Here is a 54,797-nt window from a genome sequence, read left to right on the forward strand (position 1 = left end):
GGTACGGGGGCCGAGCGGGGGGCCGCCCCCGGCGCCGTGGGGGGGCCGGGGCCCGTAACCTGCGGTCCCCCGCCCACACAGCGCTGTCGTACGACATGACGTGAACAACACCCGCTCGAAACAGGAGCCATCGATGCAGTCCCCTTCGCCCGACGCGCTTGATCTGAAGCTGCTGCACGCGCTCCAGGTGGACGGGCGGGCGCCGTTCAGCCGTATCGCCGAGATCCTCGGAGTGTCCGACCAGACCGTCGCCCGCCGCTTCCGCAAACTGCGCACCACCGCCGGACGCAGGATCGTCGGCATGACCGACGACAGCCAGCTGGGCCGCCAGAGCTGGATCGTCCGGCTGCGCTGCACTCCCGACGTGGCCGAACAACTCGCCAACGCGCTGGCCCGGCGCCCCGACACCTCGCACGTCGATCTCATCTCCGGCGGCACCGAAGTGCTGTGTGCCATGAAACCCCGCAGCCGACAGGCCCGCGACGAACTGCTCTTCGACCGCCTGCAACGCACGCCTCAGGTCAATTCGGTCAGTGCCCACCGCCTGCTGCACACCTTCTACGGCGGTCCCCTCGGCTGGCTCGACAAGACTCAAGCGCTCGAATCCGATCAGGAGGCGGCACTGCGCCTCCCCTACAGCGAACCGGTAGCCGCCCCCATCGCTCTCGAAGGAGCAGACGAGGCACTGCTCGCCGTGCTGCGGCGCGACGGCCGGGCAACCTTCAGTGAGCTGCAGACCAGCACCGGCCAGGCTGACCGCCGACCGCCGAACGGCCACCAGGCGACTGAGATCACACATGGACCTTCGGGCGGCTCGCTGCGCCCGGTCTGGAGGCGCTGACCGGCTGTGGCGTCTTCCACGGCTCAGCCAGAGACCGCCGGTCCATGGATAAACCGTCCTCTCCCGCCCCTCCGCGGGCGCCCCTACGGTCGAGGCTGCGGGCGCTCCCCGGCCCGCCGTACCGAAGGAGCAAGACCCCCATGAAGATGACCGGCAACACGATCCTGATCACCGGCGGAACCTCGGGCATCGGGCTCGGCCTGGCCCTGCGTCTGCACGAGGCCGGCAACAAGGTGGTCGTCGCCGGCCGGCGCAAGGAACTCCTCGACGAGATCACGGCCGAGCACCCGGGTATCGACGCGCTCGTACTCGATGTCGCGGACCCCGACTCGATCGCCCGGGCCCGGGAGACCGTGGCGGCGAGCCACCCGGGGCTGAACGTCCTGGTCAACAACGCCGGCATCATGCTGCGGGAGAACCTCCTCGACCCGGCCGAACTCCCGATCGCCGAGGATCACGTCGCGACCAACCTGCTCGGCACGGTCCGGATGACGTACGCCTTCCTGCCGCTGCTGGTGGGCAGGGACGACGCGGTCGTCATGAACGTCACCTCCGCGCTGGCGTTCGTCCCGTTCGCGATCACCCCGACCTACAGCGCGACCAAGGCCGCGCTGCACTCCTTCTCCGAGAGCCTGCGCATCCAGCTCGCCGGTGCTGACGCCGGTGTCCAGGTGATCGAGGTGGTACCGCCGGGCGTGCGCACGACCCTGCTGGGCCAGCAGGACAGCGACCAGTCCATGCCGTTGGACGACTTCCTCACCGAGACCCTCGACCTGCTTCGCAAGAAGCCCGACGCGAAGGAGCTGGTCGTCGAGCGCGCCAGGTTCATCCGCGACGCGGAGGCCACCGGCTCCTACGACAACGTCCTCGCCATGATCAGCGGCAGCTGACCGACCTATGCCCGACGCGGAACAACAGCACGCGGGCAGGTCCTGTTGGGCCACATCACGGACGAACGCGAGCTCGACCTGTCTCGGGGAGGAGATCCTCGCCCAAGACGCGGAACGGTCAGGAAGCGCCTTCGGCTTCGCCCGGTCGTCGCACTGGAGACGACCGGCCCCGTCCTGAGCGCCGATGGCACGTCGAGCGCCCATCACACGACGAACATCGCCGTGCCGGCCAGGCCAAGCGGCGAGGCCCGGGGCCGGTCCGAAGCGTCGGGCGTCCTCGACGGGGGACCGTCGCCGCAGGCCGTCTCCCAGGCCGGCGGCCTGCGGCGCACCGCCGACAGCCGGAGAATTTCCACCGGGACGTCTCGCTGCGAGGGCTATCGGCGTCGGCCGTATGAGCGGCTTCGCGCGGGCAGAAGAGGAGGGCTCAGACATGGATCGGCGGTCTCTGGATAGCCGGGCGGGATGCGGCGAGGATGGGGGCATGGACAAGAAGGAACTGGCGGAATTCCTGCGTTACCGGCGTGAGATGTTGCGGCCCCGCGACGTCGGGCTGGTCGAGGGGCCGCGCAGGCGTACGCAGGGACTGCGCCGCGAGGAGGTCGCGCAGCTCGCCGGCATGTCCACCGACTACTACGCCCGGCTGGAACAGCAGCGCGCTCCGCAGCCCTCCGTCCAGATCACCGCGGCTCTCGCCCGGGCGCTGCGGCTGTCCCTGGACGAGCGCGACCATCTCTTCGTGCTCATCGGCCACAACGCCCCGGCCCGCTTCCACCGCTCCGAACATGTCAGCCCGACCCTGATGCGGGTCCTGGACCGTCTGGACGACTCGCCGGCCATGGTGCAGACCGACCTGTTCGACACCCTGGCGATGAACCCCGTGGCCGTCGCGCTGCTCGGCGACCAGACCCGCCACACCGGTCTGGCCCGCAGCGGATACTACCGCTGGTTCATGGACCCGGCCGAACGTGTGATGGTTCCCGAGGAGACCCACGAACGCCACGGCCGCGCCCAGGCAGCGCGCCTGCGGGCCGCGCTGACAGCCGGCAGCGACACCCCCCGAGCGGCCCGGATCCTCGCCGAACTCCAGGAACACAGCCCCGAGTTCGTCCGCATGTGGGAACTTCAGGAGGTCGCGCAACGCTACGACGACTGCAAGACCATCCTCCATCCCGAACTCGGCCGCATCGACGTCGACGCCCAGGTCCTGTTCACCGAGAACCGCGCCCAGACCCTGGTGGTGCTGACCACTCGCCCCGGCACGGAGAGCCACAGCAAACTCGAACTGCTCTCCGCCATCGGACACCAACAGCTCACCCCCTGACGTCCTGGACCGGGGACCGGGCCGGGCTCGGCGCGGGAGGGGCCGGACAAGGGCGCCTTGGAATGGTGCGGCCCGCACGGCTTTTGCCCTGCGCGCTGCGGTCTTATATGTCGGCCCCCTGCGATGTCCGGGCTCCGCGCTCAGGTCGCCCATTTGACCGGATGCAGCCTCCGTTTTAGTCTCGAATACGTACGGAGGCAGCATCCGTTTAGATGCGGCCGCGGGATCTCGGCAGGCAGGAGTGCGCATGAGCGGCGTCGAACAGCGGGGACGCAAGCCCCGCGCGGACGTCCAGCGCAACCGCGCGGCCCTCCTGGAGACCGCGCAGCGTCACTTCCTGCAGCACGGGGTCGGCACCTCCCTTGAGGCAGTGGCCAAGGAGGCGGGCGTCGGGCCCGGCACCCTGTACCGGCACTTCCCCACCCGGGAGGCACTGCTGGCGGCTGTGCTGCAGACACGCTCCGAGGAGCTGGTGGCCCGCCAGGCGGACATCGATCAACTCGGCGACCCCGCCGAGGCGCTGGAGCAATGGCTGCGGGCGATGGAGGAGTACTTCAGCGCCTTCAGCGGGCTGCCGGACCCGCTCATGGCCGCGGCCCGGGCGCAGGAGCCGGACAACCCGCTCACCATCCCCTGCGACATCCTCATCTCCGCCACCGATCAGTACGTGCGAGCCGCGCAGCTCGCGGGGCGCGTGCGCGCGTCGGTGCGGGGGCACGACCTGTTCCTCGCGGCCTGTTCCGTCGCCTGGATCAAGGGCACCGGCACCGAGGAGGAGCCGCTCGACCGGCTCCGCACACTCATCGCGAGCGGCTACCGCCAGCGGGACACCCAGGCGTAAACCGCCAGGCACCCCGCCCCGACCCCCGCAACGCCAGGCGGCACCACCACCCGGCCATCACTTCACGCTGCCCTCAGGGGCGGCACAACCTCCCAAGGGACAAATCATGAAAATTACTGTCATAGGCGCCGGCGCCATCGGCGGGAACCTTGCCGCCAAGCTCAGCACGGCCGGCCACGACATTCAGGTGGCCGACGCCCGCGGCCCGGAGGCCGTCCGGGCGGAGGTGCTGGAGTCCGGGGCCCGCGTGACGGAGCTCGCCGACGCCGTCCAGGGCCGGGACGTCATCGTCCTGGCCATCCCCTTCGGCGTGGCGGGGAAGCTGGCCGGCCTGTTCGCCTCGGTCCCCGCCGAGACGGTGGTCATCGACACCGCGAACTACTATCCGCACCTCAGCGGGCAGATAGAGGCCGTGGACAACGGCGAGATCGAGAGCGTGTGGAACGCCCGGCAGCTGGGACGCCCCGTGGTCAAGGCTTGGAACGCCGCCCTGGCAGAGACCCAGCGGACCAAGGGTGTTCCGGCCGGAACACCCGGCCGCCTTGCCATCCCCGTCGCCGGCGACACCGACGAAGCGCGGCGTGTGGCCATGCAGCTCGTGGACGACACCGGCTTCGACCCCTACGACGCCGGCACACTGGCCGACTCCTGGCGCCAGCAGCCGAACAGCCCCGCCTACTGCACCGAACTGACCCTCGACGAGCTGCCAGGGGCCCTGGCCGCGGCCGACCGCGCCAAGGACGCGGCCATCCGCGACAGCCTCCCGGAACGCTTCGCCGCCCTGCCGGCCAACCCCACCGTCGACGACGTCGTCGAGATGAACCGCGCCGCCCACCGCTGAGACACCCGACGCGGCCCTCGTGCATGTAACGCCATGAGAGCCGTCGGCACGCCACGAACACACACGACGAACACGAAGAGCGGCGCTCACTTCGGCAAGGTCGTCATCACTCAGTTACACCACCGGGTCCGCGGTCGGCCGCAGCCCCGGTTGCGCCGCAGGGATGTCTCCGTGGTCGGCGCTGTCCTGCCGCTTCACGATGACGATGTCGCCGTCACAGATCGCGGCGTCGACCATCGAGTCGCCGGAGACCGGAAACCGACGAGTTCGCCGAATCTTGGAGGGCTCAGGACGGGAACCGATGGCAGACTGCGCCCGATCGCGTGCGGTCTGACGTAGGTTCGCGTGCCCCAGGGGGTGTGCACTGGTCCAGCCGTGGCGACCTACTCTTTCGGCGAAACACCGTGTCAGCGGTCACGTAATTCATTTGGGTGCAGTTCGTTTCGAGGGACGATGTTGATCAAGCAGTGAGGGCGCACTTCTGAGGGTCGGAGCTGGGGTAGATGCGCTCGTGTTCTTGGTGGGTGTGGAAGCGCCAGTAGGGATCGAGGTCGCCATTGGCGATCAGAGTACGGAGCCGGAGGACGGCTTCTGCTCCGTGCAGGCCCCAGCGGGCGCCGGTGATGTCGAGTCGGTCGGCGATCAGGTGGCGGCAGGCCCCCTCGACCGCACCGGTTGCGATCGGCCACCCGTTGGCCAGGGCAGCGTCGTAGCGGAGCTGGTCCAGGTGCCCGGTCAGGTAGCGGTCGCAGGCGTCGACTGCCTCGCGCCGAGCGGCGGGGAGTTGTTCCCGGGCTGCCTGGGCGGTCATGTCGTGGGCAGCGCGGGCGGCGTGGCCTGCGGGTCGCGGGCTTCTGCCTGGTCGAAGGCGTCGGCGATGACCTGCTCGGGCAGACGGACCAGGGAGGCGGTGCACCACTTGTTCTCCGCTCTCGGCCCCGGGCGGGCAGGGCGCTCGTTGCTTCGGCCGCCGGGCGGGTGGATCACGTCGTGTGGGCGCCTGGGAGCCGGACGGGTGTCGAAGACTCAGGCCACGGTCGCCATCCGCTTCCGGTTCGGTTTTCTCGCCCGGCGCGAGCCGGCCGCGATGGCCACCAACTGCCCTGGCGGCGGCCCGGCGGGTGGCCTCCCGCAGAGCCTCCGGGCGCATGACCACGCCCTTGCCGTCCACCTGGACCACCAGTGGCATCTCGCGGCTGCACGCCCAGCCCCGCTCCCCCAGCGTGCCGTTCACCGGAACACCTGGCCCCGCAGGCCGGGGACTGGTCATCGTGGACGCCCTGACCAACCAGTGGGGTTACGCCAGGACTCACTCCGGCGGAAAGATCGTCTGGGCACGCATCGCCGCCCCTCATCCCTGACACCTCAACCAGCCAGGCCCTCGGTCCCGCACATGCCGACCGCGCACGGCAGTTGCTCCTTCACCGCGCTACGTCCCCTGGATCGCCAGCCCACCTCAACGGGAAAGAACCCGAGCCTGCGGGAGCCGCCCAGTCGCTCCCGCGCGCCGCCGAGGCGGCACGGCGCCCTCACGCCTTCACCCGACAAGGGATCTCTTCAATTCTCAGCGGCTGTTGGGACGCAGGTACCCGTTTGGCGGTTGCCGGGGGACCTGTTGGGTGAGGGCATCCGAGCGAGGGGAGACCGGGCTCATGGAAGCATGGCCCGCGCAGCGGGACCGGGGCCAACAGGGCGGTACCCCGTGACGGGAGACCCGAGGCTGGCCGTCTACCGCGCCCAGCACCCTCGTCTGGTCGGCTACGTGGGCCGCCGGGTCCGCGTCGAGACGGCCGTGGCGGACATCTGCCAGCAGGTGTGGGGCGCGTACTTCCGCCGTTCCTGGCAGGGATACGCAGACGAGGTCGCGCCCCTCTTCGTGATCGCCCGGCGCCGGATCGCCGACTGGTACGAAGAGGCCGGACGCGCCGCAGACCTGCCGGGGGACGCATTCTGATACGAGACCCTCGACCACGGCCGCAGTGCGGACCTGCCGGAGAGCGACCGCGCGGACGCCCGTGTCGATCTTCAGATGGCACTGGCCCGGCTGACGGAACGCCAGCGCCAGGCAGTGACCTTGCGCTACATCGACGGACTGGACCGGGGCAGCGCGGCCGCGCTGATGGGCATCGGCGTGGACGGGCTGAAGAAGCTGACCTCGGCGGCCGTACGCGAACTGAGGTCCATGCCCGAGCTCCAGGGCTACCTGCTGGCTCTCGACCGGGCGGCACCTGCCTCACCCAGCCCAGGAGCACCCGCCTCCATCGACCAAGGGGCATCCCGATGACGCACGACCCCACCGCATCCTCCGGCGACACCCGCCCCGCAGAGGCCCGGATCGAGGAACTCGTCACACAGTTGGGCGCCCCACGTCCGGTGTTCAGCGATGCCGAGCTCCTTGCCGGCTTCCGGGCAGTGACCGAGCAACTGGACACCCGTGACGACCCGGAGGGGGCGCGCGTCGAGGAGGACATCCGGCGGGCGGAGATCGGGGCTGACGCCTACGCGCTCGGGATGGAATATTCAGGCAGGCAGGACTGGGAACGTGCTGCGCGCTGGCTGTCGGTGGCTGCCCGCTCCGGGGTCGCCGATGCCTCCTACGAGTTGCAGGCCCTCCAGCGTCGGCGCGCCACCACCAACATTGTCGGCCCGGTGCAGGCCCCCGACGGCGACTGGGAGGAGCCGGCCGCCCGGCTGGCTCGTCTGCGCGGCGGCTGCGCCCGCCTCCACGAGGCCCAGAGCCTGGCGCATACTCTCAAGGCGATCTCCGACGGGGCGGTGCGCGACCTCGACTACGGGGTGGCCTGTTTCAACCTGGTGCGCCCCGACGGAGACTTGGCCGTCGTATCGGTGGCCGGCGACAAGACCGCCGAAGCGTTCATGACCGGCCGGGTCGGGCCGCGGGCGGCCTGGGATACGCGGCTGTCGATGGGCGAGCGCTGGGGAGATGTCGTATTCGTCTCGCACCAGATCGGCTGGACCGCCGACGGGGACGGGGTGCCGGCATGGCGGGCCGGATCGGGCGGGGATCCGGCACCCGGCGCCTGGCACTACGAAGACCGGCTCCTGGCCGAAGTGCGCACCGATACCGGCACCCTCATGGGCGTGCTGTCGGTGGATCTGCCGCGCAGCGGCCTGCTGCCAGGCCCCTGGGAGCGTGAGGCGCTGGCCCTGTATGCCCGAGAGGCTGGGCTGGCTCTGACGACCGCTCGACTGCGCGCCGCCACCGAGCGGGCGCAGGTTCGCCTGGAACAGCAGAGCGACACACTGCCGGTGAGCGAGGCCCAGGCGCGCCGGGCCATGGCACATGTGCCCTGGCCAATGGCCCTGGCACAACTGCCGCCCGGACAGCCCAGCCGCGTTCTCGACGTCAACAACTCCTTGTGCCGGCTGCTGGATCGCGCGCCGAGCGCCCTGCGCGAGTTCTCATTGGAGGACCTGGTCCACCCCGACGATCTCGCCACCTGGCTGCGGGCGTCCCTGAGCCGGAATGCCTGCCGGATCAGGCTCGCCCGCCGCGACGGCTCCTACGTGACGACGTCGGTGACCGCGGCCCCGATCTCACGCGACGGCGCAGCGCCTCACCGCGGGCTCGACACGCACTCCACGACCACCACCCGCCTACTGATCACCTTCGGTCTGCGCAGCGCCGACCGGCTCGACAGCCATCCCGGGCTGGCCCGTGACCCCCTCACCGGTGCCGTGGCCGGGCCGGCCCTCCGCTCCGAACTGCACCGCCTGTGCGCAACCGGTGCGGACGGCCACGCCGTGTCCTTGGCGCTGCTGTCGGTCGGCCTTGACGACTTCACCCAGCTCAACGCCATGCACGGGCCGGAGGCGGGCGACGCCGTGCTGGTGGAGGTGGTCCAGCGGCTGACCGGACTGATGACACGTCCCGGTGATCTGGTGGCCCGGGTGGGCGGAGACGAGTTCGTGCTTCTGACAGTGGGACGGACGTTCCAGCAGGTCGAGGAACTGGAACCACGCGTACGAGCCATGTTCGCCCACCCGGTGCAAGTCGGTGGACTCACCGTGCAACTGTCGGCGAGCGTGGGGCGCGGCTGGGCCCGTGCCGGGATGACGGCCGAACAGCTCCTCGACACGGCCGACCAGGACATGCACTTTGCCAAGACCCTCCGCAAGACAGTCCGGCTCTCCCACGCCGGCTGAACGCCGCAGGGAAACAGACCACGGGGAGAACACCGGAGGGGAGCCGATTCTCCTCGTGCGGAGGGGCTCCGCCGCTTCGGGGGAGCGGCGGCACCCTTCCTCCGCCCGCGCTCTGGAGGAGGAACAAACAGACCGACACCCGCGCAGCCCGTCCCTCCGAAGCCCAGCACCGGACCATCCGGCAGAGTCGTACGCCGAGGTAGCTCTCGGGCATCTCCCCCAGCGTCGCGACGGCCAGCGCTCCGGGGCGGGCCTCGCGGATGGTGATGCACGCGGCGGTGAAGTTCGGCGGGAACAACTCCGCAACACTCCAAATCCAGACAGCGTCCCCCGAGAACTCGCCAGTCTCCACCCAGCTCCGTCAATGCATGCATATACCCCTCAAAGAACGCATCCTGTCCGCAGGAACGTGAGACGCGGTGGACAGCCAAACCCCACCAGTCCAGGCGCAAAGCGAACTGCTAGAGGGCGTCTGAAAAGCCTGTCAGCGGGCTGATCCTGCGAGGCGGCGCACGAGGAGCATCGCCATGGTGAGGTAGATGGCGTTCTCCGAGCACACCCCCAGGTACTCGTAGTCCTTCGCCAGGCGGCGGCACCGTCCCAGCCAGGCGAATGTCCGCTCCACCACCCACCGCCGCGGGACCACCGCGAAGAGGGGCACTGCCGGAGGCGGTGTCCCTACCCTCGCCCAGGTCGAGCGGAATCCACCGTCGCGGCGCTGCACGACCTCCACGGCGATGCCGGTGGCTTCCCGGGCCCAGGTGTGGAAGTGGGCGCCGCGGTAGCCCTGGTCCGCCCACACGTGCTGCAGACGCGGAAAGGCGTCGGCGGCCCGGGAGAACAGCACCACGGCACCGTCGCGGTCGCCAACGCTGGCCGGGCTTACGCAGGTCACCAGGACGGTGCCACGGGTGTCGACGAGCAGGTGACATTTGATGCCGCTGACCTTCTTGCCGCCTTCGTACCCGTGCAGGCCACCGCGTTCACTGGCCCGGACGCTCTGACTGTCCACGACGGCAGCGCTGGGGGTGGGTTCGCGGCCGAGCTGCACCCGCTCGCGTTCGCGCAGCGCCGTCAACATCCGTTCCCACACGCCTTCTTGCTGCCATCGCCGCCAGTAGTGATAGACCGTCTGCCACGGCGGCAGGTCATGCGGCAGCAGCCTCCAGGCACAGCCGGCCCGCAGCCAGTACGCCAGCGCGTTGAGGATCTCCCGCCGGGTGTGTTTCGCCGGTCGTCCACCGGGCCTGACCGCCGGGACCAGCGGACAGAGGATCTCCCACTCCGGATCGGACAGATCCGTCGAGTAACCGGTACGCAGCCCGCACACCCCAGCCCCCGAAAGTGCGCCACCACCCCGCTACCTGGCAACTTGCCCGCTGACAGGCTTTTCAGACGCCCGCTTGCCAGCCAACTGGTGCGCCTGCGGTGCCCAGATCATGTAGCTGCTGACAGGGAATCTCGGTTCAGGCGGGAAGAACAAGCGGCAGGTCCGCGGTGACGGTGGCTCCCTGCGGCGTGACGTGAATGGTGAGGGTTCCGCCGATCTGCTCGACGCGTTCGTGCATGGACTGGATCCCGACCCCGGGCGTCCACGGCTCGGTGCAGCGGCCGCTGTCCGCGATGGTGACGCGCAGCAGGGCGTCGTCCGACAGCGTCAGGGTGAGCCTGGCCGTGGCGCCCGCGGAGTGCCGGGCGATGTTGGTCACTGCCTCTACCGCGACCCGGTAGGCGGCGACCTCCACGGCCGCGGGGAGCTGGGGCAACCGGTCCGGCGCGTCGAGGGTGATGTCCAGCGGTCGGCCGTCGGCGACCCGCAGCTGGGTGACGCGCTGACGGACGGCGTCGACGAGGCCGAACTCGTCGAGGGCCCGGGGCCTGAGGCCATAGACGATCCGGCGGATCTCGGTGATCGCGTCGCCGACGTCGGCGCGCAGCCCTCGCAGTGTCCGCACTGCGGCGTCCGGGTCGGTGCCGATGAGGTTCACGGCCGCGTCCACGTTGTAGGCGATGCCGGTCAGGGCCGGGCCGAGCCCGTCGTGCAGGTCCCGGCGCATGCGGCGGCGCTCCTCCTCTAGTGCGGTCACCACCCGGCCCCGCGAGACGCGTAGTTGCTCGCTCAACCGGGCCGCGTGCAGCGCCTGGGCGAGCGGCACCGCCACCAGCTCGACCACCGATGCCGAGGCCCGCGGCAGCCGCAGATGCCCGGGCGGGAGGCACACCACCAGGTCGCCCACGTGCTCTCCGCCCGCGTGCAGGGCGGTGACCGTGGTGTGGCCGTCATCCTCGGTTCCCGCCGTGGCGATGGTGACGCCGTCCTGGCGCAGCGCGATCCCGGGCACGCCGAGGGTCGAGCGCAGGGTGTGCAGCCAGTGAGGCGGTGGGGCACCGGCGGTGAGGTCCGTGCCGAGCCGGGTCAGGGTCTCGACCGGGTCGGCGGATCTGCCGAACAGCATCTCGTCCATGCTCGCCTCCACCCACTGCCGTACGGGCCCGTAACCGGAGGCGATCAAGGCCGCAAGCAACGCCGGCACCCCCTTGCCCGGCGGTGCCCCCACCACCATCTCCCACAACGCCGCGAAGCCCTCGTAGACGGCGGCGCTGAGCGCGAGCATGACGATGAGCACGGTCGCGCCGCGGATCACCACCCGCACATCGACCCGCCGTGGGGCGACGAGCGCGACGGTCATCGCCACCGGGAAGAACAGTGACAGGACTCCCTCGCCGACGACGCTGTCGACGGAGCTCATGGGCAGGGAGTTCTGCGCCGCGAAGAACACCATTCCGCCGAGGGTCGCCGCGGCCGCCCCCAGCACCAGCCACAGCACCCGGCGCCGGTCGTCCCCCGAGGTGACTTCGAAGAGCAGCCAGGTACCTGCGCACATCGCGATGCCCGAAGCAATGCCCGCCGCCACCAGCGGAGCCTGGGCACCTTGCGCCGCAGCTACGGCGCACCCGGCCCCGGTGACGAGGAGGCAGCCGTCCGCCCAGCGCAGCAGCCGGGTGGCCGGACGCGCCTCGACGACCCGGAGCGCGGCCAGTGGCACGGCGGCTGTGGAGGCGAGCACGGCCAGCGCCACGGCGATGTCACGGGCCCCGGCGGCGAGCAGCAGCGGAGCGCTCAGCAGCATGACCGCAGCCACGGCGAGCAGCCGGGACACTGGCGCGGCCGGACGACGCGGGGTGACCACGCCGCAGGACACCGCCAGGCCGCCGCCGGTCACCGCCGCCCAGATCACCCACTGGTCCGACGCCGGCGGCAGCGCGAACCACAGGCAGGCGACCGCCGTACCGGTCAGCAGGGCGAGTACGGCCCACAGCAGAGCCGGGCGGCCCCGGCCGGCGCCGAGCCGGATCCGCGCCATCACGGGCCCGAGCCCGGGGTGCCGCCGCCGAGCCCCTGCTCCCGGGCCAGGATCACCGCTTCGGTCCTGTCACTCACCCCCAGCTTGGTGAAGATGGCCGAGAGATGGTTGCGGACTGTCTTGGCGGCCAGCGACAGATCGGCCGCGACCCGGGTGTTGCTGTGCCCTTGGGCGATCCGTTCGAGTACCTCGAGCTCGCGCGTGGTGAGGTCGGGGAAAGGGACGGCGGGCAGGGGCGCCGGGTCCAGGTGCCCAAGCAGGCGGGCCGCGACTCCGGGACCCATGACGAACTGGCCGGCCGCGACCGAGCGGATGGTGGTGAGGATCTCCTCCTGCTGGGCCCCCTTGAGGAGATAGCCGCGGGCGCCGGCGCGCATCGCGGACACCACCGTTGCGTCATCCTCGAACATGGTGACCACCAGCACCGCGACGTCCGGCAACAGGGCGGTCAGCCGTCGCGTGGCCTCCACACCGTCCATCGCCGGCATCTGGATGTCCATCACCACGACATCGGGGCTGTTCAACTGCGCCTCACGCACCGCCTCCTGCCCAGTGGCCGCCTCGGCGACCACCTCGACACCGTCCAGCGACGCCAACAGTGCCGTCATCCCGCGCCGTACGACGGGATGGTCGTCGGCGACAAGTACGCGGATCGGGCGAGTGGTTGGGCTCATGCCCCGATGATGGCCGACACCCGTCGCCGACGGGGAGCTATGTGTCCCGGTGAGTACGGGAAATCCTCCCGGGCGCCCGGGACACACAGCCCTCGCCTCCCGGGCACCCGCTACCCCATGCTCGGTGCACGGGCCGCCGCGCCGGCAGCCTCCAACTCCCGGACAGGCGGACGGACATGAGCACGCTGACAGCCGCACCTTCCCTCAACCGCAAGAACAAGGTGGGCCTGGCCCTCGCCGCGCTCCTCGGCCTGTTGGACCTGGGCAATGTCTTCGACATCCCGGCGGACGACGGCGGCACTGCGGGTCCCCCGACCGGTGTCCTGATCGGCGACATCGTCCTCGGAGCAATCACCTTGGCCGCGGTCGTCATCGCGTGGCGCAGGGGCAGCCGGACAGGATCCCGCGTTGTGGCGGGTGCGCGGATCATCGACGTGGTCACGGCCCTTCCGGCGTTGTTCGTCAGCGGCGTCGCGTCCTGGGTGGTGCTCGCGGTCGCGGTCTTCGTGATCGTCAGCGTCGTCGTCATCGCCCTCGTCCTGTCCCGCCCGGCAGTGGAACCCGCGGCGCCATAGGCGGCGGACGCCGTGGTTGTTTCCGCAGGTCACAGCCTCACGCCGTGAGGCGCAGAAATCTACGACGCCCGCGATCACTCAGTTGACGGAACACCACAAGGAGGAGAGACGATGTACCCGGGATGGCAGAGCAGCAAGCCGCGCAGCAGCCACAACAGGCCTCACAGCGCGTGCAGCAGGCCGCGCAGAAGGCGCAACAAGCACAGCAGCCCTCACGGTTCGGGATCGAGGCTGGTCGTCGGGCTATGCAACGACCCGCGCAGACAGGCGGGATGAGGCGATCGGGTCACCAAGGGCATTCATCCGGTGATGGACTGTTCGGCTTGCTGTCTGGCCTGGTGAAGCTGGCCATATTCGTGGCGGTGTTCGCTTTCGTCATCGGCGTGGGCGCGCAGGTGGTCGGCAGGTAGTGAACATCCGCGGATCGGATAGCGGGACATGGTGCCGGGTCTTCGCGGAGCTGCTTATCAGCGGAGACCCGGCGAATCGACGGACCGGGTGAGCTCACTGCTTCAACCCCGACGACCCCGGGCTGGCACACAGCCGCCGTGCCGGTCGCGGCCCGGCCCGCCCACGGCTGCGGGGCTGCCCAAGCCGCAGCCTCGCAGGCGGACACCTCCGCGCTGCTGATCCTCAGACAGTCTGCAATCTCAAAGCTGATCTGGCGTGTCGTGCTCGTGATGTTCCTCGGGTGGGCTCCGTCTCCTACCGGTTGAGGACCGTGGAACAGGTCAACAATCTCGACGGCTCCGCCCGCAGCGCCTTTGATGCCGTCATCGCTCTCGCCCTCGGCGCCTTCATCCAGACCAACAGCAACCTCGTCGCGTTCGAGTAGCCGCTTCTGCGGCGGCGCACTGCAGAGCAGGAAACCGGTCTCAGCCAGCTGCTCTCGGTAGAGCCGACTCCGACTAGTTCTTCGACGGTGGCTCCTGAAGCCCGGGCCGCCGCCGTACTGCCCCTGCTGCTGACCTGACCGCAAAGGCAGGACAGCACGGGTTTGACGCTCAGGGGCAGCTGAACCGCCGCACTTGATCACCGAAACAGAACCTGGCCAACATCCATGCGGTCCACAGCGCGGGCGCGTACCGGACGCCCATCACACGCGCGACGTGCCCGCAGCCCCGGGGTGCGGTGCCCTCCCCGCGGGCCACTGCCTCACGTGAAGCACTCCGCCAGCACTCAACACACGACAGAAGGAAAGGGCAAACATGATGAAAAACACCGCACGGCGAATGGCTCGCGCCGCCGCCGCGCTGCTCGCGTTGGGCGCGCTGCTGGGAGTGGCGCCGGGGGGCGCTGTCGCGGCGACCACGGCGCCGGACACCGCCTACATGGCGTGGCGAGGGACCGGCAGCGACCCGAACATCTACTGGTCGCACCTGGTGAACGGCCAGTGGACGCGGCAGCAGGGGTTCCCGGCGACCACCGCCAGGGAGCCTGACCTGGCGTACCTCAACGGCCGGGCGTACATGGCGTGGCGCGGCTACGGGGCGGACAACCACATCTGGTGGTCAAGCTTCGATGGTCGCCGCTGGGCCACACCGCGGCAGCTGGCCGACCGGCGCAGCACCTATGCGCCGGCGCTCGGTGTGGTGGGCAACAAGCTGGTGATGGCCTGGCGAGGTGTCCAGCCGGACGACCACATCTGGTGGTCCACCTTCAACGGCAGCTCCTGGACCGGCCAGCGGGTACTGGCGGATCGGCGTGCGGTGGGGGCACCAGCGCTGGGATCGGCCAACGGCAAGATGGTGATGGCCTGGCGTGGCACGGGAACGGATAACCACATCTGGTGGTCCACCTACAACGGCACCTCCTGGACCGGCCCGCAGGTACTGGCGGACCGGCGGAGCGCCGCCTGGCCCACCCTGGGCACACAAGGGCGGACCCTGGTGATGGCCTGGCGGGGCGTGGGGTCGGACGACCACATCTGGTGGTCCACCTACAACGGCACCTCCTGGACCGGCCAGCGAGTACTGGCGGACCGGCGGACGGCCAACTACCCGGCGCTCGGAAGTGGCGCTGGCCGACTGTACATGGCCTGGCGTGGCACGGGGACGGACGACCACATCTGGTGGTCCACCTACAACGGCACCTCCTGGACCGGCCAGCAGGTACTGGCGGACCAGCGGCTCGCCCGGGATGAGCTGACGGGCGGCGGCCCACATCGGGCGATACCCGCAGTACCGACCTCCTTGGGCACGCTCGGGCCGCTCCTGCCCCGAGCATGCCCGCGGCTCGCCGCACACCTGAGGCTCGGCCAGGGCGAACAGCGCCCCGCAATCAAATCCACCCCTCCCGAAGGGATCTCGCATGCGCCTGCGCATCGTTGCAGTCGCAGCAGCAGCGGGCCGACCGTCGAGGTTCCAGGGAAACATGGCCGGCACGGACGCAGGCGCTCATCGCCGCGCTGCTGCTATTCGCCCTGATCGGGTCCGCGTGCACCGCCGTTTATTCAGGCGTTGCCCAGGCACCGTCCGTGGACGGACTGGTGCGATTCGACATGGCTCTCCTGGCTGCCATGGTGCTCTTCACCTGTTATCGGTTCCGCGCATACATGGAACACTCGGAGGTCCCGAGCGCACTGCCGCACCTGATCGACTTCAGCCTGGCCGTGTCCGCATGCGCCATCGCCCTGACGAAAGCCCGGGACGCGGAGGTGACACTGGGCAACATACCGCCGTGGGTAATCGTGGTCGGCCCACCGTTGATCATCGCCGGGATGATAGTCATGGTTCATCTGCGACGGCACCTACCGGCCGTCCCCAACTCGGGAATCTGCCTTGCTGTCGCCCTTACCGGTGGACTCCTGGTGGGACCCGTCCAGGTCGTGCTCGCCTCCGAACTCCTCCCCGTCGTGCAGTGGCTTCCCTTGCCACGACTGTGAGTAGCAGAGCGCGCTCGCCGAGCGCCTCGCCGCCTGCCCCGACCAGCCCACCACCGTCACCCTCGCCCACTGAGCGTTTTCAGCGGTGCCGCTCCAGGGTGAGGATGGCGGCTGCGATTGACGACAGTCGGTTCGGGCTGCACCGGGCCTTGCGGAAGATGCGCCAGGACTTCAGTCGTGCGACGCCCCGCTCGACCGGGGCGCGTGCTGCCGCCAGCGTGCGGTTGACGGTTTGCTGGGTGGGTGCGAGGTCGCGGCCGGGTGGGCGTCTGAGGGGTGTTGTCACCCATGGGCCGGCTCCGATGTAGGCGCGGTCGGCGAGGATCGGGATGCCCTGGCGTTCGCAGATCCGGATGATCCGGTGGGTGCGGGCTGCGGTGAGGTCGTGGGCGCGTCCGGGCAGTGCGGGTGAGACCCACAGCAGTCGTCCGGCTGGATCGGTCACCACCTGCACGTTCACGCCGTCAGGGACGCAGCTCGCGCGGGATGGGAATCACCAGCGGTCACCCGGCCCCGCCCGGACGTTCGACCACGGCCCGGTCCGGCACACAGTCGCCGCGGCGGAGCGGCTTGGACCACAGCCGCCCCTCGGAACGGCCGCTGCAGCCGCCCAACCGCACAGGCAGCCCTTCGCGGGGGCGGGCGGGGGTGGGCGGTCACCGGGCATCGGCGGCCTCCCTCGCAGCCGACCCGGCCTGGCGGGTCACCCAGATCAGCATCGTGATGTGCGGCCGCGTCACAACGTCGCCGAGCCGCATGCCCGGGCCGACCACGTGCCCGTCGGAGTCGTCCGACAGCACGCCCACCGTGAGGACCTGGCCCTTGCGCTTCTTGTCGGTCTGCCCGTCGATCGCCGCCTTGAAGCTCGGGTACCAGTTCGCGGGGTCCCGCACACGCCTCGTGGCCGGGGAGTACACGCCGCGGATGTGGATCCGTACGAGCCTGGGAATGCGGGCCGGCATGTCAGCTGCCGTTTCGTCGCTCGATGTGGAAGTGAACCACGGCGTGTTACGGTACTGAGTACCATTTGGAACTCGATACCGAGGAGTCGGCCATGGACAGCCGGACCATCGTGTTGACCGGAGTGACCCGCGGTTTCGGCCGCGAGTCCGTCGAGTTGCTGATCCGGGAACGGCCGCAGGACCACTACGTCGTGCTGGCTCGCCGCGGCGGCGAACTCCTCGCTGCGGAACTCGCCGAGGCCACCGGCGCTTCCGGCGTCACAGGCATGGACTGTGACCTCGCTTCGCTCGCCGAGATCAGGCGGGCGGTGCAGGAGATTCTGCGTGGGCTCGACACCGGGTACCTGCCGCCGCTCGGTGGTTATCTCGGCAACGCCGGCCTGACGGTCACGACGACCGAGAAACGCACCACGGACGGGTACGAGATGGCCTTCGGGGTCAATGTGCTGTCCCACTACCTGCTCGTCAGGGAGCTGCTGCCCCGGTTTACCGGTCCGGGCTGGATCGTGCTCACCTCGAGCGACTGCCACTTCGGGCAGTTCCGCTACACGCTCGGCGCCACGCCGCCGCCGCGCTGGGAGACGCCGGAACGACTGGCCACGCCTCGTGCCGGTGGCGCGCGGGAGGCCGGGCGGGCGTACGCGACCAGCAAACTCGGCGTCATCTACCTGACCCACGCGCTGGCCCGCCGCCTGCCCGAGAGCGTCGGTGTCTACTCCTACAACCCGGCGCTCGTCGCGGGCACCGATTTCTTCCGCCACGCCCCGGGGCCCGTGCGAGGCGTGCTCAACGGATTCTTCCAGCTTCAGCGATTCCTCGGCCGGGGCATGACGCCGCAGCAGGCGGGCGCGCGGCTCGCTGAGACGATCCTGACCGGGCTGACCGCCCGGACCGGGTCCTACCTCGATCGCGGCTGCAACGTGCCGTCGTCGCCAGAGTCACACGACGAGGCCCGCGAGGAGGAGCTGTGGCGCGAGGCCGCCCGCCTCGTCGACGCTGACCGCCGGGCGGGACGGGCGGATATCCTGGCCGAATGAGCGCGAACAAGTTTCCGGTGGAGTCATTGCGGGACCGCAAACGCCGCCAGACCCGGGAACGGATCATCGAGACGGCCTTCGCGCTCTTCATGGAGCGGGGGTTCGATGTCGTCACCGTGGACGAGATCGCCCAGCGGGCCGAGATCGGCCGCACCACCTTCTTCCGCTACTTCGGCGACAAGCAGGAAGTCGTCTTCTCCACCGAGGACGACTTCCTGCGCGCGCTCACCGCGGCCATGCACGATGCGCCCACCGAGCCGCTCCAGGATCTCGCGCAGGCACTGGCCACATCTCGGCGGCTGCTGCTCGCGATCTGCACGGAGGCCGCCCGCAACCCCGGCCACTACGCGGTTTACCACCGTCTGGTCGAGCAGCACCCCGAGCTCGAAGACCGCCACACCCGCAAGACCCGGCACTACGCCGACCTCCTCGAGAAACACCTGATCGACCACGGCACCCCGCCGGCCACCGCCGTCCTCGCCGCCCAGTTGACCGTCGCCTGCTACCAGGCGGCGTGGCGCCTCGGCCGCCACGACGCGACGGCGGTGCTCCGCGAGGCGAATGACGCCTTCGACCTCCTGCTGGGCGCCACCGTCGCATGACCGGCGGACTGGCCTTCGCTCGGCCGGGACATGCGCAACCTCGCAGCGGGCTCGACCACCAGTCCAGCACTCGGGCAGCTACAGTTCCCGATCAATCAGCCGAAACTCCGCCACTGTCAATCCCCTCCGAACGTGGAGACCTTCCTATGCAACCAGCCCCTCGGTGAGGCTGGCTCGGTGGTCGTGTTCGTAGTCGATCGGGCTCTTGAAGCTGCACACGCTGTGTAGCCGACGCGCGTTGTAGAAGTCGGTGATCCAGGTGGCGATCCTGATCCGGGCCTCGGCACGGGTGACGAAGGTGTGCCGGTGGACGTACTCGACCTTGAGGACGCTGTTGAACGTCACTCCCGCCGCCCGGCGCGGTACCCGCGCGACGGGCCCGCGATACCCAACTGGCCAGCGTGGTCTCGTTGATCCCCAGATCCTTCGCGACCTCGGCGACGGTCTTGCCGGTCTCGGTGACGATCCGTACGACCCCCTCGCGGAACTCCGCATCGAACTTCCGTCGCTTGTCCCGCTTCCCCTGCGGTCACGGTCTCCACGCTACGAGGGGAGGGACACGCGGTGCCTGCCCTTGTTCAGGGAGCATTCAGCGACTGCGGCTGCACGCCCCGGGCAGACACCCGCGCGTTCACGACCCTCGACCGGCTACACCACTTCGCCGGACACCATCGGGTAGCGGGATGGACGTGCCATGAGATGAGACCTGTACTCGTGATGGCAACACTCTGAGCTTAGGTTGGATAGCGCTGTGTGGGCGTGCGCGGTGACACGGAGAGGGGCCCAGGTGGGCGGGACGTTGGTAAAGCCGCTGGGTGCCGGTGGGGGCGTACCCGAAAGGCGCCGGACTCGGCGAACATCGTCGCCGCCGGGCCGGACGCGAAGTGGAGGCGGCGATCGTTTCGTTCAAGCGTCCACGCCCGGGTCGGCGGCACTGTCATGGCATGAATTCTATTGTGGCCGTCGCCTTGGCGGCCTTCCTGATTGCCAACGGCGTCGCGCACTTCGTGCGCCCGGACTACGTCCGCCGGTTGGTCCCTTCCTGGCTGGGTCGCTCACGACTGCTCGTCGCTGCGGGCGGGGTTGCGCTGATCGCCGACAGTGTTCTCCTCCTCGCGCCGCGGAGCCGAGCGGCGGGCGGGTGTATCGCCGCGGCGATGATCTCGGTCTTCGTCGTCGCGCATCTCGATGGGCTGGCCCGGGTAGTGGCTGAGCGGCCGCGCCGTGCTCGCGGGATGGCGAGCGCAACCGTCAAGGTGCTTCTCAACTTTGCCTACATCGGTGGGCCGTCGCTGTTGCGACGACGGTTTGAGCCTGGCCACCAAGGCCTGGCCGAACACTCGCAGAACAGCCACTCAAGTCGCCCTGCCGAACCGGAGCTTCGATGTGCCGTCAGTCTGCCAGTGTCTGCCTGATCAAGTCGCCCTTGCGTCAGCACCGCGCACTGCCGGGACTGCCGCAGCGACTGGCCACACTGGCGGATCCGCGGCACCGGCGCGGGAGGCGTCACCCGTTCGTGAGCGTACTGCTCATCGCGTGCTCAGCCGTGCTGGCCGGAGCGCGTTCGTTCGCCGCGATCGGCCAGTGGGCCGGGAACGCTCCGCAGGAGGCTCTCACTCGGCTCGGTGCCCGCACCACCAGCGTGTTCGCCTCCGCGTCGCGCCGAGCACGGCGGCCGTCCGCCGGATCATCAACGCCACCTGCCCCGGCGGGCTTGCCGACCTGCTCGGCGCCGACCCGGCCAGGTCCGACACCCTGGCCGTGGACGGCAAGAGCGCCCGCGGCTCGCCCAGCGGCGACAGCCCGGCCGCCCATCTGCTGGCCGCGATGACCGGTGCCGGGACGGCCGCCACCCAGCTGCGGGTGTCGGACGAGACCAACGAAATCACCTGCTTCGCCGCCCTGTTGGAGCCCTACGACCTGGCCGATGTGGCAGTGACCGCCGCCGCTCTGCGCACCCAACGCGCACGCCCACTTCCTCGTCGAGCAGAAGGACGCGCACTACGCCTTCACCGTCAAGAAGAACCAGCCGATCCTGTATGCGCAACTCAAGACCCTGCCCTGGGACAAACGACGGCGAAGTTCTACGACCGATCCCACGGCCACGGACGGTTGGAGACCCGGGTGGTGCAGGTCCTGACCGTCACCGCCCTCGGCGTTGACTTCCGGCACGCCGCGCAGGTCGCGAAGATCGTCCGGCACCGGACCCGCGTGAAGACCGGTAAACGTACCCGCGAGACGGTCTACGTGATCACCGACCTCACCAGTCGCCAGGCATCCCCCGAGCGTCTCGCGGCGATCGTGTGCTCGCAGTGGACCATCGAGAACCGGCTCCACTTCGCCCGCGACACCACCTTCGCCGAGGACGCCTCGAAAGTCCGCACCGGCCACGGACCCGAGAACATGGCCGCCCTGCGCAGCTTCGCGATCAACCAGCTCCGCGCGGCGGGCCACGCAAACATCGCAGCCGGCCTCCGCGAGATGTTCTCTTCTGTCTTGGCTTACGTGTGGCGGATCGTGGACAGGGCGATCAGGTCGCAGTGGGCGTCGCCGTGGCAGGCGTCTGTGGGACGGGCGGGTACGAGGCGGTCGCCCATGGGGTGGCCGTAGAGGACCACGATGTGTTGGAGCCACCTGCAACACATGCTCACGGCCATCGCCGTGAGCATCGAACGACTCAGCAGCCTGCCACCGACCGAGGAACGGCCCTCACCGCGGCTACCGACTGCCCTCCAGACCTTCCTGGACCAGCACGGCGCCCCTTGGTCGAAGTCCTGGCGAATCCTTGGCAGTTGACCTCGACAACCCAAGATCCCCGACAGAGTCAAGCTAGGCCGCGCTTGATGTGGACGCTCGCACGTCGTGGGCTTGTGCTTCTTGCGTGCCGCCGGACAGAGCGTCCCTCGACATCGATCCGGTCCGGGTCAGCGAGACGATCAGTCCAGCGGCTGTTACGGCGAGTGTTGCGGCGGCGTAGGTGATTGCTGCGGGCACCAAACCGATGGCGTCACTGAGGAAGCCGGCCGCAATAGTAGGGATGCCATACGCGAGATAAGCGACCGCGTAGACGGCGGAGAACAGCATCGCGCGCTCCTGTGCGCGCGTCAGCGGAACAAGGAACCCGAGCGAACTGGAAAAGACGGCGCCGAAGCCAAGGCCGGCGATGATCGCGCCGCAGATGATGAGCGATGCGAGGCCCGCCGCGAACGAGCACGCCTCCAGCGACACACCGGCGAGGACGGCTACATATCCGGCGAACATGAACCGCCGAGGCGGCATCAGCGGCCCAAGTACGAGCGCGGAGACGGCCGCAGCCAGGGGCTGGGCGGCGACCACCAGGCCGAGGGCGGCTCCACTGGTGATGTGCAGGGCTTGATGGACGATCGACGCCCCGAGGCCGAGGACCAGCCCGGCCGACATCCAGACCCCGATCATTCCTGGGGCAGTGCGAGCGAACGCGGTCCGGGCCGCAGACGGAACGCCGATGCGTGGCACGAGGGCGTCGCCGATGCCTTGACGCTCGCCGACCGTCTCAGGCGAGGCCGCTGTCACGACGATGGCGATGACGACAATCGCGAGTGCGGCTCCGAACACGACCGCGGCGGGTGCTGCCGCGAACTGGATGGCGACGCCGGTGAGGGCGACACCGATGCCGAGACCGGCGACGGACGCGATGCTCACGACCAGTGCTGCGACCTTCTTCTGTGCCGCCGGTGCGACCTCGGGGATGTAGGCGCTGAACGCGCTCGTGGCCGCTCCCGTCGCGAAGCCCTGCAGCGCCCTCGCGACGATGATGACGCCGATATTCGGGGCGAACAGGAACACCACCATCGCAACCGCCTGAAGTGCGAGGGCCGCGATGAGTACCGGACGGCGACCGATTCGATCCGACAGGGAACCGATGCCGAGGAGCGCGAGGAGGAGCGCGAGGGCGTAGATCGCGAACGCGACCGTCAGTTCGCTGTCGGAAAAATGCCAGTGCTGCTGGTAGACGACCAGCAGGGCGCTCGGTGCTCCCGCGGCGGCCATCACTGTCATGAACGCGATAGCCGACGCGACGAAGGCAACGACCGGCGGAACCGTTGGACGCGGCATGGAACCAACCCCTATCCACTCGACATAGGACCGAACCCGACTGGACGGCCCACTCAGTGTCGAGCGGCTGAACGACACCCTCCAGTGGCAAGAATGCCAATATGTGCGAGGATTCTGCCGCAGGGGATTGAGCGCCGTGAGCCGAGGAGATGGACGATGGTGAGTTCACACCAGGTGATGGTGCTTGTGCTGGATGGGGCGCTCCCGCTCGACGTCGGCATCCCGACCCAGGTGTTCCATCCGCGTAACGGACTCCCGTACGAGCTGACCGTGTGCGGCGTCGCTGCGGGGACGGTGCCGTCCAGTGAAGGTTTCGGGTACACGGTGCCGGAGGGTCTCGACGCGCTGACCGAGGCGGACACCATCATCGTCCCCGGCTACGCGCCGGTCGGCCGGCCGATCCCGGCCGCAGTGCACGAAGCGCTTCGGAGGGCGCATTCAAGAGGAGCCCGTATCGCATCGATCTGCTACGGCGCGTTCGCCCTGGCCGACGCAGGTCTGCTGGAAGGGCGGCGCGCGACAACGCATTGGGACGCAGCGGAGACGCTGGCGCTGCGCCATCCGGACATCGTGGTGGAGCCCAATGTTCTGTTCGTCGACGAGGGTTCGGTCCTCACATCAGCCGGTGTCGCGGCAGGTATCGACCTGTGCCTTCACATCGTCCGGCGCGACCTCGGCGTGAGCGTGGCGAACGAGATCGCCCGCCGTCTGGTGACGGCGCCCTATCGGAGCGGCGGCCAGGCTCAGTACCTTCCCCGAAGCAGTCCGGCACCGCAGGGCGATACACTCGCGGCGACCCGGGAATGGGCGCTGACACGCCTCCACGAACCGCTCGCGGTCACCGATCTCGCGACGCACGCGCGGATGTCGCTGCGCACCTTCATGCGCCGCTTCGCCGAGGAGACCGGCGAGACGCCGCTGCAGTGGGTCCTCCGCGCTCGGGTCGATGCTGCCCGAGCGCTCCTGGAAACCACGAAGCTCCCGGTCGACCAGATCGCCGAGCGCGTCGGATTGGGAACCGGATCCAACCTCCGCCTGCATTTTCGGAGAATCCTCGACGTGTCGCCGTCCGAGTATCGGGCCGCGTTCTCCGGCCGGACGATTCCGACTCCTTGAGCGGGAGCTCCTGGCGCTCTGCGGCTCCCTGACCTGCCCTCCACGGCGGGACCAGCTCACCCTGGAAGCCCACTCCGGGCTGGCTGCGAGAGGTCCCCGCCGTCCAGGTCCTGCGCCGGGCCTGGGTTGAGCAGTACCACCGCGACGGCGAGGGAGTCGCTGGCGGGAGAGCAAAGACCTCCCGCCAGCCAGACGTCGGCTCTCCTCGCCCTACGACCCCGACGCCCGCTACGGGACCAAGCGCGGCTCGGGCTGGCGCGGCTGTTCAGGGTGGTCGGCGCTCCTCCGGGGGAGGGCGGGCAGCCCTCACCCTGACCGCGGCCGACGCCGCCACGACGGGATGGCACGCGCACATCACCCACACCACGTTCCTGGGCGACCACTACCTCCACACCCTCCAGGCCGGACCCGACCCCAGCCCTCACCAGCACAAATACACATCGAGCCTTTTCACGCCAGAGCTACCCACAACATGCCGCCTCTCCCCCTCCACATACAGCCAACAACCCCAGCTCACACACCCCCATCCCGCCACCAAAATCGGTTGCCCCACCTCTCAGCGAACGAACAACACCCCAGATCAACAGCGAACCCGTACACCAACAGGCCCCCCTCCGAGCGTCACCGCGCGCCGCCGGGCGGCGCCTGCGATCGCCGAGGCGGCCGTGGAGCACGGCGCGGCGATCGCGTCGCGTCTCCGGCGACCGTCGCGGCACCCCTCGAGTGCCCTTCCGCCGTCTCGACCGTGAAGGTGAACCCCGCGGTGACGCGGGGATGGCGCCCAGGTCCGGGACGCCCGTCCCGGACCCGCTGGGCGTCGCCGGTTCCGCGCCTCGGGAACATTGCCGTGCGGGCTCCTGCATACGATGTGCCGCATGCTGATCTACGTCCCGGCGGCCGTGGTGTTTCTTCTGTTCTGCATAAAAGTGGTGCGCGAGCGGCGAAAGGTCGGCAACGCCGTCCTGCTCGGCCTGTCCCTCGTGTTCGCTCTGGCCGGCTCGCTGCTGGTCCTCGCGGAACGACAACCCGAACTCGCCAGGAACATCTCCGTCGTCCTGGCCGCCGTGGTGGCGCTGGGCATTGTCACCCTGGCCTGCTTCCTGCTCGTCAACGGCGTCGGCATGGTCCGCAGGGAAGGCTTCGGCCTGGGCAATCTGCTGTCACTGCTCTCTGGTGCCGGCCTGATGGCGCTGCTCGCGCTCGTGGCCGCGGCGGTGGCCGTGCGCGATCCTGTCCTGACATCCACAGCCGCTGTGGCGGCCGCCGTCGCCGGATACACCGGCTTTCTGTTCCTCTGCTTCCTCGGATACGCCCTCGTCTACGGGCGTCTGCCGCTCAACCGCAAAGCGGACTTCGTGGTGGTACTCGGGTCAGGACTCACGGGCGGTTCCACGGTGCCGCCGCTGCTGGCGCACCGGCTGGAGCGGGGGCGCGCCGTGCACGAGAGGATCACCGCGCGCGGCGGTCATCCGGTGCTTCTCGCCTCCGGAGGCCAGGGAGCGGACGAGGAACTCCCCGAGTCGCATGCCATGGCCGCCTATCTCGTCGATCGTGGCTTCCCCTCCACGTCCGTCACGTGCGAGGACCGCTCGACGAGCACCGAGCAGAACCTGCGGTTCAGCAGGAAGATCATGGAGGAGGCGCGCCCGGGGTACCGGTGTGTGATCGTCACGAGCAACTACCACGTCTTCCGTGCCGCGGTGACCGCGCGCCGGGAGGGCGTCAGGGGCAACGTCGTGGGATCACGCACCGCCGCCTACTTCTGGCCGAGTGCGGCCATCCGCGAGTTCGTCGCGCTGTGCGTCACCTACTGGCGCACGAATCTGACTGTGTGCCTCGTACTGCTGCTCGGCGGGGTTGTCCTGTACCTGCTCCACTGATCGAACCGTCGGGTCCACACCCATTCCGCAGGGGCGCCAGGTGCACACGCGGGCACACTCGGCCGTGAGGAGCGTGGCACCGGGCGGGTGGGGCGCTCTCCCAGCCGTGGTCCGTGAGGCATCCCCGGCCGGCGGGACGGGGATGCCCGACCGCGCGGCGGGCATCCACGTTCTGTGTGGCCGCGCGTCCTGGGACGGAACGCGGCACGCGTCAGTCAGACGTCCGGTGCCGGCGCTCGGCGCGCTTTTTCAGCCACAGGGGCAGTGCGTACCAGCACAGGGCGAACCAGAGGAGAACCCCGCCGGCGAGGATCTCGGCAAGCTGATCGGGCAGTACGACGTGGAGGATCAGCAGCACCGTGCCGCTGATGGTGAGCGCGAGAAGAACGAGCCCGGTCACCATCAGACGCCCGGCGACGGCCACCAGATCGTCCTTCATCTGCTCGCCGGTCAGCAGCCGGTGCAGGGAGACCGGTGCGATGAGAGCGCCGGTCGCGGCCGCCCCGAGAATCACCGTCAGCACGTAGACGGACGTGTCGAAGGCGCCCAGATCACCGAAGCGAGGAGTGAACGCGACACTGAGCAAAAAGCCGAAGAGGATCTGCACGCCGGTCTGGGCCACGCGCGTCTCCTGCAGGATCTCCGCCCAGCGTCGGTTGACCCTCTCGTGGGCGTCTTCCTCGCTTCCGGGCTGCGCGCCGTGCGGCGTCGGCGCTTGTCTCTCGGCCGGCGTGGCAGTCATGGACAACCTCCTTGATGTGGAGGTCGGATGCCCGCGGAACGGAAGATCACGTGTCCCGTGTATCGCCGTCTGTGTCCCGCTGCGGTTCTCCGACGGCGATATTCGAGGCCTGTCCAGCAGCTCACCGCAGCATGCAGCGTCCGGAACGCACCTTGCTTCGGGTGCGGGGGCCGATGATCTCGCGCTGTACCGGGAGAAGTTTCGCCGGCGTCTTCCGACATCGCTAGACGAGCTGAACGGGCCGACGACCGGTGTGGTGGAACTGCCCCTGCACGTGGCGTGGTCGGGGATCACCTCGTTCGAACTGAGCAAGCCCCGCCAGCGGATGGGCCTGTACCGCACCGTCCTGCACGAAGGCCTGCGCGAGGACCTGCCCCGCTACCTCGACCAGGACCTGCTCCTTGAGCTGTGGCCGGTGCTGCGCACCCTGGTCGGACGCAGCGTGCGCACGGTATGGGAGGACGCCTTCCCGCCCCTCACCTCCCGTGCCCGGGCAGCCGCGTGACAGACATGCCCGAGCTGCACGCGCGGCTCCTGGCGGACGTGATCGCACTCGGCGCCCCCTACCCGCTGGTCCTCACCGGCGGATACGCCGTCCGGGCACACCGTCTCGCGAACCGTCCCAGCCAGGACCTCGACGTCGCCACCGAGAACCCGGCACCCATGGCAGACATCGCGACTGCGCTGCGCGCCGGCCTCGAAAGCCGGGGCTGGCAGGTACAGGCCCTGGAGACCGCCCCGCTGTCCGCCCACTTCACCGTGACCGACCCGGCCACGGGCCAGGAGTGCGAGGTCGACGTCCTCAAGGAAATCTTCTCCCGCCCCATCGACCACAGTGCCTACGGACCCGTCCTCGCAGAAGAGGACGTGATCGGAACCAAGGTCCGCGCCCTCGCCGATCGCGGAGCACCCCGCGACCTGATCGATGTATTCGCCGCGTCCCACCGCTGGAGCAACACCGACCTCGAGGAGTTCGGCCGCCGATACGCCCGCGGCCGCTTCGAGCCCGAAGACCTGCAGGCCAACCTCACCGGCGCCGAATGGACCGACGACGAGGCCTTCGCCGCCTACGGCCTCCCCGACAACTCGCGCAGGCCCTCGGCCAGCGCGATCAGCTCCTTGGTGCCGTCCAGGCGGTCACCGAGCAGGACCAGGACGCACGAGTGGGCCTGGCCGAGGCGGACCTTGGGGTGCACGCCGTCGGCCCAGACGTAGACGAAGTCGCGGTCGGACAGGTCCCGGTCCTGGAAAGCGGCGTGGTCGTCGCTCCACTGCTTCGTCAGCCGGGTCGCGGACGACAGGCCGGCGGTGCCGCCAAGGAACTGCTCCAGGGCCGGGATGAAGTCCCCCGAGGACAGGCCGTGCAGGTACAGAAGTGGCAGCACCTCGGAGATCATCTGGGATGTGCGGCACCACGGGGCCAGGATCTTCGAGGAGAACCGCCTCCCGTTCACCGGTGGCCTCGTCGACGCGAGGGTCGTTCACCCGCGGAGCCTTCACCTCGACTGGACCGGCCGCCGTGATTACGGTCCGGGGCCGGTGGTGGCCGTTGCGGACGACCAGGCGGCGGCCCGCCTCATCTGCCTCGGCCGCCAACTCGACTATGTACTGGTTGACTTCTGCTTCCAGGGCGGCGGCGAGCATCCGGCGGGCGCCCTCGCGGACGATCTCGTCGATCAGGGGCCGGACTGGGTGGAGCCGTCGTCGGTGACTACGCGCGACACGGGCGTGCCTTCCCGACCCGCGCTGTAACGCGGGCCTACCCGGAGACCATCAAAGGATCATCGGGAAGGTACGCCTTCCGCGTCCCTCCCGAAACTGATCCACGCGGCCTTCTCCGCCGTCTTGGTCCACTGCCGCAGCGTCTCGTGATTCACACCCAGCTCGGCGGCGATACGCGAGACGGGCCGACCCGACGAACGGGCCAACGCCACCGCGTCGGCCCGGAACTCCGCCGAGCAATTGTAGGTCCCCACCTGGGACTCCTCTCCCTGGGCTCAAGATCCAGTGTCGAGGTGTCCACGATCAAGGTGGAGGACCCATGCTCATCGTCACCCGGGAGGGTGACATCCGTGCGGTGGCGGCGCAGGGCGCGGCGGAGGACAAGAAGGGCCCCGCCGAAGCGGCAGACGCTCGGCCGGGGCGTGGTGTGGAGCTGCTCGTCGAGGCTGCCGGGTGGTGCTGCGGCGCGTCAGCGGGACTCCTGTACGCCGAGCAGAGTGAGGGCGTTGCGGATGCCCTCGTCGAGGAGTTCGTCGGAGAGTCGCCGGTCGGCCAGGGCGCGGGAGAGCTGCAGCGTTCCGACCATCATGGCGTAGACGCTGAGGGTCTTTGTGTGCATCGAGCGCGGATCGGCGGGCGCCAGGCGAGCGGCGATACCGTCGATGACGGCGAGCACGCCGTCGGTGTATGCCTGCTTGGTCTCGGCCGCGCTGCGCCCGAGCTCATCGAGGAGTGCCGCGGAGGGGCAGCCGTCGTCGGGACTGTCGCGGTGCTGGGCCGACAGATACCACCGTACGATCTGCTCGACTCCGGCGATGCCGGGGGCCGCCTGCTCGATGACGTTCGCGTACTGCGCGCGCAACTGGTCCGCGACCGCGGTGGCCACGAGGTCGTCCTTGGATGCGAAGTGGGCGTAGAAGGCGCCGTTGGTCAGTCCGGCGTCCGCCATCAGCGTTGCGATGCCCGAGCCGTCGATACCGTCCCGCTTGAACCGGCGGCCGGCGGTCTCGATGATCCGCTGCCTCGTCGCCTGCTTGTGCTCTTTCCCGTAACGCGGCACGCGCTCGCTCCTTTGTGCGCCGGAAGGGTCACCCGCGCTTCGCCATCATATTGGATTGCGAACGTACTCCAATGGTGTGCCGACGGTGTATTGGAGTACCGACACACCTTCAGTCGTTGTCGGGCGCCCTCGAGATCACGACCTTTCCGGCCACGGTGCGGCCCTGCTCGACGTGCGCCATCGCTTCGAGCGTCTGGTCGAAGGCAAACGTTCGGTCGATGACCGGGCGGAGCTGTCCGTTGTCGTAGAGGGCGGCGAGCTCGCGCAGCTGGGTGCCGTTCGCCTGCATGAAGAAGAACTGGTAGCGCACGCCCAGCGCCTTGGCCTGCTTGCGGATCTTGCGACTGAGCACGTTCATGACCAGGCCCAGAAAGGATGGGGCGCCGAGCTGCTTGGCGAACGCGGCGTCCGGGGGGCCGACGACACTGATGGCCAGGCCACCGGGCTTCAGCACGGTCAGCGACTTCTCGAGGTTCGCCCCGCCCAGGGAGTCCAGCACCAGGTCGTAGCCGGACAGCACCTGCGAGAAGTCCTCCTTGGTGTAGTCGACGACGATGTCGGCGCCGAGGCTCCTGACCAGCTTCTCGGAAGCAGTGTTCGCGGTCGTCGCCACCGTGGCGCCGAGGTGCTTGGCGAGCTGGACGGCCGTCGATCCGAGGCCGCCGGCACCGGCATGGATGAGCACCTTCTGGCCCGGCTTCACGTGGGCGCGGTCGACGAGGATCTGCCAGGCGGCCAGGGCCACCAGCGGCACCGCGGCCGCCTCGCGGAGCGTGAGTGACTCCGGCTTGGGTGACACGTCGTCCTGGTCGATCGCAATGAACTCGGCGAAGCCTCCGATCCGCAGGTCGCGGGGACGTGCGTAGACCTCGTCTCCGACGGCCACGTCGCGCACGGCGGACCCGACCTGCGTCACGATGCCGGCGACGTCGTGGCCGAGCACGAAGGGCAGCTTGTACTTCAGGAGTCGTTTGAACTCCCCGTTGCGGACCATTTTGTCCAGCGGGTTGACGCTGGTGGCGCTCACTCGGACCAGGACGTCGCCGTCGCCGACGGTGGGCTCGGGAACGTCTGCGGCGCGCAGGCCGTCCTTGCCGTACTTCTCGACGATGAATGCCTTCATGTCAGCCATCCCTTTGCGTGGTCTTCTTGATTGCCTTTCGGCGGGCGATTCGCATGTCAGGCCAGCTTCCACATCAGCTGCCGAGGTGCCGTCGAAGCCACTGGCCCATCTGCTCGATCGCCCGGTCCACCTCGGGCACGCGCCCCGCGCCCAGGATGAACGAGTGCTGTCCCTCGGGCAGCGGACGGCCCTCGGAGAGGATCTTGAAGTCGGCGAGTCGGCGGCCGAAGTCGGCGCCCTCGCCGGCAAGCGCCTCGTACTCTCCGTAGTGGAGGGCCGTGGGCGGCAGACCGGTCAGGTCGGCGTTCAGGATGCTGATGTCGGGGTCGGTGAAGTCCACGTTGGGGTCCTGCAGCCAAGCCGCTCGGAACTGCTCGAGGATGTCCCGGCTGAGCATCTTGTCGAGTTCCTGGTTCTCGTCCACCTTCGGGTTACTGATGGTGAGGTCGGTCCACGGCGAGATGCTGATGATCGCCCCGGGGGCCGCCTCGCCCTTGGCGAGCAGGCGCAGCGGCAGCGCGACCGCGAGGGTGCCTCCGATGGAATGGCCGGTGCTGCCGATGTTCCGCGGCTCGTAGCCCTGTGCGAGTAGCCACCGGTACGCGGTCTCGGCGTCGTCGATCTGCGCCGGGTGCGGGTGCTCGGGCGCCAGACGGAAGCCCACGACGAGTGAGCGGGCTCCGGCCGCCTTGGCGATGTGGCCGGCGGCCTTGCGGTCCGATGTGATCGAGGCGGCGACCGATCCGCCGAAATGGAAGTGGAGCAGCGCCTTGTCGGGGTCGGCGCCCTCAGGGATGGCCCACAGGGCGGGGACGCCGTCCGCGTCCACGTCGGCGTAGGTGACGCCTTCCGGCTCGGTCGATGCCGAAGCATGTGTATCGACGATGGCGCGGACGACGGCCAGGTCGAGGCCCGGTGTCGACGCCTTCGCGCGCACGCTTTCGAGGAACTGCGCGAACTGCTGTGCTTCCGTGCTGATTCCCATGGTGATGCTCCTTGTCGGGTCAGAGCTGAACGCGCATCTCGCGCGCACTGCAGGTCGATGGGCCGGGTGCGACGTCAGCCGGGCATCCGGTTGAATCTGCGGATCTGCTTGTCGAAGATCCCGGCAGGGACGAGGCGTCGCGCGGTGGTGATGCGTGAGGCGAGCGGTCCGGCGGTGTAGCGCAGCTTCGGCTTCGGGGCGGTGGCTGCCGTGACGATCTCCTTGGCGACGACAGCAGGGTCGTCGCCGGTCTTCATTGCCGCAGCGACCACTTCGTCGAAGACACGCCGCCGCTCCGCATACAGCGGCAGGGGGGTGTCGGGCTGCGCGGCATTGGCGTCGAAGGCGGTCCGGGTGTAGCCGGGCTCGACGAGCAGGACGCGGACGCCGTGCTCGCGGACCTCGTGGTCCAGGGACTCGGAGTAGCCCTCGATGGCGTGCTTCGCGGCGACGTAGAGGGCCATGAAGGGCTGCGGGATGACGCCGAGGACGGACGAGAGGTTGACGATGCGTCCACGGCCCTGAGCGCGCATGTGCGGCAGGACGGCCTTCGTCATGCGGACCAGACCGAAGAAGTTGAGGTTGAAGAGGCTCTGGGCCTGGGCGACGGAGTTCTCCTCGGCGGCGCCGGCCGAGCCGAGACCGGCGTTGTTGACGAGGACGTCGATCCGTCCGAACCGTTTGATCACTTCCTGGACGGCGGTGGCGACGGATTCGTCACTGGTCACGTCGAGGTCGAGGAAGGTCACACCGGCGGGCGGGGTGAGTCCCGAGGTGTTCCGTCCGGTTCCGATCACCTCGAACCCGGCTGTGACGAAGGCGCGAGCGGTTGTGTTACCGATCCCCGACGACGCCCCCGTTACGAGTGCTACCGGCCGATGTGTCGCCATCACAGACTCCCTGCATCATTGAATTACGATCGTTTATCTTACGATCGTAAGACTATGGGCGGGACGGCGCGGATGGCAAGGAGCGGCTTCGGCGATCACCGGGAACCTGCGGCTACTGGTGCGGGAGGAGAGACCAGGGGGCGACGAATGCGGCAGGTCACTGATACGGCCCGGTGCCCCCTGTCCGGGCACGCGGAGAAGGTGCGTGCGGCACCGGGCCGGGATGCTGCACCGCTCACGAGCGGCACGAGATGCGAGACGGGTCACCGGCGTGCCGCGCACAGCTTCACGTGCTGACGCCGTCACTCCGAAGGGTCGACGCTGGCGGACGAGTGGTTCGGCGACTTACGGGCGGTCCGTGGCGTCGAAAAACGCCTGCAACTCGCCCCGGGCCGTGGCACGTTTTCCGTGAAGCCGGGAACCGGCTCGAATCGCATCTGAGGCGAACTGGTCAAGGTGGGCCAGTAACAGCCCGGCGACGGCTTTTAGTTCGGAGAAGTGACCAGGCCGAAGCTGATCGCACCCGACCAGATGCTCCGCGGCGTCACACAGACCTCCATGACAGGCCCCGAGCCCCCTCATGTGGGATCTCAGTTCGGTGGCCAAATCCCACGGCCGGTGGCCACCCGGTGGCCAGTCGGCCACAAACCTGAGACGGGCTGGTCCGCCTGTTCACCCTGTGGAGTGCATCAGACGTGATGCAGCCCTCCCATGGGCAGTCTCCTCGCAGCGCCCCTCGTCCGCCACCGGCCGCCATTGGGCGCGGGCAGCGGCCGCTGCTGAGCTGATAGCCCTGGGTGTCTTGCCTGCCCGGCTCGCATCGGCTTCGCTGCTGTGAAGTTCTGGGCGACGTCCAGGGTTCAAGAGTCCCGGTCACCGGTAGGGCTTATCTCCTTGGACCTGGTCGCTGCCCAGCTTGCGAGGAGCTTGAGCCGGTCCTCATCGGGGGTGTCCGGCTCGGCCGTGTAGATGGTCAGCGAGTGGACCTCGCGTGGAGAAATGGGCAGGTCCAGCGGCTGGTAGACGAGCTCGACCGTCCCGGCGTCAGGGTGCTGGAATTGTTTGACCCCGCCATGGTGGATGCGCACGTCGTGGGCGGCCCAACGAGTGCGGAATTCGGCGCTCGTCGTGCACAGTTCACCGATCAGTTCGCGCAGCGCCTTGTCGTGCGGGTAGCGGCCCGCCTCGGCACGCAGCAGGGCGACGGTGGCGCCAAGGGCGCCGTCCCAGTCGGCGACGAAGTCGGGTGCCCCGCGGTCGAGGAACCAGTACCGGGCGAAGTTCGGCCGGCCTCGGGCATCGGTGGTCTCGCTGTCGAACAGTGGCGCGAACAGGGCGCGGGCCAGTGCGTTGGTGGCGACGATGTCGAGGCGGCCGTTGGTGACGAGGCCCGCGGACAGTGTCATGGAGTCGAGCAGCCACTGGACGCGGGGCGGTACGTCGACGGCCTTGCGGCGGCGGGGGGTGCGGCTGGACGGCTGGGCTGCCCGGGCCAGGTCGAACAGGTAGGTGCGTTCATCGTCGTCCAGCTGCAGCGCACCGGCGACCGCGTCGAGGACGTCTTCGGACACTCCGTTGATGTGGCCTTTCTCCAGACGCGTGTACCACTCGGTGCTCACGCCGGCGAGGACGGCGACTTCCTCGCGCCGCAGCCCCGGAACCCGGCGTCGGCCGCTGGTGGGCAACCCGACCTGCTCCGGGGTGATCTTGGCGCGCCGGGTGGCGAGGAAGTCACGGATGTCGGCGCGGCGGTCGGGGTGGCGTTCCATGGGCTCAACGCTACGGCGCGAGCCGCTGAGGGAGGGGGTTGAGCTTGTCCCCCCTATAAACCCGGCCTCCCGCGCCTGCGGCAGGAGCGGTTTCGTGGGATGCGCCCCCGATTTCGACCTGCTGCGGAGATGAAGCATGACGACGCGAGGAGACACCCTCCACGCCCCCGACGCCCTGCAGGGCACTGGCCCTGGGCAGCTGCCCGCCCGGCTTCCGCTCGTCGTCCACGTCCTGGCACTGGGCACGTTCTTGATGGGCACGACCGAGTTCGTGGTGGCGGGCCTGTTGCCGGAGATTGCCGGTGACGTGCAGGTCAGCGTGGCCCAGGCCGGTCTGTTGATCACTGTCTTCGCGGTTGGGATGATCGTCGGTGCACCGCTGATGGCGATGCTGACGTTGCGGCTTCCCCGGAGGCTGACGCTGATCCTGGCGCTGGGGGTCTTCGGGGCCGGGCACGTCATCGTCGCCGTCGGCTCCAGCTTCTCGCTGTTGCTGCTCGCGCGGTTCCTGACCGCGTTGGCGACCGGCGCGTTCTGGGCGGTGGCCAACGTGGTAGCCGCCCGTGCTGCAGGCCCCGTCTCGAGTTCTCGCGCCCTGGGCGTCGTGGGCGCCGGCGCGATGCTTGCCAACGTCGTCGGCGTGCCGCTGGGTGCTTTCGCCGGACAGGTCATGGGCTGGCGGGGCCCGTTCTGGGCGCTCGCGGCCCTGGGGGCAGCCGCCATGGTGCTCATCGCCCGCCACGTCCCGCACGACGAAGTGAGTCACGCGGCGATGTCGATCCGCTCCGAACTGTCCGCTCTGCGCTCGGGGCGGATGTGGCTGGTCCTCGTGGCCTGCGCGACCACGACGGGCGGCGTGCTGGCGACGTACTCCTACATTTCGCCGCTGCTGACCGACCGGGCGGGGCTGGCCTCCGGCCTCGTGCCGCTGGTCCTGGTCGGATTCGGCGTCGGTGCCCTGGCGGGCTTCCTCGTGGGCGGCCGCCTGGGAGACCACCGTCCGCACACGACGACCATCGCTGCCGCTGCGACAACCCCGATCCTGCTCCTGGCGCTGTGCCTGCTGTCCCGGTCCGCCGCGCCCACGATCGTACTGGTCGCCCTGCTGGGGCTGTTCGGACTCGGCGCCAACCCGGTACTGATCTCCCTCGGCGTCCGCTTCGCAGGCCGGGCCCCCACCCTGGGTTCCGCCCTCACCGTCTCGGCATTCAATCTCGGCACCGCCGTCGGCTCCTGGATCGCGGGCCTCGCTCTGGAGTCATCCCTGCGAGCCACCGGTCCCGCCGCCGTCGGCACCGCCATCGCGGCTCTCACGCTGATCCCCACGATCGCCATCGCACTCACCCAGCGCCGTCGCTCGGCGGTGGTGATGCCGGACCCGGGACCGGACACTTCGGCCCTTTGAGCGGGCTCGACCGCATGAGCTCTCCAAACCGAGGAAGCCGCGGCAGCGCCGTGCCTTCCTGAACACGAACCGGTGCCTTCAGGTGCCCGCACGATGAAAGCAAGGAGATCCACGATGCGTGGAGTAGTGATGTACACCGCCGGCGACGTCCGCGTGGAGGAGCGCAAGGATCCGAAGATCATCGATCCCACCGACGCGATCGTGAAGCTGACCGCGACCTGCATCTGCGGCTCGGACCTGTGGCCGTACCGCGGCGTCGAAGCCGCCGACCACACGCTCATGGGCCACGAGTACGTGGGCGTGGTCGAAGAGGTCGGTGACGCGGTGAAGACCGTCAAGCCCGGAGACTTCGTCGTCGGCTCGTTCGTCATCTCCGACAACACCTGCGAGATCTGCCAGGCCGGCTTCCAGTCCAAGTGCGTGCACGCCGAGTTCGTCCACGGTGGCATCGGCACCCAGGCCGAGAAGGCCCGCATCCCGCTGGCCGACGGCACCCTGGTCGCCACCCCCGGCCAGCCCGACCCCGAGCTGATCCCCGCCCTGCTCGCCGCGTCCGACGTCCTGGGCACCGGCTGGTACGCCGCCGTAGCCGCCGAGGCTGGCCCCGGCAAGACCGTCGCAGTCGTCGGCGACGGCGCGGTCGGCCTCATGGCGATCCTGGCCGCCAAGCACCTCGGCGCCGAGCGCATCATCGCGATGTCCCGCCACCCCGAGCGGCAGAAGCTGGCCCGCTACTACGGCGCCACCGACATCGTCGAAGAGCGCGGCGACGAGGGCGTCGCCAAGATCAAGGAACTCACCGGCGGACTCGGCGCCCACTCAGTCGTCGAGGCGGTCGGCACCCAGGAATCGTTCATGCAGGCCGTCGGCGCCACCCGCGGCGGCGGACACCTGGGCTACGTGGGCGTCAACTACGACGTCCAGATTCCCGGCATCGAGCTGTTCTTCGCCGGCATCCACACCCAAGGCGGCCCCGCCCCCGTGCGCCGCTTCCTCCCTGAGCTGATCCAGCTCATCTGGGACAAGAAGATCGATCCCGGCAAGGTCTTCGACCTCACCCTCCCCCTGGAGCAGGCCCCGGAGGGCTACAAGGCGATGGACGAGCGCCGCGCGACCAAGGTCCTGCTTACCCTGTGAGCACCGGGCCGACAGCCCCGCTCGCGCCCTCCACCCCAACGCACGCAAGGAGAACCCGACCACATGGCCCTGATCTTGGTGACGGGAGCCTCCAGCGGGCTCGGCTACGCGACGGCGACCGCACTGGCCGGGGAGGGGCACGACGTGGTCGTCCACGCCCGCACCCCGGCACGCGTCACCGCGCCGGCGGGAGGAGGCCAGTGGGCGGGCGTGGTGACCGGGGATCTGGCCGAGATGGGCAAGGTCCCCGGCCTCGCCCGGCAGGCCGCCGCGTTCGGCCGCTTCGACGCGGTCATCCACAATGCCGGCACCATGCACACCCCCGAAGCGGCCACCGTCAACATGATTGCGCCCTACCTGCTGACGGCCCTGATGAACAAGCCGTCCCGACTCATCTACCTGAGCAGCTCCATGCATCGGGGCGGTGCCACCAGCCTTGCGCGGTTGGCGGACGGCACGGCCTCCTACAGCGACAGCAAGCTGTGGGTGACCGCCTTGGCCATGGCTGTCGCCTCCCGGTGGGAGGGGACGGCCGCCCAGGCCGTCGATCCGGGTTGGGTGCCCACCCGGATGGGCGGCCCCGGCGCGACCGACGACCTCGCCGCCGGCCACCAGACCCAGGTCTGGCTGGCCACCCACGACGACATCACGCCGCCCACCGGCGGCTACTGGTACCACCAGCGCACCCAGGACCCGCACCCCGCCGCGCGCGACCCCGAGTTCCAGGACCGGCTCCTGCACGCCCTGGAGGAGCGCACGGGGGTTCGGCTCGACTGACCGCCGACCGGGGGTCAGTGCCCCTTTCCGGTTTCGGTTGAGGTGAGACCCAGGCCGGCGCGGCGCATGGCCTGATACACCGCATCTGCTGCTGGAGCTCCTCGTGGCGGTCAAGCAGAGTGACGACTCGGCTGCGGCGTGGGCGGCTTTGGCTCATCAGCGGCGGTCGGCGGCCGCGCACTTCGCCGATCCGGTGACGCTGCCGATCGAGCTGCACCTGGCCTACAAGCTCGGAAGCGTGCTGCTGCCCTCCCACCAGCTCGAACCGATCGACCAGCCGGAATCCTCGTGACGCCGCCGCCCGCACCGCCCACGCCGCACGGCAAGCAGCCGGGTGGTGCGGGCGGTCGTCTGCAAGGGCCCAATGAGCGTTAGAGAATCTATCTAGACGTGCTGTTCGCGATCGACCAGGACAACGACAACGTGCAGAACTGCCGCTGGCACGCCACCCGGGAACGGCAGCCGGCCGAGCAGTGGCGGTGGATCACCTACGGCGTCGACCACCCGGCGGCCGATGCCACCGTGGTCCAGCAGCAGCTGGGCCAGCGGCAGGTCCTGGACTCAGGCGCCGGCGCCACACCGCGGGTGATGCGTGAGCTCGGCTGGAGGGCGCATTTATGGTCACGGTGCCGATCGGCGCCCCTGGTCTCGCCTCGGGCCGCTTCACCTGCCGCAACGCGACCACCGCCCTGTCCGCCTTGGGCAGCACCCTGATGTCCCTCGTGGCGCTGCGGCTGGCCCGCCCCGACCTCGACGGCGACGAGGCCGCCTCCAACCTGGTAGAGATGGTCCTGCGCATGCTCGGCGTCCCTCCGGACGACGCCCGTGAGGTCACCCAGCGCCCGCTGCCCGGCCTCGACTGACAGCTCAGGGGCCCGGCGTCCAGAAGGGATGCCAGGCCCCTGCGTGCTTGCGCTGGGCGCTTACCTCAGCGCCGCCAGGGCTGCGTCGACGCCCGCGATGGGCGAGCCGAGACCGGTGACCGTGTCGTAGCCCGGCCCGGCCGTGCACTCGGCACCGCAGGGGCCGTTGGAGCCGGAGGTGATGTCGCGCAGGGAGGTGCTGTCCAGCGCGTACACGTCGGTGTGCGCGGTGTCACCCTCAGGGCCGTCGGAAGCCAGGTGCGGCTTGCCGGCGGCGGCCCGGAGCTGGTCGGCCGAGGCGATGATCGCGCCCCAGATCGGGGCGGACAGGCTGGTGCCGCCCACCTCGAACCACACGGACCTGGTGGTGTCACCGACGGTCATGGTCATGTAGACCGGTACACCAGTGGTGGGATCGGCCACGAAGCTGACGTCCGGCGTGGCCCGGAGCGGCGAGGACTGCACGCCGTCCTGGTAGGCCGGGCGCGGCTCGAAGTAGCTCAGGCCGCCGCCGGTGGATTTCCACGCCGTCTCGCCTGTGGTGTTGCCGTCGGCGTCCAGCCGGAGGTTGGTGCCTCCGATGGCCAGGGCGTAGGGGTTGGTGGCCGAGTAGCCGCTGGGGTAGCCGGAGTCCCCGGTCGACTGGACGCAGACCGAGTCGGCCAGCTTGCAGTGGCCGTCGTAGAAGGCCTCCTCGGAGAACTCGCCGGAGCCCCAGCTGTTGCTGACCGCGGCCGGGTGCAGTGCCGCGGCGACGTCATCGGCCCGGTAGAGCGCGGCCATGGTCGGGTCTGTGCCTTCGACCAGGACGATCTTGGCGCGCGGGGCCACCGAGTGCGCCCACTCGATGTCCAGCGCCGCTTCCTCGTTCCAGCCGGTGTCGACGTCGGGCTGGGTGCCGTCCGCGTAGACCTGCTGGAAGTCGAAGCAGTCCGCTCCCGCGCTCGCCGTATCGCAGGTCTGCGGCAGGTCGAAGTGCGCGGAGAAGTGGTTCAGGTCCTGCTTCGCCGTCGGGTAGTGGTAGGCGTCGACGATCGCAATCGTCTGGCCGGTGCCGTCGCCCTTGAGGTCCAGGCGTGCCTGGATCTGCTGCGGGGTGTAGCCGCGGGTGACCTCACTGGTGTTGTCCCGGCCCACGCTCAGCTTCTTGGCTGCCGCGGCTTTGCTCTGGATCTCGATCGGGACCGAAGCGGTGCCGATCGGCATGTCGAGTTCCTTCAGCGGGCTCGCGCTGCGGGGGCCGTTGTCGTCGGGCTGATCGGCCCGGGCAGCGGCTGACGGGGCCGCGACCGATGTGCCGCCGCCCGGAGGGGTCGGGATCCGGGTGGGCTCGTCCTCGGAGAGCTGGTAGGTGGTCAGGCCGTGCGGGAAGTAGTCGACGTCGTTGACGCTGTCGCCGATCGCCGAGGCAGAGATTCGCAGGGCGCGCCAGTCGAGCGCGAGACCGATCATGTCGTCACCCGGCCCGTCGCCCAGCTCGGCTGTCTGGACCTGGCTCGCACCCAGGGCGGAGTCCACGGCGCTCTCGCGGAGGAACCCGTCGTTGTCCGCGAAGGGTGTGTCGTAGGACCACAGAGCCTGGTAGGCGCCGACGAACGCCTCGGTTCCGCCGACGGACTTGGCGAACACCCCGGAGTGGAAGCCGAAGAAGGTGGGCACGTCGTAGGGCTCGCTGCCGTCCGCCGGGTAGACCATGTCGTTGAACTCGCGCATCTCGACCAGGCCGGTCTTCCTGGACGCGACGAAGCCCTGTGACATCCCGGGGCTGTCGTAGGTCTTGAGCACCGCGCCCGTGCGGGAATCGAGGATCTGGACCAGGTGGTGGTAGGTCGTGAAATCGCCGGTGTACGCGAAGGCGACACCATGCCCGTCCGCGCCCGGGATGTTCGGATCGGCCAGGGCCGGGTTGGTCGGCACGATCGCGACGGCGCCCGAACCGGTCGGGGTCTCGGTCCAGATCGGGGTGCCGGTGGCGGCGTCCAGGCTGACCGCCGTCGGCGCCGGATCGGTGACCTCCCTGGGCAAGCCCCCCTTGTGCGTGCCGCCGTACTCGAAGAACAGGTGTCCGGCGTCGTCCGTGGTGACGCTGGAGAAGAACAGGCTCTTGCCCTCCGTGCCCTTCGGCCGGTACGTCCAGAGCTTCTTGCCCTGCGCGGTGTACGCGGTCAGGCTACTGCCCGGGACGACGATCTCGGAGCCGTTGTGGCCGTTGTCCACGACCGTGAGCGAGGCGACAAAGCCGCCGGTGTGAACGTGCGCCCGCACGTCACCAGTGTGCGTGCTCAGAACGGCGAAGCCCTGATCGGTCGCGGCCACCACGGAGTCACCGGCCGTGTCCTTGCCGGGGTTCGGCAGGAGACGCAGGGCGTGCACCGAGCTGTCGACCGTGGCCCTCCACAGGACGGTCGGCGTCGCCTTCTTCAGGGTTTTGCCGTCGAGGGCGAAGACGCCGCGGCTCTGACCACCGGTGATCAGGTCTTTGGTCCCGTCGCCGTTCACGTCCGTGGCAACGGCCGTGTAGAGGTCGCCGGCCAGGGGCATGGCCTGCGCCTTGCCGCTGCGGGGGTTGACCGTGTAGGCGGTGTCGTCATAGCCGACGGTGAGGAGTCCGCCCTGGTAGCGGGCGAGCGTGTCGCCGGAGACGGCACCCTCCCGCCGCCAGTCGAGGTGACCGCTCGCGGCATTCAGTCCGAGGAGCTGGGTGTGCTCGGGACCCGCGGGGGTGGCGGCGGTGTCTCTCGTCGGGTCCGAGAGCGAGGCGAACACCTCGCTGCCCTTCGCGTCGGACGACAACTCCATGGTCGGGGCGTTGGGGCCGCCGACCGTGGAGGCGGTCGTATACGACCAGAGGGTGTGGCCCTGACCGTCCCAGCCGGAGATGGTGCTCTGACCGTCCGACAGGTCGGCGTCCACACCGAGCTCGGCTACCGCGAACCGGGGCTGACCGCCGTGGGCGTTCGGCAGGACCTGGAACGCCTCCGGCACGGTGCCCTCACGAGAGGCGAGCACCCTGCGGTCGCCGCTGTGCGCGTCGATCGCGGTCAGGTCCCAGCGCACCTTGTCGAACGGGTCGTTCTGCTCGATCACCAGGACGCGGTCCGCACCAGGGTCTTTGAACAGCATGCGCGGGTAGCCGGGCGTCTTGGCGTGCGACGCGACCTTGCCGTCGGAGGTCTTGAGCACCAGCACGTTGCCGGCGGCCGGGCGCGGGTTGCCCAGGCCCATGGGGGTGTCGGACCAGGACGCGGCGATCCGGCCGGCGCCCAGCGACGTCAGATCGCCCCAGCGAGCCCAGGGCGCGTGCGTCGAGTAGGTCCAGTCCGCGGTCCCAGCGAGCTTGCCGTGAGCGGCGCGGAAGCTGTAGGCGGTCAGGTTGCTGCGGCTGTCGCCCTGTTCGGCGACCGGATCGGCGCCCCAGTCCGGGCCGGTGGAGTCGGCGACGATCAGCTTGCCGTCCTGCACCAGCATGGTTCCGACGGAGCCGGGAAGCAGCTTGTGCCACGCAGCCTTTCCAGTACGGCCGTCCAGGACGGTGACGAAGGTGCCGTAGTGGAGCTGCGAACCGGGCGACGAGTACGGTCGGCCCGGCCAGTCGCCCACCGCGTAGGCCACGGCGACGTCGTCGACACCGTCGTCGTTGAAGTCGCCTGTCACGTACGGGTGCTTGCCGCTGGCCGACATCTGGTATGGGTTGTAGCCGACATAGAGGTTCGGCAGATAGTCGTACGGCTGGAACCAGTTGTCAGGGGTCACCTGCCAGTCCTTGTACAAGGAGGTGTCCCCGCGGCCCCACACCTGCTTGCCCTCGGCGTCGTAGCGGGCGACGGTACCGCCGCTGAAAACCCCCACCCAGTCCTTGGTTCCGCCGAGCGCCACGCCCTCGGCGAAGCCCCGTGCGGTCTCCCACTGGCCGGTCCGCTTGAGGCCCGGAGCGGTGGGCGCGGCGTCAGTCCGGTTCTCCGCGCCTGCCTTCAGGCTCGGTGCCGTGCCCTGCGGGGCCGGGGCGGCGGGGCCCTGCTGGGCGGCCACCTGTCCGGGCGTGCCGTCTATCCGTGTCTCGTACCGCTTGCTGAGCTTCTCGATCGCGGCGGCGGTCAGCCGGATGCCCTTCGCGTGCTGCGGGGCGCCCGCCTCAGCGGGCGGTGTGACCAGCAGGCCCGCGGCAAGCCCGAGCACGGTGGCGACCATGCCGGAGCGTATGCCCTTTCTTCGGATTCTCAATGGACCTTGTGCCTCTCGGGTGGGAACAGGGCGGTGGCGTCGCAGGACGCACTGGTGAACCGCGCTTCGGGGGATGCCGGTACTGTTCCAGCGCACCCGTCCCACCGGGAGAGGAATGGCTGGCCGATACCGGTCAGCAGCCGGTAGCGGCCACACGCTGCCTGGGCCGGCCAGTGAGAAGGAGAGGCGTACCTGTGCTGGAGTCCCTGGGTCTCGACGATCCGACCGAACGCGCCTATCGCCATCTGCTGGCTTCGCCGCCACTGACGGCGACCGAACTGGCCAGGCACCAGTCCTGCGGCACGGCACAAGCCCGCCGCATGCTGGACGAACTGGTCGCCGCGGGCCTCGCGGTACCCTCGGCGGGACGGCCCACCCGCTACGCCCCGGTGGACCCGCGCATCGGCCTGGCCGCCCTGATCCGCGCGCGCCGTCTGGAGCTGGAACGCGCGGCGGCCACGCTGGACGCCTACGGGGCCGAGTTCAACGAGCGCAAGCTGAGCTCTGATCCGAGCCGACTGGTGGAGATCGTCGAGGGGCCGACCGCGATCACCGCCTGGTTGACCGAGCTGATGGCGGCCGCCGAGCACGAGGTCCTGTGCTTCGACACCCCGCCCTATCTCACGGCCGACGCGAGTGCGTTGCAGTTCGAGGAGGACCTGCTGGCCCGTGGCGTACGGGCACGGGCGATCTACTCGAGCCAGGTGCTGGCCGTCCCGGAACGCGCGGAACTGCTCCAGCATCTCGTGCTCCTCGGGGAACAGGCCCGGGTGCTGCCCCATGTGCCGCTGAAGCTGCTGGTCTTCGACCGCCGCGATGCCCTCGTTCCGCTCACCGCCGGCGCCGACGGCCTGCGCAGTACGGCCGCCCTGGTCCACGGGTCACCGCTGTGCGACGCCCTCGTCGAGCTCTTCGAGGCCAGCTGGCAGCAGGCCACCCCCGTGTTCGGCAGCGAGGCCCAGGAGACGGAAGAGCAGCCCGACCTCGGCGAGGCCGACCGTGCTCTGCTCCACCTGCTCCATGCCGGGCTGAAGGACGAGACCATAGCCCGCCAACTCGGCCTCAGCGAACGCACCCTGCGCCGCCGGATCACCGACCTGACCACCCGCCTCGGGGCGACGAGCCGATTCCAGGCGGGCGCGCAGGCGGCCCGCCGCGGGTGGCTCTGAACCCCCTGTGGTTCAGGGGGCCGCGAGCGAAAGACCGTGGGCACCGGCGCCCACTCGCCCCTGCCCGAGGTGGTCTCGATGAACTTTCTGTTCAGTTGTCAGGGGACGAGGATGAAGCGGATCGGGTCACCGATCTTTTCTCCAGCCGGTTGACCGCGTCGGCGGCCTCGGCGAGCGGGATGTGGTCGGTGATGGAGGGTGCCAGGTCGAGACGGCCTACCTCGGCCAGCCGGACCGGCTCGGTGACGGACTCGGGGCTGCCGCCGTAGTGACCGCGCACCAGCTTGCCCAGGTAGTTGAAGGTCAGACCCTTGCGGAGGGTGATCGGCCTGGGGCTGATACCGATCAGGACGAGGTCACGACGGAGCGATCACCAAGGCACCTGGGGGCGGGGAGGCCACCGGACGTTCACCGGTCGACCGCGGCAAACAGCGACTGAAGCGCTCGGGCATGACGGATGGATACGGCATTCCGCTGGGCCGTGTCCTGGCCGGTGCCAACCGCCACGACTCTCCGCTGCTCGCCCCGACTCTGGAGCGTCTGGAGGGCCTCGGCCCGTTGCCCGACATCATCACCGTGCACCTGGACGCCGGCTACGACTCGGACACCACCCGCGCTCTGCTCAGCGAACGCGGCCTGCACGGATGCATCGCACACAAGGGGGGAGAAGGCGCCCATTCAGGCCAGTCGGCGCTGGCACGTCGAACGCACTCACGCGTGGCAGAACGCCTTTCACCGTCTCGCCCGGTGCTACGAGCGTCGCGTCACCGTCATTGATGCCTTCTTCGACCTCGCCGACGCAATCATCACCGTGCGCAGCCTGAATCCGGCGGTCCTGGACAACTCACCGCTGGGACGAACGCCCGAAGCGCCGACCGTGATCCTTCGGCCCCGCTTCAGTCACTTCGACAGATCGGCAGATCGGCGGAGAGGAAGGGAGCAAGAAGCGCGAACAACGCGTCGGGGCGGTCGAGGGGGATGATGTGGCCGCAGTCCTGGAGATGGTGTCCGACCAGGTCATCCGCGATGGGACGGAGTTGGCGTTCGAGCCCGGTGCCGACGGGGTGAGAGCCGACGGCCATGGTGGGCATGGTCAGCCGAGCTGTCGCGACGGCGTCCTGGATCTGCTGCGCGCTGGTGGGCAGGGCCCGGTAATAGGAGAACGCGCAGCGCAGGGCTTCGCTCCCGGTGTACGCGTGGACGAAGGCCGCACGGATGTCGTCGGGTACTCCTCGCCCGAGCGTCCCCGAGTCGAGGAACCAGTCGATGTACGGGGCCTCGTTGCGGGCCAGGACGGTCTCGGCGAGGCCGGGGACGGCGTGGAAGCCGAACCACCACGGGGCACCCCCCGCGACGACGTGCTCTGCTCCGGGCAGGCGGCCGAGCAGTGCCTCCATCACGACCAGGCGCCGGACGAGGCCGGGGCGGCGCAGCGCGAGCAGGACGCCGGGGGCGGCGCCCGCGTCGATGCCCACCACCGCTGCCGAGGGCTCGCCGAGTGCATCGAGCAGCCCTTCGGCGTCGGCGGCGAGGGTGCCTGCGTCGTAACCCTCGATGGCACGTGTACTGGCACCGAAGCCTCGCAGGTCCGGGGCGATGACCCGGTACTGCCCGGCCAGTCGGCCCATGATGCCGCTCCAGAGTTGCCAGGTGTGCGGGAAGCCGTGCAGCAGGAGAACCGCAGGTCCGTCCCCGGCGATTGCGACATTGAGTTGGACGCCGTTCGTCGCGATGCGGCGCAGGTGGTGTGCGGTGGTGACGGGCATGACGGCTCCTCCGACTGGTTACCATTGGTGACCACAGAACGATAGGTAACTGTCCGACCGCTTCCTAGACGGCACTTTCAGGGAAGGTGGTGAGCCACAGGTGACCACCCGAGGAGCCCGGGCCGCCGGTCGCGGGGTACGCGGCGATCTGTTCGATCCCCATTGCCCGACGCGGCAGTTGCTGGACCGCATCGGTACGAAGTGGACGTCCATGGCCGTCAAGACGCTCGCCGATGCCGCACCGGACGAGGTGCGCTTCGCGGAGCTGAGACGCCGGATGCCCGGCGTTTCACAGAAGATGCTGTCCGTGACGCTGCGAAGCCTGACCCGCGACGGGCTGGTGTCGCGCCGGGTCGAACCGACCGTGCCGCCGCGGGTCTTCTACCGACTCACCGGACTCGGGCTGTCCCTGGAAGCCGCGCTTGCGGGGCTGCGGACCTGGGCGGAGGAGCACATGGCCGAGATCGACCGCGCCAACGAAGCCGCCGACCAGGAGGCCGATGAGGGGTAGGCAGGCCGGTTCCGCGCTCAGTACTGGTGGCTGGGGTACTCGATGTAGCCGGCGTCGCCGCCCTGATACCACGTCGCTTTGTCAGGTCGACGCCGGAGGAGGACTTCGACGCGATGGTGTTGGGCACGTCGTTCCACTTCGACGGGCAGGGCAACGGCCGCGGACGCGATGAAGCAGTGCTGCGGGCTGCTGGGCGAGCAGGAGATGGAAGGGAATTCGCCGGCGCAGTGGCTGGCGACGAAGGAGCTGGTGAAGGACAACGGGGAGATGGTGTTCGAGGGGGGCATCTCCCGGTTCTGCCCGAAGTGCACCAAGATCCCGAAGTCGGCCGTCGAGGGCACCTATCCGCGGTTGTTCTTAGCCGAAGCCTGTCTTGCCTTCGAGAAGATACTCACCTACGCCACATTTCGGCCTGTACGCCGAGGAGGTCAGCCATGCCGGTGAGCAATTGAACAATTTCCCCCAGGCGTTCATCCACCTCGCCCTCATCAGCGCCGCCTTCGATCTCGACCGCACTGTGCTGACGGGCTGGCCCGGCGGCGTCCCTGGAGCAGTCGCCGTGCGAGCCCCCGATCCCGGCTCGTGCTGGAAGCCTACGCCGCGCTCGGCGCGCTGATCCCTCACCTCGGCACGGCACACCTGGTTGAGGACCCGCCCCTACCGGCAGAACGCCATGCTACGCGGGCTGCGCCAATGACAGGCCGTCAGTCGCTTTTGCACCTACATCCGATGGATCGGGGGCGCGGGGCGGCGGAGGCCGCGGGAGGTCGATGACGGGTTGTGGCAGCGGATCGCTCCGCTGCTGCCGGTGATCGAGCGCCGGCAGCGGTACCCGGGGCGCAAAAGGCTGGAGGAGCGGCGGGTGCTCAACGGCATCCTGCTTGTGCTGTACACGGGGATCCCCTGGGAGCTGGAGTACGGCTCGGGGAGCGCGTGCTGGCGCAGGCTGCGGGACTGGCGCCAGGCTGGGGTATGGCAGGCCCTGCACGAGCTGCTACTCGCTTGGTTACGGAAGGCCGGGCAGCTGGACTTCTCCCGGGTCGCGGTTGACGGCTCGCACCTTCGGGCGATGAGGGGCGGCGCGAAGAGCGGGCCGTCCCCGGTGGAACGGGGCCGGACGGGCAGCAAGCACCACGTGATCGTGGAAGCCCACGGCATCCCGCTCGCCGCCACACTGACCGGCGGAAACCGCCACGACGTCACCCAGCTCGTGCCCCTGGTGCACGCCGTTCCGGCGGTCAGAGGCAAGCGCGGGTGTCCCCGCCGACGCCCCGAAGTGCTGTACGCCGACCGGGGCTACGACTACGACACCTACCGCCGTGACCGGAGTCCCGGCCTGTCTGTGACCAGGCCGGCCTCGACGTCAAGCATGGACTGCAGTACTTCGCGCTCATCCATCTTCGGGTTCGCAAGGGCCCACAGGATCGGCATGCCAACCGGCGTGCAAACCAGGTACAGGCGTAGGCCCCAGAAGAACCGGGAGTGGGACGCGCAATACCCATATCCGGCCCAGCCCACCATCTCCGAACGTTTCGCTGTCGGCCGGGACATCCCACACGGCACTGGTGTTGAGTCGACGATCCAGTGGTTGTCGAACCAGAAGTCCGTGTCCACGGCGAGCATCCGTATCGCTTTCTTCACCAGTGGCAATGCCGCCTTGAGGCGCTTGTTGTACCCGGACTGCTGCGGCAGGTACGGGAACATCGCGGCCAAGTGCGTGTGCGCGTACCGCAACCAGCGCGTCTCGGAATGGAAGCCGAGCAGCGCCTGCGCGACCGCGAGGGTGACCAGCTCGGCATCGGCCAGCTGCGGCGGCCTACCCATCCAACGGCTGGCTTCCAGTTCATCATCGACCTTCACGTACAGCGCGGTCAGCAGAGTGTCCAGGCCATTCGTCACGCAACGATCTTGGACACCCTCTGTGTGTTCCCGAACGCACCGCGAACCTGGTACGGCTGGGGCGGACTCAATGCCTGACCAGCCACAAGACCCGGTCCCACGACAGCAGGTGGTACACGACCAGCACACCGGCGAGCATCACGGCGAGAGTGCGGGATCCCGCCGCGTACAACGCCGCCGCACCGCCGAAGAACACAGCCAGCTCCAGCAGGAACCGCAGCGGACCAGGTGTCGCAATCACCGTCCCCCCGGACCGGGATGCATCGTCTGGGGTGGCGAAGACTCCCCACAGCACGGCCACGATCAGGGGAACGGCAACCACGCAGACATACCGCAGGAAACCAGGCACGACAGCCCATGCCCAGAGCCCGAAGCACACCAGAGCCACCAGCTCCAACACGAACCTCACACCGAGAGACAACGGGTGAAAGCCATACCCGGACGACATACGCGCAGTTCCCTCCGTCGTAGTCCCTCCAGGATCACAGACCGCCGCACGGGAAGTTCAAGAACGACCAGATCAGACATCGGACTTATTCATCTAGCTGGTCGTGGGGCTTTCCTGGCAGGCCGGGCTGATGACTTGAGCGCTGGTGCCGTACCGGATGGTGAGGCCTTGGCAGCGTGGGCACGGGCCGATCTGGGCTTGGGTGCAGCCGGGGAGGATGGCGGCGGTGCCGGCGTCGGTGGTGGGGTCGATGCGTCTTACGGGGTCGCTCACGCTCTCGAAGGTACGTCGCCAGCACCTAGAGATGCGCGCGACCCGTACTGGGTGAGTCGCGGAGAAGTAGGGCTGTGCGGGAACTGAATCGCGGTTGCCGGAGGTCACCCTGATTGCCACGACTACGAGATAGGCGGAACAGGTGTCACGCGCATGTCCGCTGGGGCAAGATGTTGGGCCATGCCCGAAGTCCCCGCTGGTCCGACTGATGATGGCTCGCGCGCTCCTCGCATCTTCTCTGCGCGAAGCCTGTTTTTCCTGCCGCCGGCACTGGCCATGCTGGGTGTACTAATTTGGGGCATCTCGGGCCGAGGCGATCTTGGGAACGCAGTTCAGATCATCTTTTCGCTTGGGGCACTCACGGTCGTTACCGGAGGGTGGATTGACCACAGGTCCCAGGACAACCCGTCGGCATCCCGACAGCGCGTCCTTGATGCGGAGCATGAACTAGAGGAGGCACTGCGGTCACGCCCTCCTGTCTTTCCGGGCGGAGAAGGGAATGCCGACTTGCCGCCGGTTCCTCCATCACGGTCGCTGGAGTCGCCGGATGCCCGGTTGGTGTTGCCTGAGTTGTGGAAGGTGACGCACTCTCGACTTGATCTTTATCACGAAACCGTGCTGGGGCAGGCCCGGAAGTCATTCCGCAGTGCCCAACTGGCAATGTGGCTGGGGTTCTTGCTACTGGCAGCGTTCGTAGTTATCGCGGTGAAGGCCAGTTCGACGGCTGGCGCTGTGGTGGCAGGTGGGTTGGGCGCCGTTTCAGCAGCCCTCGCGGGGTACGTGAGCCGAACGTTCCTGAAGTCGCAGGAGACGGCGTCGGGGCACCTGCGGGCCTACTTTGATCAGCCGCTTGCGTTCTCAAGGTACCTGGCTGCAGAGCGACTGTTGGGCGCTGGCGGGCTGGACGGTGAGAAGCGTGCCGAGGTCCTGGCTGCGCTGGTGCTGGCTGTGGCGACGACCCCGGATGGCGCTTCGACGACGGGCAATCAGACGCAGGCAGCACCGTCAGGCGATGGGCGAACGACGACTTCTTGAGGTTTTGCTCCAGCACTGGGGGACTGCGCCAGCACCTGACGAGGCTGCGCGATTACCGCGGTCAGACCTCGGGTCCGGATGTGCCGTGGGGGCGTTTCCGACGGCACTGGTTCGCGCTCTTCCCCGAGGTACGCGAGGGCGAGGTTAGCGGGTACACGTGATCTGAATCGGGCACCCATCACCGCCCGGATATATATTCGAACACGTGACCGGTAGCCCGTCTCGTCTTGAGTTGCTGCGCTTCACGCGGCGCGTCGTTGTGCAGCAGGCGACTGCGGCACTCGAGCAGCTGGACGGGTGGATCGCGGCCGAGGAGCGCCGGGAGGCCGAGCGTCAGCGGCGCGAGGAGGCCAGGCCTGCGCCCCCGGAGTGGCTGTTCGAGCGGGGGCCGAGCGGCGACAACGTGGTCGCGGTGCACCGGGGGCATTGCTGGGGCGCGGGTAGGCGGCGTACGGCGGTGACCCGGGCTCAGGCGATCGAGGCGCTTCGGCAGCAGGTTCCGGCGTGCACGGAGTGCCGGCACCGGACACCGAGCTGGGGCTCCTGGAGAGCTAGCCCGAGGGGCAGCCGCGGTGATGTTGGAGGAGGCTGACTGCATGGCCAGTGTGACGCCAGTGGTCATCTACCCGCCGGACGAGGCGGGTGGGCGGCGGGTGCGTGTGGACGGCACGCTCCTCGGCCGGGCGTACTCGGCAAACGATGTGGCCCGTTTCGTTCAGGAGGTCGGGCTGCAGACTGGGACGAGATGGACGTCGTCCGCAGTGGCCTGATCGAGTGGCGAGGTGGCGGGCCGGATGCGCGGGCGCCTCCGGGATAGCGAAACCGCCCGCCTCCCCCCGAGGCGGGCGGCTCACGCCGTGTGTGCAGAGATCAGGGTCGGCGGCGGAGACGTAGGCGTCCTAGGCCGCTAGACGACACCGGCCGCGGGCCGGCGGCGGGATTCGAACCCGCGTTACCCGCTTGGAAGGCGAAGTATCCGCAGCCTGCGCACCTGCACGAAGAGAACGGTAGTGGACCCACCGGGTGTCGGGCATCCGGGTTTGCTGCATGTAGGTGTCTAACGCTGGCCAAGGTCAACTGAGTGGCCTGAGCACCATCCTTCGCCGCACTCTGCGGCGTCAGCCCGGTAGAGGACCGTCCTAGTAGCAGCCATCAACGAGTGGCTGTGACCTGCGATGTCAGGTCAGGCTGCGGCGTGCCACGGCGAGAAACTCCGCCTTGAACGGCTCCAGGTGCTCGGCCAGGCTCCCCTCGTCACGCTCCTGCCAGACCGCTTGATTAAGGGCGCGGGCGTAGGCGGTCGTCGGTGAGTAAAGGCCAGGGGCACACAGCAACTCGATGCTCTTCTCGGCTATTCGAAGACCGTCCATCGCCGGCCTCGCCGTCACATACCAGTCATCACCGACCGCCCATTGATGCGGCCGCGCATGCGCCACGCCCTCGGCCTCCAACGCGCACCGAATGAACTCCAGCACGGTCCTGATCTGCTCGGTACGCCGCTCTTCCGCCCGTACCGCAGCCCGCCTTTGTTCTTCAGCCCGGTCAGCTGTCCGCTGCGTCGTGCGCTGGGTCAGATACGTCAACGCACCACCTACAGCTACACCGATCATCGAAATCACTGGGGTCCACACGTCTCCTGTCACGGCCGACTACTACCAGTACCTGCCCATCGACCGCTGCCGATCTTGCGAGACAGGCTTGTCTGCCCAGATACCGAGCCGCCCCAAGACCCACTTCCGATAGACGCCCTAGCAGGACTCCGTCGGCCCTGTGGTGCGATAGAGGCTGAGGAAGGCCGTGTGGGTACGCCAGCCGAGCGACTCGTACAGGGCGCGGCCCTGGGTCGTCGCACCGAGGACGGCGCGGGTAGCGCCCGAGGCCAGAGCCTGCTGCTGGAGCGTGCGCATGACGACGGAGCCGAGGCCGCGACGCTGGTGGGCCGGGGTGGTGAGGATCTGGTCCGCCACGGCCACCTCCTTCGCCACGCCCATCTGTCCGCGCGCGGCAAGCGATCCATCGGGAGCCGCGATCAGCACGCGGACGACGTCGCCCCGGGTCCAGGTGCGCAGCACGTAGCCGGGTGGGAGCGTTCCGCGCGTGACCGGCGCCAGCTCGACGGACATCAGGAATGCCGCCGCGTCGGACGCCCACCCCGGTCCTAGCCATGCGCAGACCTGCGCCTCCGGCGCCTCGCACGGCTCAGGCAGGAAAACCTTGAGCCACCACCCCTCCCCCCGCGCCTGCGCGGCGGCCTCGCACACGCGCGCCTCGTCCGCGTCGACAACTACGTGCCGCGCCACCTGGGCCGGCTGTCCGACGTCAATGGTCCAGCCCCACGGCCGCGCCACGGGATCGGACGCACCCCGCGAGACCACCCAGCCGGAGACCCAGTCCTCCACGACAGACGCATGCGTAAGCGATGAACCCATCATAGACCTATTACATCAGTGAGCTGAGGGAATCGCCAGGCCCGGCCGAACCGACCCCTTGGGCACTCTCGGGACCTGGGCCAACGGGGGCACACCCCGTGCGCATTAGCCGGGAAGCCGCGTTGTCCCGCAAGGACCAAGGAGAGGGGAAGGCGGCAGGGGCTCAGCCGTACTGCCCGGTGTGACCGTGAGCAGACGCTTCGCTGGATCAAGGCGGGGCCGTCGGGCTCCGCCCTTGTCTACCCCGGATGCGGTTCAGAAGAGCCGGACGAACATCACCGCAATGCCGAGAGCCATCGCCGTATGGCAGGCCGGGTACAAAGCGTCGGCCCGGATGCCCGCCACTGGTTCCGGGCCGCCCGCAGGCCCCGCAGACATGGCACGGGCCGCGTCGAAGGCGCGGGCCAGCCAGCGCAGCCCGAAGGCCAGCAAGACCAAGGCCGGCAGGCCCGCCGCCAGCTTTCGTCCGGTACCGACGAGGCTCGTGGCGGCCATGCCCGAGCCTCCCGACATGTCCATTCCTGCCATGGAGTGCCCAGCTCCGCCGCCGCCATGACCCGAGGCCATGCCGCCGGAGTCCATAACGGCGACCATCCACGCCATGGCCGCCATCATCACTGCGTGCAACAGCGTGCCGAGCAGCGTCTTGGAGCGAGAGCCGCTGTCAGCGCGGAACGAAGCGGAGTACACAAAACATCACCGCGAGCGCCGCGAACACGACGACCTGAGGAAGGGCCGGCACGTCCATACCCCACGGCCAGATCATCGCGATCATGGACAGTCCCATGACGGCGTGCATGCCCACCCCGGAGACGGCGGGACCGGACCAGCGCCAGGGGGCACAGGTCCGGCAGACAGCGACCGACGGCGGATCGCAGCCGGAGGAGACGCAGTCGCAGCGCACCGGCCGTACCGACGGCAACGACAGATCCGGGCGGAGACGCGTTGTCGGCGCTGAACCTGGCAGCCCACCTGGGCCAGGACGAGTTCCTGGCTCGGGTACTCCACCGCCACTACCGCCACATCCCCTCCGCCGTCCCGAACCCGGCCGACCTGATCACCTGGGACGACGTCAACACCATCCTGGCCACCCACCGCCTTGAAGCGCCCCGCTTCCCCCTCTCCGCGGACGGCGAGATGCTGCCCGCCCACCGCTACACCGCCCCCGTCACCACCCGCCGGCACACCGTCTGGCAACGCCTACACCCCGCCGAGCTGCACGCCCGGCTCGCCGAGGGCGCCTCCCTGGTCATAGACGCCGTCGACGAACTCCACCCGCCCATCGGCCACGCCGCGATGGAACTGGAGCATTGGCTGCACACCGGCGTCCAGACCAACCTGTACGCCTCCTTCACCGCCCACGAGGGCTTCCGCGTCCACTGGGACGACCACGACGTCATCATCCAGATCGACGGCACCAAACGCTGGAAGCTGTACGGCCCCACCCGCACCGCCCCCATGTACAAGGACACCGACGAGCCCGAGCCGCCGGAGGAGCCGGTCGCGGAACTGGTCCTGCGCCCCGGCGACGTGCTCTGCCTCCCGCGCGGCTGGTGGCACTCGGTGGCCGCCTCCGAAGGCGAACACTCCCTCCACCTCACCTTCGGCATCCAGACCACCAGCGGAGCCCAACTCCTGTCCTGGCTCGCCGACGAGCTCCGCCGCCACGACGTCCTGCGCAAGGACCTGCCCGCACACGCCACCCCAGAACAGCAGGCCACGTACCTGGAGCAACTGCGCAAGGAAGTCACCACCGCCCTCGAAGACCCCGGACTGCTCGGCCGGTACACGGCGATGCGCGACGCACCGACCTCACCCGCCTCCGCCCGATCCTCCCCCACATCACCGGCCTTCCCGCAGACCCGGACCTCCGCGTCCAACTGACCACCACGCGCGCGCAGATAGACCCCGCTCCCGACGAGGACGGAGTGATCTTCCGGGCCTGCGACAACGAATGGGAGCTGGCCGAGAAGACCCTTCCTCTACGTCAGCACCTGACGTCCACCGCACCCGCCACCGTCTCCCTCGCCGAACTGGCCGCGGCAAGTGGCATTCCCATCGGCGACGTAGCGGCCGTCCTCTCCGAACTTCTGGACGGCCAAGCGGTCACCGTCGTGTCAGGAGGCCGACGATGACCACCGCCTCGCTCGGTCTGGGCACCTACCGCATCCACCCGTCGGCGCTCTCAGACGCTGTCGTCCGAGCAGCCGCCGACCCGGCCGGCGCGTGGATCGACACAGCCCCCAACTACCTGGACGGACAAGCTCAGTCACTCCTCGCCCCGGCCCTCGCCCGGCACCGCATCCCGGTCTCCACCAAGGTCGGATTCCTCACCCGCCGGGCCGCCACAGACGCCGTCGCCGACGGAGCCCTCACCACCGGTGCCGCCGAACACGGACACTGCCTGAGTACCCCATACGTCCACTGGCAGTGCGCCCGCAACCGCACCGAACTCGGCCGCGACCACCTGGACCTCGTC

Annotated in this window: 55 protein-coding genes and 13 pseudogenes (1 of these 68 running past the window's edge); 39 read left to right on the top strand and 29 right to left on the bottom strand. The window is 69.2% G+C overall.

Annotated features, from left to right (window positions below):
- The first annotated feature begins 133 nt into the window (after positions 1-133).
- The 5 genes from ACWGJB_RS44555 to ACWGJB_RS44575 all read left to right on the top strand — a co-directional run bounded on the left by ACWGJB_RS44555 (position 134) and on the right by ACWGJB_RS44575 (position 4,737).
- Entirely contained in the window at positions 134-841 is a 708-nt protein-coding gene (locus ACWGJB_RS44555) for an Lrp/AsnC family transcriptional regulator (RefSeq protein ID WP_453385759.1), read from the top strand.
- Between the two features lie 140 nt (positions 842-981).
- Positions 982-1,731: an SDR family oxidoreductase gene (locus tag ACWGJB_RS44560; RefSeq protein WP_453385760.1), complete on the top strand. Its 750-nt coding sequence runs from the start codon at positions 982-984 to the stop codon at positions 1,729-1,731.
- A gap of 484 nt (positions 1,732-2,215) precedes the next feature.
- On the top strand, positions 2,216-3,055 hold the full coding sequence (locus ACWGJB_RS44565; protein WP_453385761.1) for a helix-turn-helix transcriptional regulator: 840 nt from the start codon (positions 2,216-2,218) through the stop codon (positions 3,053-3,055).
- Positions 3,056-3,302: 247 nt separating this feature from the next.
- Positions 3,303-3,896 carry a TetR/AcrR family transcriptional regulator gene (locus ACWGJB_RS44570; RefSeq protein WP_453385762.1) on the top strand — a complete coding sequence of 198 codons (594 nt, stop codon included), beginning with the start codon at positions 3,303-3,305 and terminating at the stop codon, positions 3,894-3,896.
- 106 nt (positions 3,897-4,002) lie between these two features.
- Positions 4,003-4,737, top strand: a complete 735-nt coding sequence (locus tag ACWGJB_RS44575) for an NADPH-dependent F420 reductase (RefSeq protein ID WP_453385763.1) — start codon at positions 4,003-4,005, stop codon at positions 4,735-4,737.
- A gap of 153 nt (positions 4,738-4,890) precedes the next feature.
- On the opposite strand, the pseudogene ACWGJB_RS44580 reads toward ACWGJB_RS44575, so the two are convergent.
- Positions 4,891-4,989, bottom strand: a pseudogene (locus ACWGJB_RS44580) (LexA family protein); the annotation flags it as partial.
- Between the two features lie 208 nt (positions 4,990-5,197).
- A pseudogene (locus tag ACWGJB_RS44585) lies at positions 5,198-5,938 on the bottom strand (ISKra4 family transposase); the annotation flags it as partial.
- On the opposite strand from ACWGJB_RS44585, the gene ACWGJB_RS44590 reads away from it, so the two are divergent.
- The 4 genes from ACWGJB_RS44590 to ACWGJB_RS44605 all read left to right on the top strand — a co-directional run bounded on the left by ACWGJB_RS44590 (position 5,886) and on the right by ACWGJB_RS44605 (position 8,904).
- Positions 5,886-6,098 (top strand): hypothetical protein, encoded by a 213-nt coding sequence (locus tag ACWGJB_RS44590; RefSeq protein WP_453385827.1) that lies wholly within the window; start codon positions 5,886-5,888, stop codon positions 6,096-6,098. The pseudogene ACWGJB_RS44585 and the gene ACWGJB_RS44590 overlap by 53 nt on opposite strands.
- Positions 6,099-6,439: 341 nt before the next feature.
- Positions 6,440-6,691 (top strand): hypothetical protein, encoded by a 252-nt coding sequence (locus ACWGJB_RS44595; protein ID WP_453385764.1) that lies wholly within the window; start codon positions 6,440-6,442, stop codon positions 6,689-6,691.
- Between the two features lie 75 nt (positions 6,692-6,766).
- Complete coding sequence (locus tag ACWGJB_RS44600) at positions 6,767-7,021, top strand: RNA polymerase sigma factor (RefSeq protein WP_453385765.1); 255 nt, start codon at positions 6,767-6,769, stop codon at positions 7,019-7,021.
- The gene (locus tag ACWGJB_RS44605; protein ID WP_453385766.1) at positions 7,018-8,904 is read left to right on the top strand and encodes a diguanylate cyclase domain-containing protein; all 1,887 of its coding nucleotides are present in this window, start codon (positions 7,018-7,020) and stop codon (positions 8,902-8,904) included. The genes ACWGJB_RS44600 and ACWGJB_RS44605 overlap by 4 nt, the downstream gene beginning before the upstream one ends.
- Before the next feature lie 484 nt (positions 8,905-9,388).
- On the opposite strand, the gene ACWGJB_RS44610 is transcribed toward ACWGJB_RS44605, so the two are convergent.
- The 3 genes from ACWGJB_RS44610 to ACWGJB_RS44620 all read right to left on the bottom strand — a co-directional run bounded on the left by ACWGJB_RS44610 (position 9,389) and on the right by ACWGJB_RS44620 (position 12,943).
- Positions 9,389-10,234 (bottom strand): IS5 family transposase, encoded by an 846-nt coding sequence (locus ACWGJB_RS44610; protein ID WP_453385767.1) that lies wholly within the window; start codon positions 10,232-10,234, stop codon positions 9,389-9,391.
- 136 nt (positions 10,235-10,370) lie between these two features.
- Positions 10,371-12,269 carry a sensor histidine kinase gene (locus ACWGJB_RS44615; RefSeq protein ID WP_453385822.1) on the bottom strand — a complete coding sequence of 633 codons (1,899 nt, stop codon included), beginning with the start codon at positions 12,267-12,269 and terminating at the stop codon, positions 10,371-10,373.
- A complete protein-coding gene (locus ACWGJB_RS44620) occupies positions 12,269-12,943 on the bottom strand; it encodes a response regulator (protein WP_453385768.1) in 675 nt (224 codons plus the stop codon). Before ACWGJB_RS44620 ends, ACWGJB_RS44615 begins: the two co-directional genes overlap by 1 nt.
- Positions 12,944-13,119: 176 nt before the next feature.
- Here ACWGJB_RS44620 and ACWGJB_RS44625 point away from each other — a divergent pair, with 176 nt between their 5' ends.
- The 5 genes from ACWGJB_RS44625 (at position 13,120) to ACWGJB_RS44645 (ending at position 16,402) form a co-directional block, all read left to right on the top strand.
- The gene (locus tag ACWGJB_RS44625) at positions 13,120-13,518 is read left to right on the top strand and encodes a hypothetical protein (protein WP_453385769.1); all 399 of its coding nucleotides are present in this window, start codon (positions 13,120-13,122) and stop codon (positions 13,516-13,518) included.
- A 122-nt stretch (positions 13,519-13,640) separates the two neighbouring features.
- The gene (locus ACWGJB_RS44630; RefSeq protein ID WP_453385770.1) at positions 13,641-13,928 is read left to right on the top strand and encodes a hypothetical protein; all 288 of its coding nucleotides are present in this window, start codon (positions 13,641-13,643) and stop codon (positions 13,926-13,928) included.
- Between the two features lie 281 nt (positions 13,929-14,209).
- Positions 14,210-14,353: a hypothetical protein gene (locus ACWGJB_RS44635; protein WP_453385771.1), complete on the top strand. Its 144-nt coding sequence runs from the start codon at positions 14,210-14,212 to the stop codon at positions 14,351-14,353.
- Between the two features lie 373 nt (positions 14,354-14,726).
- On the top strand, positions 14,727-15,944 hold the full coding sequence (locus ACWGJB_RS44640) for a hypothetical protein (protein ID WP_453385772.1): 1,218 nt from the start codon (positions 14,727-14,729) through the stop codon (positions 15,942-15,944).
- Positions 15,945-15,994: 50 nt separating this feature from the next.
- On the top strand, positions 15,995-16,402 hold the full coding sequence (locus tag ACWGJB_RS44645; RefSeq protein WP_453385773.1) for a hypothetical protein: 408 nt from the start codon (positions 15,995-15,997) through the stop codon (positions 16,400-16,402).
- Between the two features lie 79 nt (positions 16,403-16,481).
- Here ACWGJB_RS44645 and ACWGJB_RS44650 read toward each other — a convergent pair.
- Both ACWGJB_RS44650 and ACWGJB_RS44655 read right to left on the bottom strand, forming a co-directional pair.
- Positions 16,482-16,865 (bottom strand): annotated as a pseudogene (locus ACWGJB_RS44650) (transposase family protein); the annotation flags it as partial.
- Between the two features lie 193 nt (positions 16,866-17,058).
- Positions 17,059-17,364 (bottom strand): hypothetical protein, encoded by a 306-nt coding sequence (locus ACWGJB_RS44655; protein ID WP_453385774.1) that lies wholly within the window; start codon positions 17,362-17,364, stop codon positions 17,059-17,061.
- Positions 17,365-17,456: 92 nt separating this feature from the next.
- On the opposite strand from ACWGJB_RS44655, the gene ACWGJB_RS44660 reads away from it, so the two are divergent.
- Positions 17,457-18,401: an SDR family NAD(P)-dependent oxidoreductase gene (locus ACWGJB_RS44660; protein WP_453385775.1), complete on the top strand. Its 945-nt coding sequence runs from the start codon at positions 17,457-17,459 to the stop codon at positions 18,399-18,401.
- On the top strand, positions 18,398-19,003 hold the full coding sequence (locus tag ACWGJB_RS44665; RefSeq protein ID WP_453385776.1) for a TetR/AcrR family transcriptional regulator: 606 nt from the start codon (positions 18,398-18,400) through the stop codon (positions 19,001-19,003). The genes ACWGJB_RS44660 and ACWGJB_RS44665 overlap by 4 nt, the downstream gene beginning before the upstream one ends.
- Positions 19,004-19,147: 144 nt before the next feature.
- Here the strand turns inward: ACWGJB_RS44665 and ACWGJB_RS44670 are convergent, their stop codons facing one another.
- Both ACWGJB_RS44670 and ACWGJB_RS44675 read right to left on the bottom strand, forming a co-directional pair.
- The gene (locus ACWGJB_RS44670; RefSeq protein WP_453385777.1) at positions 19,148-19,348 is read right to left on the bottom strand and encodes an IS3 family transposase; all 201 of its coding nucleotides are present in this window, start codon (positions 19,346-19,348) and stop codon (positions 19,148-19,150) included.
- Between the two features lie 25 nt (positions 19,349-19,373).
- Positions 19,374-19,502, bottom strand: a pseudogene (locus tag ACWGJB_RS44675) (transposase); the annotation flags it as partial.
- Positions 19,503-19,947: 445 nt separating this feature from the next.
- Here ACWGJB_RS44675 and ACWGJB_RS44680 point away from each other — a divergent pair.
- From ACWGJB_RS44680 to ACWGJB_RS44690, 3 genes and pseudogenes are all read left to right on the top strand, one after another.
- Positions 19,948-20,418 carry a hypothetical protein gene (locus ACWGJB_RS44680; protein ID WP_453385778.1) on the top strand — a complete coding sequence of 157 codons (471 nt, stop codon included), beginning with the start codon at positions 19,948-19,950 and terminating at the stop codon, positions 20,416-20,418.
- Positions 20,388-20,567 (top strand): annotated as a pseudogene (locus ACWGJB_RS44685) (hypothetical protein); the annotation flags it as partial. The gene ACWGJB_RS44680 and the pseudogene ACWGJB_RS44685, both read left to right, overlap by 31 nt.
- Positions 20,568-20,587: 20 nt before the next feature.
- Positions 20,588-21,613 carry an ISAs1 family transposase gene (locus ACWGJB_RS44690; protein ID WP_453385779.1) on the top strand — a complete coding sequence of 342 codons (1,026 nt, stop codon included), beginning with the start codon at positions 20,588-20,590 and terminating at the stop codon, positions 21,611-21,613.
- 219 nt (positions 21,614-21,832) lie between these two features.
- Here ACWGJB_RS44690 and ACWGJB_RS44695 read toward each other — a convergent pair whose 3' ends face one another.
- Positions 21,833-23,098, bottom strand: a complete 1,266-nt coding sequence (locus tag ACWGJB_RS44695) for an MFS transporter (RefSeq protein ID WP_453385780.1) — start codon at positions 23,096-23,098, stop codon at positions 21,833-21,835.
- 156 nt (positions 23,099-23,254) lie between these two features.
- Here ACWGJB_RS44695 and ACWGJB_RS44700 point away from each other — a divergent pair, with 156 nt between their 5' ends.
- Positions 23,255-24,214, top strand: coding sequence for a GlxA family transcriptional regulator (locus ACWGJB_RS44700; RefSeq protein ID WP_453385781.1), 960 nt, complete (start codon positions 23,255-23,257; stop codon positions 24,212-24,214).
- An 875-nt stretch (positions 24,215-25,089) separates the two neighbouring features.
- A complete protein-coding gene (locus ACWGJB_RS44705; protein ID WP_453385782.1) occupies positions 25,090-26,094 on the top strand; it encodes a YdcF family protein in 1,005 nt (334 codons plus the stop codon).
- Between the two features lie 211 nt (positions 26,095-26,305).
- Here the strand turns inward: ACWGJB_RS44705 and ACWGJB_RS44710 are convergent, their stop codons facing one another.
- Positions 26,306-26,836, bottom strand: a complete 531-nt coding sequence (locus ACWGJB_RS44710) for a DUF6328 family protein (protein ID WP_453385783.1) — start codon at positions 26,834-26,836, stop codon at positions 26,306-26,308.
- A gap of 109 nt (positions 26,837-26,945) precedes the next feature.
- Here ACWGJB_RS44710 and ACWGJB_RS44715 point away from each other — a divergent pair, with 109 nt between their 5' ends.
- Both ACWGJB_RS44715 and ACWGJB_RS44720 read left to right on the top strand, forming a co-directional pair.
- The gene (locus tag ACWGJB_RS44715) at positions 26,946-27,341 is read left to right on the top strand and encodes a hypothetical protein (RefSeq protein WP_453385823.1); all 396 of its coding nucleotides are present in this window, start codon (positions 26,946-26,948) and stop codon (positions 27,339-27,341) included.
- A 5-nt stretch (positions 27,342-27,346) separates the two neighbouring features.
- Positions 27,347-27,919 (top strand): annotated as a pseudogene (locus ACWGJB_RS44720) (nucleotidyl transferase AbiEii/AbiGii toxin family protein); the annotation flags it as partial.
- 2 nt (positions 27,920-27,921) lie between these two features.
- Here ACWGJB_RS44720 and ACWGJB_RS44725 read toward each other — a convergent pair.
- The 7 genes and pseudogenes from ACWGJB_RS44725 to ACWGJB_RS44755 form a co-directional block, all read right to left on the bottom strand.
- A pseudogene (locus tag ACWGJB_RS44725) lies at positions 27,922-28,516 on the bottom strand (transposase); the annotation flags it as partial.
- 101 nt (positions 28,517-28,617) lie between these two features.
- Entirely contained in the window at positions 28,618-28,812 is a 195-nt protein-coding gene (locus ACWGJB_RS44730; protein ID WP_453385784.1) for a transposase, read from the bottom strand.
- A gap of 215 nt (positions 28,813-29,027) precedes the next feature.
- Complete coding sequence (locus ACWGJB_RS44735) at positions 29,028-29,618, bottom strand: TetR/AcrR family transcriptional regulator (RefSeq protein WP_453385785.1); 591 nt, start codon at positions 29,616-29,618, stop codon at positions 29,028-29,030.
- A 109-nt stretch (positions 29,619-29,727) separates the two neighbouring features.
- Positions 29,728-30,741 (bottom strand): NADP-dependent oxidoreductase, encoded by a 1,014-nt coding sequence (locus ACWGJB_RS44740; protein ID WP_453385786.1) that lies wholly within the window; start codon positions 30,739-30,741, stop codon positions 29,728-29,730.
- Between the two features lie 73 nt (positions 30,742-30,814).
- Entirely contained in the window at positions 30,815-31,726 is a 912-nt protein-coding gene (locus ACWGJB_RS44745) for an alpha/beta hydrolase fold domain-containing protein (RefSeq protein WP_453385787.1), read from the bottom strand.
- A gap of 74 nt (positions 31,727-31,800) precedes the next feature.
- Complete coding sequence (locus tag ACWGJB_RS44750) at positions 31,801-32,616, bottom strand: oxidoreductase (protein ID WP_453385788.1); 816 nt, start codon at positions 32,614-32,616, stop codon at positions 31,801-31,803.
- A gap of 860 nt (positions 32,617-33,476) precedes the next feature.
- Positions 33,477-34,385, bottom strand: coding sequence for a helix-turn-helix domain-containing protein (locus ACWGJB_RS44755; RefSeq protein ID WP_453385789.1), 909 nt, complete (start codon positions 34,383-34,385; stop codon positions 33,477-33,479).
- A 136-nt stretch (positions 34,386-34,521) separates the two neighbouring features.
- On the opposite strand from ACWGJB_RS44755, the gene ACWGJB_RS44760 reads away from it, so the two are divergent.
- The 5 genes and pseudogenes from ACWGJB_RS44760 to ACWGJB_RS44780 form a co-directional block, all read left to right on the top strand.
- Positions 34,522-35,790 (top strand): MFS transporter, encoded by a 1,269-nt coding sequence (locus ACWGJB_RS44760; RefSeq protein WP_453385790.1) that lies wholly within the window; start codon positions 34,522-34,524, stop codon positions 35,788-35,790.
- Between the two features lie 114 nt (positions 35,791-35,904).
- Positions 35,905-36,927 (top strand): zinc-dependent alcohol dehydrogenase family protein, encoded by a 1,023-nt coding sequence (locus tag ACWGJB_RS44765; protein ID WP_453385791.1) that lies wholly within the window; start codon positions 35,905-35,907, stop codon positions 36,925-36,927.
- Positions 36,928-36,990: 63 nt separating this feature from the next.
- Positions 36,991-37,704, top strand: coding sequence for an SDR family NAD(P)-dependent oxidoreductase (locus ACWGJB_RS44770; protein WP_453385792.1), 714 nt, complete (start codon positions 36,991-36,993; stop codon positions 37,702-37,704).
- A 76-nt stretch (positions 37,705-37,780) separates the two neighbouring features.
- Positions 37,781-37,996, top strand: a pseudogene (locus ACWGJB_RS44775) (RNaseH domain-containing protein); the annotation flags it as partial.
- 352 nt (positions 37,997-38,348) lie between these two features.
- Positions 38,349-38,567 (top strand): annotated as a pseudogene (locus tag ACWGJB_RS44780) (TetR/AcrR family transcriptional regulator); the annotation flags it as partial.
- Positions 38,568-38,627: 60 nt separating this feature from the next.
- Here the strand turns inward: ACWGJB_RS44780 and ACWGJB_RS44785 are convergent.
- A complete protein-coding gene (locus ACWGJB_RS44785) occupies positions 38,628-42,755 on the bottom strand; it encodes a S53 family peptidase (RefSeq protein ID WP_453385793.1) in 4,128 nt (1,375 codons plus the stop codon).
- 227 nt (positions 42,756-42,982) lie between these two features.
- Between ACWGJB_RS44785 and ACWGJB_RS44790 the strand changes: the two genes are divergently transcribed.
- Positions 42,983-43,957 carry a helix-turn-helix domain-containing protein gene (locus ACWGJB_RS44790; RefSeq protein WP_453385794.1) on the top strand — a complete coding sequence of 325 codons (975 nt, stop codon included), beginning with the start codon at positions 42,983-42,985 and terminating at the stop codon, positions 43,955-43,957.
- 91 nt (positions 43,958-44,048) lie between these two features.
- Here ACWGJB_RS44790 and ACWGJB_RS44795 read toward each other — a convergent pair whose 3' ends face one another.
- Entirely contained in the window at positions 44,049-44,237 is a 189-nt protein-coding gene (locus ACWGJB_RS44795; protein ID WP_453385795.1) for a hypothetical protein, read from the bottom strand.
- Positions 44,238-44,407: 170 nt separating this feature from the next.
- Here ACWGJB_RS44795 and ACWGJB_RS44800 point away from each other — a divergent pair, with 170 nt between their 5' ends.
- On the top strand, positions 44,408-44,734 hold the full coding sequence (locus ACWGJB_RS44800) for a transposase (RefSeq protein ID WP_453385796.1): 327 nt from the start codon (positions 44,408-44,410) through the stop codon (positions 44,732-44,734).
- 119 nt (positions 44,735-44,853) lie between these two features.
- Here the strand turns inward: ACWGJB_RS44800 and ACWGJB_RS44805 are convergent, their stop codons facing one another.
- The gene (locus ACWGJB_RS44805) at positions 44,854-45,723 is read right to left on the bottom strand and encodes an alpha/beta fold hydrolase (protein WP_453385797.1); all 870 of its coding nucleotides are present in this window, start codon (positions 45,721-45,723) and stop codon (positions 44,854-44,856) included.
- Between the two features lie 100 nt (positions 45,724-45,823).
- On the opposite strand from ACWGJB_RS44805, the gene ACWGJB_RS44810 reads away from it, so the two are divergent.
- Positions 45,824-46,234 carry a winged helix-turn-helix transcriptional regulator gene (locus tag ACWGJB_RS44810; RefSeq protein WP_266435441.1) on the top strand — a complete coding sequence of 137 codons (411 nt, stop codon included), beginning with the start codon at positions 45,824-45,826 and terminating at the stop codon, positions 46,232-46,234.
- A gap of 17 nt (positions 46,235-46,251) precedes the next feature.
- Here the strand turns inward: ACWGJB_RS44810 and ACWGJB_RS44815 are convergent, their stop codons facing one another.
- Positions 46,252-46,494 carry a hypothetical protein gene (locus ACWGJB_RS44815; RefSeq protein WP_453385828.1) on the bottom strand — a complete coding sequence of 81 codons (243 nt, stop codon included), beginning with the start codon at positions 46,492-46,494 and terminating at the stop codon, positions 46,252-46,254.
- A 103-nt stretch (positions 46,495-46,597) separates the two neighbouring features.
- On the opposite strand from ACWGJB_RS44815, the pseudogene ACWGJB_RS44820 reads away from it, so the two are divergent.
- Together ACWGJB_RS44820 and ACWGJB_RS44825 are read left to right on the top strand one after the other, a co-directional pair.
- A pseudogene (locus ACWGJB_RS44820) lies at positions 46,598-46,754 on the top strand (glycoside hydrolase family 15 protein); the annotation flags it as partial.
- A gap of 213 nt (positions 46,755-46,967) precedes the next feature.
- A pseudogene (locus ACWGJB_RS44825) lies at positions 46,968-47,555 on the top strand (IS5 family transposase); the annotation flags it as partial.
- 17 nt (positions 47,556-47,572) lie between these two features.
- Here the strand turns inward: ACWGJB_RS44825 and ACWGJB_RS44830 are convergent.
- The 3 genes and pseudogenes from ACWGJB_RS44830 to ACWGJB_RS44840 all read right to left on the bottom strand — a co-directional run.
- Positions 47,573-48,133: pseudogene (locus tag ACWGJB_RS44830) on the bottom strand (IS982 family transposase); the annotation flags it as partial.
- A 67-nt stretch (positions 48,134-48,200) separates the two neighbouring features.
- The gene (locus ACWGJB_RS44835) at positions 48,201-48,581 is read right to left on the bottom strand and encodes a YrdB family protein (protein WP_330302677.1); all 381 of its coding nucleotides are present in this window, start codon (positions 48,579-48,581) and stop codon (positions 48,201-48,203) included.
- Positions 48,582-48,674: 93 nt separating this feature from the next.
- A complete protein-coding gene (locus tag ACWGJB_RS44840) occupies positions 48,675-48,854 on the bottom strand; it encodes a hypothetical protein (RefSeq protein WP_453385798.1) in 180 nt (59 codons plus the stop codon).
- A 180-nt stretch (positions 48,855-49,034) separates the two neighbouring features.
- Between ACWGJB_RS44840 and ACWGJB_RS44845 the strand changes: the two genes are divergently transcribed.
- The 3 genes and pseudogenes from ACWGJB_RS44845 (at position 49,035) to ACWGJB_RS44855 (ending at position 50,706) form a co-directional block, all read left to right on the top strand.
- Entirely contained in the window at positions 49,035-49,889 is an 855-nt protein-coding gene (locus ACWGJB_RS44845; RefSeq protein WP_453385799.1) for a hypothetical protein, read from the top strand.
- A 412-nt stretch (positions 49,890-50,301) separates the two neighbouring features.
- A complete protein-coding gene (locus ACWGJB_RS44850) occupies positions 50,302-50,481 on the top strand; it encodes a DUF6233 domain-containing protein (protein ID WP_453385824.1) in 180 nt (59 codons plus the stop codon).
- Positions 50,482-50,485: 4 nt separating this feature from the next.
- A pseudogene (locus tag ACWGJB_RS44855) lies at positions 50,486-50,706 on the top strand (hypothetical protein).
- Between the two features lie 361 nt (positions 50,707-51,067).
- Here the strand turns inward: ACWGJB_RS44855 and ACWGJB_RS44860 are convergent.
- From ACWGJB_RS44860 to ACWGJB_RS44875, 4 genes are all read right to left on the bottom strand, one after another.
- Complete coding sequence (locus ACWGJB_RS44860; RefSeq protein ID WP_453385800.1) at positions 51,068-51,472, bottom strand: hypothetical protein; 405 nt, start codon at positions 51,470-51,472, stop codon at positions 51,068-51,070.
- Between the two features lie 165 nt (positions 51,473-51,637).
- On the bottom strand, positions 51,638-52,288 hold the full coding sequence (locus tag ACWGJB_RS44865) for a GNAT family N-acetyltransferase (protein WP_453385801.1): 651 nt from the start codon (positions 52,286-52,288) through the stop codon (positions 51,638-51,640).
- Positions 52,289-52,573: 285 nt separating this feature from the next.
- Positions 52,574-53,008 (bottom strand): DUF5134 domain-containing protein, encoded by a 435-nt coding sequence (locus ACWGJB_RS44870; protein ID WP_453385802.1) that lies wholly within the window; start codon positions 53,006-53,008, stop codon positions 52,574-52,576.
- Complete coding sequence (locus ACWGJB_RS44875; protein ID WP_453385825.1) at positions 52,983-53,117, bottom strand: DUF5134 domain-containing protein; 135 nt, start codon at positions 53,115-53,117, stop codon at positions 52,983-52,985. Before ACWGJB_RS44875 ends, ACWGJB_RS44870 begins: the two co-directional genes overlap by 26 nt.
- 146 nt (positions 53,118-53,263) lie before the next feature.
- Here ACWGJB_RS44875 and ACWGJB_RS44880 point away from each other — a divergent pair, with 146 nt between their 5' ends.
- The 3 genes in view from ACWGJB_RS44880 to ACWGJB_RS44890 are tightly spaced (at most 44 nt apart) and all read left to right on the top strand, a layout consistent with a single transcriptional unit that may run on beyond the window.
- Positions 53,264-54,202: a cupin domain-containing protein gene (locus ACWGJB_RS44880; RefSeq protein ID WP_453385803.1), complete on the top strand. Its 939-nt coding sequence runs from the start codon at positions 53,264-53,266 to the stop codon at positions 54,200-54,202.
- Between the two features lie 44 nt (positions 54,203-54,246).
- A complete protein-coding gene (locus tag ACWGJB_RS44885; RefSeq protein ID WP_453385804.1) occupies positions 54,247-54,453 on the top strand; it encodes a hypothetical protein in 207 nt (68 codons plus the stop codon).
- A protein-coding gene (locus tag ACWGJB_RS44890; protein ID WP_453385805.1) for an aldo/keto reductase crosses the window boundary here: on the top strand, positions 54,450-54,797 show its 5' portion. 129 nt of this gene lie beyond the right edge of the window; only the first 348 of its 477 coding nucleotides appear in the window; the start codon lies at positions 54,450-54,452; its stop codon lies off the right edge, out of view. Before ACWGJB_RS44885 ends, ACWGJB_RS44890 begins: the two co-directional genes overlap by 4 nt.

This window comes from Streptomyces sp. NPDC054813, assembly GCF_053611365.1.

Coding starts and splice junctions, on each gene's coding strand:
- ACWGJB_RS44700 (WP_453385781.1), top strand. CDS start 23,255: ATGGTGAGTTCACACCAGGTGATGGTGCTTGTGCTGGATGGGGCGCTC.
- ACWGJB_RS44615 (WP_453385822.1), bottom strand. CDS start 12,269: ATGGCGCGGATCCGGCTCGGCGCCGGCCGGGGCCGCCCGGCTCTGCTG.
- ACWGJB_RS44605 (WP_453385766.1), top strand. CDS start 7,018: ATGACGCACGACCCCACCGCATCCTCCGGCGACACCCGCCCCGCAGAG.
- ACWGJB_RS44665 (WP_453385776.1), top strand. CDS start 18,398: ATGAGCGCGAACAAGTTTCCGGTGGAGTCATTGCGGGACCGCAAACGC.
- ACWGJB_RS44695 (WP_453385780.1), bottom strand. CDS start 23,098: ATGCCGCGTCCAACGGTTCCGCCGGTCGTTGCCTTCGTCGCGTCGGCT.
- ACWGJB_RS44570 (WP_453385762.1), top strand. CDS start 3,303: ATGAGCGGCGTCGAACAGCGGGGACGCAAGCCCCGCGCGGACGTCCAG.
- ACWGJB_RS44705 (WP_453385782.1), top strand. CDS start 25,090: ATGCTGATCTACGTCCCGGCGGCCGTGGTGTTTCTTCTGTTCTGCATA.
- ACWGJB_RS44845 (WP_453385799.1), top strand. CDS start 49,035: ATGCCCGAAGTCCCCGCTGGTCCGACTGATGATGGCTCGCGCGCTCCT.
- ACWGJB_RS44835 (WP_330302677.1), bottom strand. CDS start 48,581: ATGTCGTCCGGGTATGGCTTTCACCCGTTGTCTCTCGGTGTGAGGTTC.
- ACWGJB_RS44805 (WP_453385797.1), bottom strand. CDS start 45,723: ATGCCCGTCACCACCGCACACCACCTGCGCCGCATCGCGACGAACGGC.
- ACWGJB_RS44680 (WP_453385778.1), top strand. CDS start 19,948: ATGAATTCTATTGTGGCCGTCGCCTTGGCGGCCTTCCTGATTGCCAAC.
- ACWGJB_RS44625 (WP_453385769.1), top strand. CDS start 13,120: ATGAGCACGCTGACAGCCGCACCTTCCCTCAACCGCAAGAACAAGGTG.
- ACWGJB_RS44640 (WP_453385772.1), top strand. CDS start 14,727: ATGATGAAAAACACCGCACGGCGAATGGCTCGCGCCGCCGCCGCGCTG.
- ACWGJB_RS44560 (WP_453385760.1), top strand. CDS start 982: ATGAAGATGACCGGCAACACGATCCTGATCACCGGCGGAACCTCGGGC.
- ACWGJB_RS44755 (WP_453385789.1), bottom strand. CDS start 34,385: ATGGAACGCCACCCCGACCGCCGCGCCGACATCCGTGACTTCCTCGCC.
- ACWGJB_RS44785 (WP_453385793.1), bottom strand. CDS start 42,755: ATGGTCGCCACCGTGCTCGGGCTTGCCGCGGGCCTGCTGGTCACACCG.
- ACWGJB_RS44760 (WP_453385790.1), top strand. CDS start 34,522: ATGACGACGCGAGGAGACACCCTCCACGCCCCCGACGCCCTGCAGGGC.
- ACWGJB_RS44800 (WP_453385796.1), top strand. CDS start 44,408: ATGACGGATGGATACGGCATTCCGCTGGGCCGTGTCCTGGCCGGTGCC.
- ACWGJB_RS44575 (WP_453385763.1), top strand. CDS start 4,003: ATGAAAATTACTGTCATAGGCGCCGGCGCCATCGGCGGGAACCTTGCC.
- ACWGJB_RS44770 (WP_453385792.1), top strand. CDS start 36,991: ATGGCCCTGATCTTGGTGACGGGAGCCTCCAGCGGGCTCGGCTACGCG.
- ACWGJB_RS44565 (WP_453385761.1), top strand. CDS start 2,216: ATGGACAAGAAGGAACTGGCGGAATTCCTGCGTTACCGGCGTGAGATG.
- ACWGJB_RS44765 (WP_453385791.1), top strand. CDS start 35,905: ATGCGTGGAGTAGTGATGTACACCGCCGGCGACGTCCGCGTGGAGGAG.
- ACWGJB_RS44655 (WP_453385774.1), bottom strand. CDS start 17,364: ATGCCGGCCCGCATTCCCAGGCTCGTACGGATCCACATCCGCGGCGTG.
- ACWGJB_RS44660 (WP_453385775.1), top strand. CDS start 17,457: ATGGACAGCCGGACCATCGTGTTGACCGGAGTGACCCGCGGTTTCGGC.
- ACWGJB_RS44620 (WP_453385768.1), bottom strand. CDS start 12,943: ATGAGCCCAACCACTCGCCCGATCCGCGTACTTGTCGCCGACGACCAT.
- ACWGJB_RS44745 (WP_453385787.1), bottom strand. CDS start 31,726: ATGGGAATCAGCACGGAAGCACAGCAGTTCGCGCAGTTCCTCGAAAGC.
- ACWGJB_RS44710 (WP_453385783.1), bottom strand. CDS start 26,836: ATGACTGCCACGCCGGCCGAGAGACAAGCGCCGACGCCGCACGGCGCG.
- ACWGJB_RS44630 (WP_453385770.1), top strand. CDS start 13,641: ATGGCAGAGCAGCAAGCCGCGCAGCAGCCACAACAGGCCTCACAGCGC.
- ACWGJB_RS44750 (WP_453385788.1), bottom strand. CDS start 32,616: ATGGCGACACATCGGCCGGTAGCACTCGTAACGGGGGCGTCGTCGGGG.
- ACWGJB_RS44590 (WP_453385827.1), top strand. CDS start 5,886: ATGACCACGCCCTTGCCGTCCACCTGGACCACCAGTGGCATCTCGCGG.
- ACWGJB_RS44600 (WP_453385765.1), top strand. CDS start 6,767: ATGGCACTGGCCCGGCTGACGGAACGCCAGCGCCAGGCAGTGACCTTG.
- ACWGJB_RS44875 (WP_453385825.1), bottom strand. CDS start 53,117: ATGCACGCCGTCATGGGACTGTCCATGATCGCGATGATCTGGCCGTGG.
- ACWGJB_RS44555 (WP_453385759.1), top strand. CDS start 134: ATGCAGTCCCCTTCGCCCGACGCGCTTGATCTGAAGCTGCTGCACGCG.
- ACWGJB_RS44740 (WP_453385786.1), bottom strand. CDS start 30,741: ATGAAGGCATTCATCGTCGAGAAGTACGGCAAGGACGGCCTGCGCGCC.